This window comes from Thalassoglobus neptunius (assembly GCF_007859735.1).
GTDB classification, from domain to species: domain Bacteria; phylum Planctomycetota; class Planctomycetia; order Planctomycetales; family Planctomycetaceae; genus Thalassoglobus; species Thalassoglobus neptunius.
This window is the reverse complement of sequence record NZ_SIHI01000003.1, coordinates 57,672-115,342: the sequence shown is the minus strand read 5'-3', so window position 1 is coordinate 115,342 and position 57,671 is coordinate 57,672. Positions and strand designations below refer to the sequence as shown.

General features: G+C 52.9%; 43 protein-coding genes (2 of these 43 cut by a window edge). 25 read left to right on the top strand and 18 right to left on the bottom strand.

The genetic code is table 11. The annotated features are described in order from the left end of the window. Both KOR42_RS13040 and KOR42_RS13035 read right to left on the bottom strand, forming a co-directional pair. Positions 1 to 2,940, bottom strand: the 5' portion of a protein-coding gene (locus KOR42_RS13040) for a WD40 repeat domain-containing serine/threonine-protein kinase (RefSeq protein WP_146510272.1). 348 nt of this gene lie to the left of the window's left edge; the window shows 2,940 of its 3,288 coding nt (coding positions 1–2,940); it begins with the start codon at positions 2,938 to 2,940; its stop codon lies beyond the left edge, outside the window. Positions 2,941 to 2,951: 11 nt separating this feature from the next. Beyond that, on the bottom strand, positions 2,952 to 3,530 hold the full coding sequence (locus KOR42_RS13035; protein WP_261342054.1) for a sigma-70 family RNA polymerase sigma factor: 579 nt from the start codon (positions 3,528 to 3,530) through the stop codon (positions 2,952 to 2,954). 243 nt (positions 3,531 to 3,773) lie between these two features. On the opposite strand from KOR42_RS13035, the gene KOR42_RS13030 reads away from it, so the two are divergent. The 8 genes from KOR42_RS13030 (at position 3,774) to KOR42_RS12995 (ending at position 16,885) form a co-directional block, all read left to right on the top strand. Further along, positions 3,774 to 6,731, top strand: coding sequence for a WD40 repeat domain-containing protein (locus KOR42_RS13030; RefSeq protein WP_146510270.1), 2,958 nt, complete (start codon positions 3,774 to 3,776; stop codon positions 6,729 to 6,731). A 358-nt stretch (positions 6,732 to 7,089) separates the two neighbouring features. After that, on the top strand, positions 7,090 to 7,770 hold the full coding sequence (locus tag KOR42_RS13025; RefSeq protein WP_146510269.1) for an LON peptidase substrate-binding domain-containing protein: 681 nt from the start codon (positions 7,090 to 7,092) through the stop codon (positions 7,768 to 7,770). A gap of 327 nt (positions 7,771 to 8,097) precedes the next feature. After that, a complete protein-coding gene (locus KOR42_RS13020; protein WP_146510268.1) occupies positions 8,098 to 8,319 on the top strand; it encodes a hypothetical protein in 222 nt (73 codons plus the stop codon). 258 nt (positions 8,320 to 8,577) lie between these two features. Then, positions 8,578 to 10,062: a chromosomal replication initiator protein DnaA gene (gene dnaA, locus KOR42_RS13015; protein ID WP_146510267.1), complete on the top strand. Its 1,485-nt coding sequence runs from the start codon at positions 8,578 to 8,580 to the stop codon at positions 10,060 to 10,062. 253 nt (positions 10,063 to 10,315) lie between these two features. Further along, positions 10,316 to 11,053: a 2-C-methyl-D-erythritol 4-phosphate cytidylyltransferase gene (ispD, locus tag KOR42_RS13010; protein WP_146510266.1), complete on the top strand. Its 738-nt coding sequence runs from the start codon at positions 10,316 to 10,318 to the stop codon at positions 11,051 to 11,053. A 217-nt stretch (positions 11,054 to 11,270) separates the two neighbouring features. Further along, the gene (locus KOR42_RS13005) at positions 11,271 to 12,002 is read left to right on the top strand and encodes an ABC transporter ATP-binding protein (protein WP_197441137.1); all 732 of its coding nucleotides are present in this window, start codon (positions 11,271 to 11,273) and stop codon (positions 12,000 to 12,002) included. 99 nt (positions 12,003 to 12,101) lie between these two features. Then, a complete protein-coding gene (locus tag KOR42_RS13000; protein ID WP_146510265.1) occupies positions 12,102 to 14,795 on the top strand; it encodes a Gldg family protein in 2,694 nt (897 codons plus the stop codon). 53 nt (positions 14,796 to 14,848) lie between these two features. After that, entirely contained in the window at positions 14,849 to 16,885 is a 2,037-nt protein-coding gene (locus KOR42_RS12995; RefSeq protein WP_197441136.1) for a DUF4340 domain-containing protein, read from the top strand. Positions 16,886 to 17,056: 171 nt separating this feature from the next. Here KOR42_RS12995 and KOR42_RS12990 read toward each other — a convergent pair whose 3' ends face one another. The 4 genes from KOR42_RS12990 to KOR42_RS12975 all read right to left on the bottom strand — a co-directional run bounded on the left by KOR42_RS12990 (position 17,057) and on the right by KOR42_RS12975 (position 21,296). Next, positions 17,057 to 17,956 (bottom strand): DUF58 domain-containing protein, encoded by a 900-nt coding sequence (locus KOR42_RS12990; protein ID WP_146510263.1) that lies wholly within the window; start codon positions 17,954 to 17,956, stop codon positions 17,057 to 17,059. A 73-nt stretch (positions 17,957 to 18,029) separates the two neighbouring features. Next, on the bottom strand, positions 18,030 to 18,998 hold the full coding sequence (gene fmt / locus KOR42_RS12985) for a methionyl-tRNA formyltransferase (protein WP_146510262.1): 969 nt from the start codon (positions 18,996 to 18,998) through the stop codon (positions 18,030 to 18,032). Positions 18,999 to 19,147: 149 nt separating this feature from the next. Continuing rightward, complete coding sequence (locus tag KOR42_RS12980; RefSeq protein WP_146510261.1) at positions 19,148 to 19,903, bottom strand: metallophosphoesterase; 756 nt, start codon at positions 19,901 to 19,903, stop codon at positions 19,148 to 19,150. Positions 19,904 to 19,994: 91 nt separating this feature from the next. Next, complete coding sequence (locus KOR42_RS12975; protein ID WP_146510260.1) at positions 19,995 to 21,296, bottom strand: radical SAM protein; 1,302 nt, start codon at positions 21,294 to 21,296, stop codon at positions 19,995 to 19,997. Positions 21,297 to 21,655: 359 nt separating this feature from the next. Between KOR42_RS12975 and KOR42_RS12970 the strand changes: the two genes are divergently transcribed. After that, positions 21,656 to 23,158, top strand: a complete 1,503-nt coding sequence (locus KOR42_RS12970; RefSeq protein ID WP_146510259.1) for a serine/threonine protein kinase — start codon at positions 21,656 to 21,658, stop codon at positions 23,156 to 23,158. Here KOR42_RS12970 and KOR42_RS12965 read toward each other — a convergent pair. After that, positions 23,155 to 23,754: a leucine-rich repeat domain-containing protein gene (locus KOR42_RS12965; RefSeq protein WP_197441135.1), complete on the bottom strand. Its 600-nt coding sequence runs from the start codon at positions 23,752 to 23,754 to the stop codon at positions 23,155 to 23,157. The genes KOR42_RS12970 and KOR42_RS12965 overlap by 4 nt on opposite strands. Before the next feature lie 412 nt (positions 23,755 to 24,166). Between KOR42_RS12965 and KOR42_RS12960 the strand changes: the two genes are divergently transcribed. From KOR42_RS12960 to KOR42_RS12935, 6 genes are all read left to right on the top strand, one after another. Further along, a complete protein-coding gene (locus KOR42_RS12960; protein WP_146510257.1) occupies positions 24,167 to 24,418 on the top strand; it encodes a hypothetical protein in 252 nt (83 codons plus the stop codon). Between the two features lie 95 nt (positions 24,419 to 24,513). After that, positions 24,514 to 25,437 carry a sugar phosphate isomerase/epimerase family protein gene (locus KOR42_RS12955; protein WP_146510256.1) on the top strand — a complete coding sequence of 308 codons (924 nt, stop codon included), beginning with the start codon at positions 24,514 to 24,516 and terminating at the stop codon, positions 25,435 to 25,437. Between the two features lie 112 nt (positions 25,438 to 25,549). After that, positions 25,550 to 26,332, top strand: coding sequence for a biotin--[acetyl-CoA-carboxylase] ligase (locus KOR42_RS12950; RefSeq protein WP_146510255.1), 783 nt, complete (start codon positions 25,550 to 25,552; stop codon positions 26,330 to 26,332). Positions 26,333 to 26,393: 61 nt separating this feature from the next. Next, entirely contained in the window at positions 26,394 to 26,735 is a 342-nt protein-coding gene (locus KOR42_RS12945) for a translation initiation factor (RefSeq protein WP_146510254.1), read from the top strand. A gap of 57 nt (positions 26,736 to 26,792) precedes the next feature. Then, positions 26,793 to 27,404, top strand: coding sequence for a 5-formyltetrahydrofolate cyclo-ligase (locus KOR42_RS12940; RefSeq protein ID WP_146510253.1), 612 nt, complete (start codon positions 26,793 to 26,795; stop codon positions 27,402 to 27,404). A 361-nt stretch (positions 27,405 to 27,765) separates the two neighbouring features. Continuing rightward, a complete protein-coding gene (locus KOR42_RS12935) occupies positions 27,766 to 28,665 on the top strand; it encodes a hypothetical protein (protein ID WP_146510252.1) in 900 nt (299 codons plus the stop codon). 190 nt (positions 28,666 to 28,855) lie between these two features. On the opposite strand, the gene KOR42_RS12930 is transcribed toward KOR42_RS12935, so the two are convergent. Both KOR42_RS12930 and KOR42_RS12925 read right to left on the bottom strand, forming a co-directional pair. Further along, positions 28,856 to 30,307 carry a sulfatase gene (locus tag KOR42_RS12930; RefSeq protein WP_146510251.1) on the bottom strand — a complete coding sequence of 484 codons (1,452 nt, stop codon included), beginning with the start codon at positions 30,305 to 30,307 and terminating at the stop codon, positions 28,856 to 28,858. A gap of 166 nt (positions 30,308 to 30,473) precedes the next feature. Continuing rightward, positions 30,474 to 31,463, bottom strand: a complete 990-nt coding sequence (locus KOR42_RS12925; RefSeq protein ID WP_146510250.1) for a malate dehydrogenase — start codon at positions 31,461 to 31,463, stop codon at positions 30,474 to 30,476. A gap of 613 nt (positions 31,464 to 32,076) precedes the next feature. Here KOR42_RS12925 and KOR42_RS12920 point away from each other — a divergent pair. From KOR42_RS12920 to KOR42_RS12910, 3 genes are all read left to right on the top strand, one after another. Then, the gene (locus KOR42_RS12920; RefSeq protein ID WP_146510249.1) at positions 32,077 to 33,603 is read left to right on the top strand and encodes a SpoVR family protein; all 1,527 of its coding nucleotides are present in this window, start codon (positions 32,077 to 32,079) and stop codon (positions 33,601 to 33,603) included. 113 nt (positions 33,604 to 33,716) lie between these two features. Further along, positions 33,717 to 34,094 (top strand): rhodanese-like domain-containing protein, encoded by a 378-nt coding sequence (locus KOR42_RS12915; protein ID WP_146510248.1) that lies wholly within the window; start codon positions 33,717 to 33,719, stop codon positions 34,092 to 34,094. Between the two features lie 191 nt (positions 34,095 to 34,285). Continuing rightward, positions 34,286 to 34,570, top strand: a complete 285-nt coding sequence (locus tag KOR42_RS12910) for a ferredoxin family protein (protein WP_146510247.1) — start codon at positions 34,286 to 34,288, stop codon at positions 34,568 to 34,570. Positions 34,571 to 34,738: 168 nt separating this feature from the next. Here KOR42_RS12910 and cobA read toward each other — a convergent pair whose 3' ends face one another. Beyond that, positions 34,739 to 36,256, bottom strand: coding sequence for a uroporphyrinogen-III C-methyltransferase (gene cobA, locus KOR42_RS12905; RefSeq protein WP_146510246.1), 1,518 nt, complete (start codon positions 36,254 to 36,256; stop codon positions 34,739 to 34,741). A 188-nt stretch (positions 36,257 to 36,444) separates the two neighbouring features. Continuing rightward, positions 36,445 to 37,287 (bottom strand): sugar phosphate isomerase/epimerase family protein, encoded by an 843-nt coding sequence (locus KOR42_RS12900; RefSeq protein WP_146510245.1) that lies wholly within the window; start codon positions 37,285 to 37,287, stop codon positions 36,445 to 36,447. A gap of 382 nt (positions 37,288 to 37,669) precedes the next feature. Between KOR42_RS12900 and trpB the strand changes: the two genes are divergently transcribed. Together trpB and trpA are read left to right on the top strand one after the other, a co-directional pair. Next, on the top strand, positions 37,670 to 38,875 hold the full coding sequence (gene trpB, locus KOR42_RS12895) for a tryptophan synthase subunit beta (protein WP_146510244.1): 1,206 nt from the start codon (positions 37,670 to 37,672) through the stop codon (positions 38,873 to 38,875). 112 nt (positions 38,876 to 38,987) lie between these two features. Continuing rightward, on the top strand, positions 38,988 to 39,803 hold the full coding sequence (trpA, locus tag KOR42_RS12890) for a tryptophan synthase subunit alpha (RefSeq protein WP_146510243.1): 816 nt from the start codon (positions 38,988 to 38,990) through the stop codon (positions 39,801 to 39,803). A 65-nt stretch (positions 39,804 to 39,868) separates the two neighbouring features. Here trpA and KOR42_RS12885 read toward each other — a convergent pair whose 3' ends face one another. Then, on the bottom strand, positions 39,869 to 41,311 hold the full coding sequence (locus KOR42_RS12885; protein ID WP_231740908.1) for a pectate lyase: 1,443 nt from the start codon (positions 41,309 to 41,311) through the stop codon (positions 39,869 to 39,871). Between the two features lie 401 nt (positions 41,312 to 41,712). Here KOR42_RS12885 and KOR42_RS12880 point away from each other — a divergent pair, with 401 nt between their 5' ends. Further along, on the top strand, positions 41,713 to 42,957 hold the full coding sequence (locus KOR42_RS12880; protein WP_146510242.1) for a serine hydroxymethyltransferase: 1,245 nt from the start codon (positions 41,713 to 41,715) through the stop codon (positions 42,955 to 42,957). A gap of 439 nt (positions 42,958 to 43,396) precedes the next feature. Here the strand turns inward: KOR42_RS12880 and KOR42_RS12875 are convergent, their stop codons facing one another. Together KOR42_RS12875 and KOR42_RS12870 are read right to left on the bottom strand one after the other, a co-directional pair. Then, positions 43,397 to 44,236: an MBL fold metallo-hydrolase gene (locus tag KOR42_RS12875; RefSeq protein ID WP_146510241.1), complete on the bottom strand. Its 840-nt coding sequence runs from the start codon at positions 44,234 to 44,236 to the stop codon at positions 43,397 to 43,399. Positions 44,237 to 44,495: 259 nt separating this feature from the next. Beyond that, on the bottom strand, positions 44,496 to 45,860 hold the full coding sequence (locus KOR42_RS12870) for a hypothetical protein (RefSeq protein WP_197441134.1): 1,365 nt from the start codon (positions 45,858 to 45,860) through the stop codon (positions 44,496 to 44,498). Positions 45,861 to 46,267: 407 nt separating this feature from the next. Here KOR42_RS12870 and KOR42_RS12865 point away from each other — a divergent pair, with 407 nt between their 5' ends. Beyond that, positions 46,268 to 49,912, top strand: a complete 3,645-nt coding sequence (locus KOR42_RS12865) for a hypothetical protein (protein ID WP_146510239.1) — start codon at positions 46,268 to 46,270, stop codon at positions 49,910 to 49,912. Further along, positions 49,909 to 50,289, top strand: a complete 381-nt coding sequence (locus KOR42_RS12860; protein WP_231740907.1) for a hypothetical protein — start codon at positions 49,909 to 49,911, stop codon at positions 50,287 to 50,289. Before KOR42_RS12865 ends, KOR42_RS12860 begins: the two co-directional genes overlap by 4 nt. A 27-nt stretch (positions 50,290 to 50,316) precedes the next feature. Here the strand turns inward: KOR42_RS12860 and KOR42_RS12855 are convergent, their stop codons facing one another. The 3 genes from KOR42_RS12855 to KOR42_RS12845 form a co-directional block, all read right to left on the bottom strand. Beyond that, positions 50,317 to 53,244 (bottom strand): secretin N-terminal domain-containing protein, encoded by a 2,928-nt coding sequence (locus KOR42_RS12855; RefSeq protein WP_146510237.1) that lies wholly within the window; start codon positions 53,242 to 53,244, stop codon positions 50,317 to 50,319. 455 nt (positions 53,245 to 53,699) lie between these two features. Continuing rightward, a complete protein-coding gene (locus KOR42_RS12850; RefSeq protein ID WP_146510236.1) occupies positions 53,700 to 54,977 on the bottom strand; it encodes a GspE/PulE family protein in 1,278 nt (425 codons plus the stop codon). A gap of 63 nt (positions 54,978 to 55,040) precedes the next feature. After that, complete coding sequence (locus tag KOR42_RS12845) at positions 55,041 to 55,562, bottom strand: anti-sigma factor antagonist (RefSeq protein ID WP_146510235.1); 522 nt, start codon at positions 55,560 to 55,562, stop codon at positions 55,041 to 55,043. 493 nt (positions 55,563 to 56,055) lie between these two features. On the opposite strand from KOR42_RS12845, the gene KOR42_RS12840 reads away from it, so the two are divergent. Next, entirely contained in the window at positions 56,056 to 56,958 is a 903-nt protein-coding gene (locus KOR42_RS12840) for a DUF1573 domain-containing protein (RefSeq protein ID WP_146510234.1), read from the top strand. On the opposite strand, the gene KOR42_RS12835 is transcribed toward KOR42_RS12840, so the two are convergent. Next, a complete protein-coding gene (locus tag KOR42_RS12835) occupies positions 56,922 to 57,236 on the bottom strand; it encodes a transcriptional regulator (RefSeq protein WP_146510233.1) in 315 nt (104 codons plus the stop codon). The genes KOR42_RS12840 and KOR42_RS12835 overlap by 37 nt on opposite strands. 196 nt (positions 57,237 to 57,432) lie before the next feature. On the opposite strand from KOR42_RS12835, the gene KOR42_RS12830 reads away from it, so the two are divergent. Then, positions 57,433 to 57,671 carry the start of a hypothetical protein gene (locus tag KOR42_RS12830; protein ID WP_146510232.1) on the top strand. The gene runs 2,545 nt beyond the window's last position, so only the first 239 of its 2,784 coding nucleotides appear in the window; it begins with the start codon at positions 57,433 to 57,435; its stop codon lies beyond the right edge, outside the window.

The window sequence follows — 57,671 nt, the reverse complement described above, 5'->3', positions numbered from 1 at the left end:
TTTCGAATCACCGCTTTCGACGGAGCCGATTCGTTTCAACGTGTCAGGATTCCAGCAGTGGATTGTCCCACTTTCATCTCCGGTGACGAATCGTTTGGCTTCTGGCGAAATGGCCATTGTTGATCCAAGCGATGTGTGAGCAGGGAGTTTCTTGAGAATCTTTCCATCGGTCATGTCGATGATGATGAGGTTTCCCTTTTTCGTCAGTCCATAGACGATCGATCTCTTTCGACAGACGACGCTGTCAACGATGCGTTCTTCTGAAACGATCCATTTCAGTTCTGCGTTTCCGTCAGTCAAACTCCAGCGCTCGCACTGTCCTTCTGCGAGTGTTCGAATGATGATTGAGTGTTCGGGGATGTGCTCGAGATCGGTGACGATGCTCCCCCCATCCGGCAGGAACGGTGTCGACGTTTCGGAGTTGAAGTCGAACGTCGAGACGGACCCGTTGGAACCACCAGCGATAAACGCTTGATCAAAGGCGGAGAACCGAATCGTCCCGAGCCGTTTCTGAGGGTTGGAAACGATACGCGGCACCTCTGGCGGGGTTGTCCGATAGATTCGGACGTTTCCGTCATCATCAGCGATTGCGATTCGGTCTGCCTGATAGGGTGTTGTCATGGCGCGGATGTTGGAGTCTTTCAGGTGCAGAAGCACGCTGTCTACGTCGACATCAATGAGTTCCGCGCGAACGCGAGACGTCACTCCGAACTGGACCTTCGGACTGGAGATCACCGATGGGGCGAGATGAGGTCCGGGGTTTGTGGTGTGGTAGAGTTGTTCTTTCTTCGCGAGGTCCCACGCCACAAGATAGCGAAACTTCCGCCCCGCGATTAAATAGCGTCCTGAGTTGTCAAAGCTGGCACGTTGCAGACCGGAGAAGCCGAGTTGCATGTATTCCTCAGCGGTCCCGTCGTTCGGATTCAGCCGGTCGACGAATCCGCTGGCGCTGACTGTCCCGATGACCGTGCTGTCACGATCGAAAGTGATTCCGATGATCGGGGAACTTCTCACGAACATCCGCTCGGAGACACTGGAAAAGTCTTCGCTCCAGATCTCGATCGTTCCGTCGTCATATCCGATCGCAACCTGATTCTCCCGGTTGCAGACCATCGCTGTGGCATTGAGGGGCTTCAGCCCGACGAGTGGGGTTTTCGTCTTTGTGGAGGAGTCATAGCCCACGACGCCATTTTCTTCTTTCTCATAGACAACCCGGCGACCGGTGAAATCAGTGACAATCAATGTGCTGGAAGAGACGCGATCGTTGATGCTCCACAACAGTTCGAGGTCGTCCGCCCGACGCATCTCGATGGCCCCGAACGTTGCCAATGCAATGCATTTCCCGTCGCCTGAGAAGCACGCATCAAAGATCGGACCTCGTCTGCAACGTCGCTCGGTGATCAGCCAATCCGCTTTCTTCTTCAGGATCTTCCAGGCAAATCCTCTCATTTCGGGAGCGACCGATTCAGGATCATTCAGAAGAGTTTGAGAGAGTTGCGGATTGTTGTCCGTGTTGCGAGACGCTCTCATCATTGTGGCGTTCGCGATCGCCCGTTCCAGCCGATCATTGGAGTCGTTGAGGCTGCGGTTTGCGTCTTCGAATGCACGAGCATGTTGCGAAGCAATACGTGATTGCCGTTCGGCTCGCTCGAACTCGTAGTTCAGACTTGTGAACGCAACTTCTAACGATTCGGATCGTTGTCGAGCGATGACGTTCGAGATGGTCGCCAGGATCAGGCTGACGATGACAAGAGTCGCCGTCACTCCGGTGAATGTCGCTTCGCGCGGATGATGTCGGGCCCATCGCAATAATGACCCGAGTGCGGTCTGTCGACGCGCGAGAATCGGACGTCCTTCGCGATAGTTCCTGAGATCGCAGATGACATCGGAAATGGAGCGATAGCGATCGGCGGGGTCCTTCTCGATCATCTTCATGACGATCGTTTCCAGCGTCACTGAAACCGAAGGAGCGACTGTCCTGAGAGGGACTGGAGGCGACGAGAGAACGGTATTCGCAATCTCGATCAAGGGTTTGTCGCTGACGTCATATGGAAGTTGTCCGGACAACATCTGATAGAGCACTACACCGAGGCTATAGATGTCGGTGCGAACATCGATCAGATTGTACTTCTCGGAGAACTGCTCCGGGCTCATGTAAAGTGGGGTCCCGACAAAGCGAGACGACGTTGCCGTCGCTGCGAGCGAATGGGCTTCGGAATCGATGAGCCGTGCCAGCCCGAAGTCGATGACCTTGACCTTGCCATTCGCTCCGACGAGTATGTTGGACGGTTTCAGATCACGATGGATAACACCATTTGCGTGGGCGAATTGAATTGCTTCAGCGATTTGATCGAAAAGTTCCAGGCGGTCGCTCAACGAGATCTGATCGATTCTGGGTTGGGTCAGCAGTTTCTCAAGTCGTTCGCCCTTGATGTATTCCATCGTGTAATAGGGCTGAGGACCGTGACCGATGTCAGCGAGGCCAGCTTCATAAATTCTCGCAATCCCGCGATGGATCAACGTTGCGAGAAGGTCGATCTCCAATCGAAATCGTCGCTGAATGCTCTCGTTGCAGTGCGAAAACATCAAAATCTTCAGTGCAACTTTTCGTTTAGGAAGAAGTTGATCACAGAGATACACATCCGAGGTTCCACCTCTCCCCAGATGTCCGAGCACCCGATAGGGACCGATCGACGAAATCATCTGTTTCTTTTCAACCGGAGCTGACGGAGAAATGAAGTAGTCGACGTTGGTGAGTGCTTCGATGTACTTTTCTAAATCGGCGACTGTTTCCGGAGGAACCGGTTCTGCCCAGTCGGCGCACAGGTCTTCAGCGGTGGCAAAGGTTCCCGCGTCGCGGAGTTCTTCCCACTTTTCCAGAAGATGGTGAATCAGCTCGTAAGATTCAGGAGGGTAGAGAGGGGTCTCCGAATTGCTCATCGTTCGGGACCTTATGGCTGAATCGAATTTGATTGACGATTCAGGGGGATCGGTTGTCGACCAAGTTCCGTCAACTGGTTGTAAAGTCGAACGCGGGCATCGCGCCAGCGTCTCTGAATGGTCCGAACGGTGATCCCAAGAAGTTCGGAGGCTTTTTCCTGAGTGAGATCGGAATACCAGAGGAGGTCAAACATTTCCTTCTCCGGGCCCGGCAATTCCTGAACCGTTTCGTGAAACGCGGTCCAGTCGTCCAGCGTCAACGAAGAGGCAGTCGCGGGTGGAGTATCGGGGACCTCGGAGATTTCGTCCCCATGCAGGGTTTCGTGATGAGCAAGTGAATTTCCATTCGCGCGATAACGCTTGGAAAGGTCGAGCAGGACCCGGCGAATTTGCAGCGCGGCCAATCGATGGTAATGAAGCTCAGTGATCACTTCTGTCGATGCCAGAGCTTTGTGAAGTCGGAAAGAGGCCTCTTGAAGAACGTCGTCGGTTTCTTCCCATCGTTTCACCGTTGGAAACTGCTCGAGCATTCTGCTGGCAATCTTTCGCATCCATTCTTCATGAAGCGCTATTCGACGATCTTCTACCACAGTGTTCAAAACTCCTCATGTGGGCGTCTATGGAGTTTGACCCAAGCCTCATGATTGTAGAAACAGCGACTCAGGAAAGTCAAATTGAGAGCCTCTTTGATACATAAAACACACAATTGACATTGTTCTTGTGAAAAAAATTAAAGACGATTTATTTCACTGGACGTCTGTTCCATTCCGATTCGCCGATCGACGAACCGAAACTTCTCAACGAACATCACATGCAAATTTAAGGAGAGTCTTGTGATTGTCCGCGTGACCCATAGCGCCGTTCAAAACGTCTTCTCTCGACAGACAGGGCAATTCGCTGTTTTCTGTCTTCTCGCATTGACCGCTGTGCTGTTCTGTCATGGCAGCGGGTTGCGAGGTGATGAGATACCATCCGAATCGGGCAGTTCCCTGTCTCCGAGGCCGGGGGGAATGGTCTCCTTGAGTCAGTTCTTCGTGGAGCGGGGGGCAACTTACTTCGAAACGGACCCGCATCGCGGGCTCCCCTGGTTCTGGGCAGCTTATGTGTCAGAAGGCGACGATCCCGAGAAAAAAGCTGCTCATCAGTTGAGGATGGGGTTACTGATTCGGGAGCTACCGCGTCTGGCCGGTTTTTGGTCGAAAGGTGAGTCTGCGAAGTTTTCGCCCGATGGAAAATTTCTCGCAGTCGCCAACGAGAAAACGGTCACCGTTTACGAACTTCCGACAGTTCGTGAGGTCTGTGTTCTCGAACATCGGTTCGATGTGGAGAGCTTTGTGTTCTCACGGAAATCCGATCGACTGATGACGGTCTCCAAACATCAACACGGGGTTCCACTTGGAAGAATCTGGAGCCTTCCGACTGGAGAACCCGCAACCGGAATCGTGAATCTTCAGGATCAACGCTACGGGGTGAATGGGCTTTTGGAGGTCAATTTCTCCGCAGATGATTCGAAAATCATCGTTATCGAATCACAAGTGACCGTCGACTCGCATTCAAAGTTTCGGACTCAAGTTTTCGACAGCGAGACGTTGAAGCCACTTTCACCCGTACTTGGTCATCACGATCCGACAGACGTCGGAGATTATTCTGTACGAAGCCCGGATGGGTTGCGAATTCTGGTTCCACATGGAGTTCGACTCGACGATTCAAACGCCGCTCAAAACGGAAGCGGAGACTGGCCGGCAACCATGCGGCCGCAACAATTCGACCTCCTCACAGCGACAGAGATTCACTCTAAGTTGGATCATACACTTGAGTTCTACGCGACGGGACAAATTCTCTATCAGCCCGACGGAGCATTGATCGCCACCACAGACAATTCCACTGTGCGAATCTGGAATGCGCTGACAGGGGAACTGACGAAAGAGTTGTCTGTTCCTCCGCCGTATCAACCGAACGTTTGGCTTCAATTTCATGAGAATGGCCAGCACTTGTTTGTTGTCGGTGAAGACCGAATGCTGGCGTACGATGTTGAACAAGGAGAAGTTGTCAGGGAATGGGACGGGGCAAATTTGTCACTCAGTCACGGAGGACGGTATTACACCGAAGATTTTCCATCGCGACCTGCGACCCATGTCAAACGAGTCCGCTTGATGCCGGAGGACTATGATGGATCGCGACCGTTCGCGATTCCAAAGAGTTGGAGTGTGAGGTTCTCCCCGAGAGAAGATCGATTTATCAGTCGCGGCGCCAGGGTACGACTCTTCGATTCCTGGATGGATACGCCTCATCAAATCTTTTCTGCAGTGGATGGTTCCCCTGAGTCGCCCCCTTGGCGATTTCAAGGGATTTCCTTCGCGCAGCCGTTTTCAAGCGACTCTCGTTTCGTTCTGACCATGGATCAACACGGATTCTGGCTTTGGGATCTCGAGAACAGGAACTCAATTGTCGAAAACTTTCCGGACGATCAACCCAGAGAAATCGTCGCAGCGACTGTGAATCGTCAACGTGACGTCGTCGTATTACTGGAAGAAGACCGAAGAGTGTCCACATGGGACATCCCAACCGCTTCGAAAGTCGGAACTGAATTCAAACCCGCCCAGCACAACCAGAACGGAATAGAAATCTCCTGGAAGAGTGTCATCCTTGATGCCAAGGGAGAGAACATTTGTGCGATCGGACGGTACTTTGATCCAGTACCCGAAAATCGATTTCGTGATGTGAGCGTCTTACAAGTCCATGACGTTGCCACCAGACTCCCAACGACGGAACTGATTGCTTTCGACCAGCCCAGTGACTCGGTTCTGACTGGTGTGAATTTTCTGGACAATGGAGCTGAGTTGGTCGTGACGACGAGAAATGTTGTGGACGATCAATACGTTCGCACCCAACTCTATCGATTTGATCCGTCGAATGGCCGGAAAATCGCTTCCGTGAGAGAGTTCCCCGGAGACGTGACACTCGTTGACGGGGCCGTTCATTCGGGGGCAGTTCTTCTCAAGACGGAGACGGACAAGAGCGAGGGGGACGACGCTGGAACTCTGAGGCTTCAATCATTTGATCTTGAAAATGGAAGCCTCGTTTCTGAACCCATCAAGTCCAGCTTGTTCAAGTCCGGACAAGTGAGACTTTCTCCCGATGGAGAACTTGCTGTTATTGGGGGGCAAGAAATCTGGGACATGCAAACCGGTGAGTGCATTCTCGATGTCGATGTCTTGGAACCCGATGAGAGTGCTTTCCCTGTCGGTTTTGTCCCTGATGATATGGGGGAAGGAGATTGGACTGCTGATGGTCAAACATTTCTTGCGTTGAGCTATACGAATGGAGGTTTCACACCGGGGCAGACGCAAACGCGAATGTTTCTTCCAAGAGAAGGTGTGGAAGTCTGCCCTCCGATCACACATGTTCAGACAGATGCCCGCGCGACGACTTCTGATTCAAAAGGTCAAGTTCTCGTCGCTGCCGGGGAGGGGATTCGGCTTTGGGACCTGAATACGGGGCAACCGATTTCACGGCGATTGACGAAAGATTCCGTCTCGTGGGAAGCGAGGTTCCTGCAGCCGTTCTTTTCGAAAGATGACAAACGACTGGTCTTCCTGACGAACTCCGGTGTTCGCAGTATCTCCTGGGAAGAGGTTCAGAACGAAATTCCGTCTGATGAGGTTCTTCGAGCGTGGTCGATCGTTCTTTCCGAAAAAATTGTTGACTCCGCAGGTGGTTTGCGAGGCGTGACGACGGAAGAAATCGAACAGGCGTGCGAACTCATTCTCTCGTCACAGGCTCCTGAATAATCAGCCCCGAACGTTGACGTTGTTCGCGTGAAATTCGTCCGATTCGAAAATGTCACCGCTGGTCATCTCTACTTCAGGTGTACAATGACAGCTGCGGAATTCATTACGAAACCGGTACGGACTGATCTGTGACCTGATCTCTGCATTGAATCGGATGGTCCGGCGACGTGGCGGAAGATGTCCGCTTCCACTGTTTGGAAGATTCGACAGTTTGCCTGAGTCAACGAACGATCAGGCTGACAGGCGATCAAGCCTGACATCAAGGATTGAGTTTCAACTTTGAAGCGTCGTTCGAAAAGGATTCTTCGGAGTCTTCCTGTGTATTGCGGAGGTCGTGCCAGACGAAAGGTGAGAACATTTGAAAAGCGAGAACATTGAAATTCCTGATGACTTTGAGGGATCGGTCAGACTCTTCCCACTCCCGGACCATGTTTTGTTTCCCGGGAACATCGAGCCGCTGCATCTCTTCGAGCCTCAATACTGTGAACTCATTGAAGCAGCACAGCAATCGGATTCCCTGATCACGATGGCGACTCTGACAAACTCAGCCGCCGACGAAAGAGGGATTGGATCTCCGCCGATCGCACGTGACGTTTGCATCGGGAAAGTGATCGCACACAAGAGGAACGAAAACGGAACCCATGGAATCGTTCTCGCTGGATTGGCACGTGCACGGATTCAACGGGAGTACCCGCTCTCGCATCTGTATCGAGAGGCGGAAGTCGAAATTCTTCCCGAGTGGGAACCGAATAAATCGCAAAGCACGAATCGGTTGTTCCATTTTCTCGTTCAGGAATTCACCGGACTTTTGAAGAGTCGGACGGGTGAAGAGCCAGACCTGCCGAAACTCGGCAAGAACCTCACTCTGCGGCTGCTGACAGATCTTCTCAGCTTTCATCTTCAATTGGATCTGCAGACGAAACTGGAACTGCTTGCTGAACGATGCGTACTGACGCGGGCGACAAAGCTCGCGGAAATTCTGCACGAGCAGCGCAAAGAAACTGGCGAACTCTACGAGCCAGACTTCAGCTGGAACTAATCGACTCTCACGCGACCTTCAATTGTTGCTTCGCTGACTTGTCCGAGTCGATTGACTTCAGGATGCGCGGTGAGATCGCGTGGCCGGATTGAGTGTTTTGTCAACAGCCACATTCCGTCATCCGTTGGTTCCGGTGAGGGTGAGCGCTTTCCCGGAATTGCTCAAACCATCTTGTTGAGCTGTCAGGATCTTCGTGTTTGTGCGTACTTCTTTCTGTGAAAGATTGAGTCTTTTCGACGGCTGTTCAGTGAATGTGGAGAACTTGTGATTCATCGTTCTGTCTGTGCGAGGTCTTCGGGTACTTCTACTTTGAGAGGAGTACCATCGATGAACTGGAACGAATTTGAAGAAGCCCTTGAGCATGAACGCAATCACTTGCACGATGGTCGTTTGCGTTTGCAACGACGATCACGGAAGTGGTTGAATTCGACGAGACAGCAGCTGCGGAAGATGCGTTTCGCACACTTTTTCAACACGACCCGCATCGGGTTTGATGATGAGTTTGAACTATTTCGCGGATTCAATCAGGCCATCCACTTTCGAAAATAATTCGTGGAACTTCACCTTCCTTTTACAATTGACGTCGGGATTTCGATCAGTAGTATCGCGTGTGTTGAGTAAGTGAATCCATCCACGAGCGCCGCCATTACGGCGGGCTCTTCATCCATTTTGTGACGCGAATCTTCTGCTTTCGTGATTCTCCGCGCTTGCACCGCGAAATCGCAACGGAGTGCAGTTTTGATCCCTCGAAACGCACGTTATTACCTCCGGTTGACGTAGAAGGTACGCGCATGGAAGGGTTGCACGATGCCGCCCGAACGCATGTCGGTTCATCAAGAAGTTGAATCAATCCAGAAACATCTCCAGGACCAGATTGGGGCTAAGCGCTATGAGAATTGGTTTGGAACATCGACGAGACTGCAGGTTCAGGGAGCAGAGTTGGTCGTCTATGTTGCCAGTCCGTATCTTGTGAAGTGGATCCAGAAGAAATTCGGAGCACATCTGGGTACCGCTGCTGCTGAGGTCATGGGGCCGTCCGCTTCCGTTCGATACGAAGTCGGTTTCGACATTCCACCTGTCGTTCCTGTGAAAACGCCACAGGCCGAGGAATCAACAAAGCAGGAACAAGCATCGTCGGATGCGCCTGTGCAGGTCACGCACCACGCCCAGCCATCGGCAGCGAGTGGATCGAAGAATCAGTACAGCACCTATCGAGCCACTTCTGAGTCGAACTCAACGAAGAAGCGTCGAATCGGAAAACGCTCTCGTTCGTTGACTGACTTTGTTGTGGGACCTTGCAATGAACTCGCTGTGGCTGCCGTCCATCAAGTGGTCGCAGAACCCGGGTCCGTGTCTCCATTGTATCTGTACGCGAGTGTCGGAAATGGAAAGACGCACCTGCTCGAGTCGATCTACTTGCGACTGCGCAGAGAAGCTCCGCATCTTCAGGTTCTCAATCTGACAGCAGAGCAGTTCATCAACTATTTCACGCAAGCTTACAGTGCGAAAACGCTTCCCAGCTTTCGTCAGAAGTTTCGGTCAGTCGATGTGTTGTTGATCGATGATGTCGATTTTCTGGATGGGAAGAAGGCGACTCAGGAAGAGTTTCTGCACACCATTAAAGAGTTTGAACTTGCAGGCAAGCAGGTCGTTGTCACCGCGAATCGGCATCCACAGCTTCTGACGAAAACACCCGACGAATTGTCGAGTCGCCTTGTCTCCGGGTTGGTCTGTCGGCTCGATCGTCCACAACTCGAAACACGCCAGGAAGTCGTGCGTCGACATGCGAAACGACAAGGCTGCGAAATCTCCGAGTCCGTTGTTGGTGCCGTTGCGAATCGTCTGACGGGAAGTTGTCGGGAGTTGGAAGGGGCTGTGAATATCCTTTCCACCTGGAGTCAGATGACGAAGAAGAAGGTCACGGTGACTATCGCGAAGAAGTTGCTCAGTCAACTGGAGCGTGACTGTCTGCGGATCGTTCGTCTGGCGGATGTTGAAGACGCGGTGTGTGGTCTGTTCGGTGTGGGTGAAGGAATGCTGAAATCGAAAACTCGAAAGCAGTCCGTTGCGCAGCCTCGGATGCTCGCGATGTACCTCGCACGCAAATTGACGCAGACTCCGTACAGTGAGATTGGCCAGTATTTCGGAGGACGAAATCACAGCACCGTGATGTCTGCCGAGAAGAAAATCGATCATCAGTTACAAGAGAGTGGTGTCATTCGCGTTGCCTCGGAGACTTGGCAATTGCAGGATCTCGTTGATACGTTGAAAGATCGAATCCAGGCGGGATAGAGTATCCGTCGGTTCTGATCTCGAGTGATTTGCACAGGCAACCGCAGCATTCCTCCTCAGGGATGAGCCCCGACGAGTCGACAATAACATTGAGAATATCTCCAGCTGTTTTGAATGAGCCTTTGCGTTTCGGTGAGTCGATTTGACAGTGTGCGATAAAGCGTGCGATGAGTGGTGTGCGAGCGTCGAGTGATGGGGGCTGCGAACAGTTGAAAACGATTCATTTGAATACGTGTCATTGCGAGTGAGTAACATGTCAACGTTCGCCGTCATTCTTCCAGCTGCTGGGAAAAGCACTCGATTCGGTGGAGCAGGGCGAAAGAAGCCGTTTATCTATCTCAATGGGCGACCGGTGTGGGTGAGGGCTGTTGAACCGTTTCGCGCAAGGAATGACGTTCAACAAATTGTGGTCGTCGTTTCTGAATCCGACTTCGACTGGTTCCGCGAAACATTCGAAGCTCAACTGAAAACGCTTCAGGTTTCGGTTGTTGTTGGCGGGGCCGAGCGAATGAACTCGGTCGAGAACGCACTCAAGACAGTTTCCGACGAGACCGATTTCGTCGCAGTGCATGACGCAGCCCGTCCTCTGATCAATTCTGAAGTGATCGACCGGGTATTTCAGAAAGCGATGGAAGAGGACGCTGCAATTCCCGGCGTTCGAATTTCCAGCACTGTGAAACGTGTTGCGGAAAGTAGCATTGTGGAAACCGTCGATCGTTCAAATCTGTGGGCGGCTCAGACTCCACAAACGTTTCGGAGTTCGGTCCTTCTCGATGCCTACCAGAAGCGAGGGGACAATCTCGCGACGGATGAAGCGCAACTGGTCGAACGAAATGGGCGTACGGTTCACGTCGTTGAAGGAGATCCATTGAATCTCAAAATCACAACACGTGAAGACCTCTTCCTCGCAGAAGCGATCTTGAAGCACGATTCCGCCCTCTCCGCGTCTTCGCAGCCTCCCCCATTTATCGATCGGGCTCCCGGATCGTAAGTGGGTGAACCTCCAGGAATTTTCTCTCATCGAGATTCTGTCACTTGACGAATTGTGATCGAATCTCAATTAATATCCGCTTCTCAGTGCGGAGGTTCGCAAACACTTCCAGCTGTGGGCAATTTCGAAAAATTGTCAATTCCTCTGGGGGCATACCGCTGTTTGCGGCAACACGTTATGGTGTCCCAATCGCTGAGGCTGGAGACAGGAGAAAGATATGGTCGAATGTAACGACCCGATGATTGATGCTAAGGGGCTGAGCAAATACTACGGTCCTTTTATTGCGACAGAGAATGTGACGTTCTCTGTTCCGAAGGGGGAAATCGCGGCGTTCCTCGGGCCCAACGGAGCAGGAAAATCCACCACGATGAAGCTCCTGACCGGGTTTCTGACCCCGAGTGAGGGAGAAGCCCGCATTGGAGGGTTCGCGGTCGCCGAAGATCGAATCGCGGCCAGCGAATTGATCGGCTACCTTCCCGAAAATGGGCCGCTGTACAATGAGATGACACCGAAAGGGCTGCTGAAATACCTCGGTCAGGCTCGCGGATTAAAAGCGTCCACACTCAAGAGCCGGATGGATTACGTCGCCACGAAGTGTTCGCTCGGCGATGTTTGGGGAAAGCAGATCGGGAAGTTGTCTCGTGGGTATCGTCAGCGAGTGGGAATGGCTCACGCATTGCTGCATGATCCGGAAGTTCTCATTCTTGATGAGCCGACCAGTGGTCTTGATCCGAACCAGACTTTTCAGGTTCGTGATCTGATTCGTGAACTGGGACAATCGAAAACGATCCTCCTCTCGACGCATATTCTTTCTGAGGTTGAGGCCGTTTGTGATCGTGTGATTCTGATCAATCGTGGAAGAATTGTGCTCGATGGGACCGTCGATGAGATGAAGGGCGAGTCCGGAAATATGGAACAGCACTTCCGAGAATTGACCGGCGGAGTTTGAGTCGCTGGTCCTGTGACACAACAGCAAGTGGGTTGAGTGGCGCTATTGTCTGGTGCAGCCCGTCGAACCTTGTTTGAAACCTTAGATTGTAGAGTCGAGATGCGCAGCAACGTGATCCTCGCAGTGTTCAAGCGAAATGTAACGAGTTACTTCTCCGGAATGCTCGGATATTTGTTTATCGTGGTGTTCGTCGTCGCGGGAGCGTTTCTCGCGTTCAACGAAGACTTTTTTGCTGACAATCTTGCCAACCTCGATCAGCTCAGCGCGAGATTTCCGCTGTTGTTGCTGTTCATCATCCCCGCGATCACAATGACCGCATGGGCCGACGAAAAGAAGCTGGGAACCGACGAGTTACTGTTCACTCTCCCTGCCTCAGACTTTGAAATTCTGCTTGGGAAGTATCTCGCCGTCCTGACTGTCTACACGGTGGCGTTGCTCTTCTCGCTGACGCATGCGTTCGTGTTGTCGATTCTGGGTAACCCCGATTGGGGACTGATCTTTACAACGTATCTGGGTTACTGGCTGGCCGGGGGCGCGTTGCTGGCTGCGGGGATGTTTGCCTCTGTTTTGACGAGTAGTGCCACAATCGCCTTCGTTCTTGGCACCGCGATCTGTGCGATCCCGATCTTCATCGATCGGATTCCCGGAATCTCGACATTTCTGCACGACACGCTCGGAATCACCGAGCCGCTCGGAGTAAGTGGTCACCTGCAAGGATTCACTTCGGGGAAAGTGACGTACAGCGGCATCTTTTACTTCGTGGGGCTGACGGCATTCTTTCTGTATCTCAACTCAGTTGTCATCGCCCGACGCCATTGGGCAGGCGGAAAAAATGCAAAGGAGATGGGCGCTCAATACGTGATTCGAACGGTCTGTCTCGCTGTCGCGTTGATGAGTTTGACTTATTCACTTGCCGTGGCTGGAATGGATGTTGATACGACATCCGAACATCTTCACACGCTTTCACCGACATCACTCGACATTTTGAAAGATCTGGACGACGAGCGTCCGGTGACGATTCAAGCGTTTATCTCTCCGGAAGTTCCTCAGGAATACGTTCCGGTTCGCAAAGAGCTTATTGACAAGTTGCGTGAATACGACAAACGAGGCGGAAAGAACATTCAAGTTCGCTTTGTTGACGTCGAGCCTTATAGCGAAGCGGCTGAAGAAGCGGCGAGCCTTGGCATCGAGCCGAGACAGATTCAAAGTCAGGACAACGGACGTTTTTCTGTCGAAGACGTTTATCTTGGCGTTGTGATGTCGAGTGGATTCGACACGGTCCTCATCCCGTTCTTCGATCGCGGAACGCCAATTGAATACGAACTGACACGTTCTCTTGGAACCGTCACCACAGAAAAACGCCGACGTGTGGGAATTCTCGCAACGGATGCGAACGTTCTTGGAGGCTTCGATCAGCAGTCGTTTCAAAGTCAACCGGAATGGCAGATCGTCAGTGAACTCAAGAAGCAATACGACGTGATCGAAGTTTCTCCGGACAGCCCAATTGAAGCCGAAGTTGATGTCCTGATTGCGGTCCTGCCGTCGTCGCTGACTCAACCTCAAATGGACAATCTGGTCACTTACGTGAAGGCCGGAAACCCGATTCTGGTATTCGACGATCCCATTCCACGATTTTTCCCTCCCGGTCTTCAAGGGGCTCCGCTGGAAGCCAAACCAAGTCCCGGAGGAGGAATGTTCGGGATGCAGCAACAACAAAGTGAGCCGAAAGCGGACAACGGATTGGCGACCAGTCTTCTCGATGCGATGGGGCTGCGTTGGGACGTGACTGAGAGCTTGTTCGATTTGACGAACCCGCATCCGCGATATGCGAACGTCTTCCCGAAGGAACTCATTTTTCTCGCAGACACCGAAGAGAATTCGGAATCGCAACAGATTCCTGATAACCCGATTTCTTCAGGTCTTCAGGAGATGATCGTGTTCTATCCCGGATTCGTCGAACGAGATCCGAACACCCAACTGGAATTCATCGAACTGCTGCGTTCCCGGAAGTCGAGTACCGGCGTCAGTCTGTGGGATCAGATCACGGCTCCTGGAATCTTCGGGGGACGACAGCTTCGCCAGCCTGATTTTTATCGTGCCGATGACGAGTCGTACGTCCTGGCAGCCATGGTTCGTCCGGAAGGGGCCAAGTCTCCTGCGGAGATGGAAGAGAAAAGCGGCGTGTATGGAATTTTCGTGGCGGATATCGACATGATCAATGATGTCGTGTTCGACGTCTGGCAGCGTCAGATGTACGACCTCAAGATCGACAACGTTTTGTTCGTCTTGAACTGCGTCGACTATCTGGCCGGGGATGAACGATTTATTGAATTGCGAAAACGTCGCGCGGTGCATCGCACGCTGACCACGCTTGAAAAAGAGAAGCGAACCTTCGAACAGCGACGCAGCGAGGAAGTCGAAAAAGCCAACGACGAAGCAGAAACCGCTGTTGAGGAAGCCAAAGAGCGATTGGATGGAGTTCTCGAAAACTTGCGGGAAGAAATGCAGAAGGGCAATGTCGATGCAGGGGCAATTCAAGTGCGACTGCGGAATGCTCAGGAAGCAGAGAATAGAAAACTCGCTCAAAAAGAGAGAGAAATTGAACGCGAAAAGAATGAGCGGGTGCGTCGTGTTCGGATTGAGACCGAACAGGAGATTCGCAAGATCGAACGCCGCTTCTGGATGCTCGGAGTCTTGATTCCGCCGATTCCAGCGATTCTTCTGGGAGTCATCGTTGTTGTGGCCCGCCTCTTCTCAGAGCGTAAGGGAATCTCAGAAGATCGCCTGCGGTAACTCGAACACCAGAATCATTCCTTTTCTTATTTGCCCCCATGAGGGTTATTCATATGAGTCAGTCAGTTAAAACACTTGTCTTTGCTGGAGTGGCGCTCCTGTCGCTGGGCGTCGGTTTCGCAACCCATCGCATCTACAAACCCGCAGACCTGGAAGGGTTTTCAGATGTTGGAATGGAATTCTTCCCGGAATTCACAGATCCGAATGCTGTGACCGGATTGAGAGTTGCCTCGTTCAACGAGGAGACCGGTCAAACCGATCTGTTCAGCGTTCAGTTCAAAGACGGAACGTGGCGGATTCCGTCCCATCACGACTATCCGGCTGATGGAGAAGATCAGCTTTCGACGACTGCTGCGTCCATGATTGGCGTGGAGCGTCAAGCTCTCGTGGAACGTACCAAGGCAGCTCACAAACGCTATCGCTTGCTTGATCCACTTGAACAGGAAGACTCATCGAGTGAAGGCTTCGGTGACCGGATCACGTTGACCAAAGGGGAAGAAGTCGTCGCTGACTTCATTGTCGGGATGCCGGTTGAAGGACAGGAAAACACCTACTACGTTCGAGCTGCGGGCGAAGATCGGTTTTACACCGCCAACCTTGGTGAGTTCGAGATCTCGACGAAGTTCTCGGACTGGATCTTGAAAGACATCCTCGACATCGACCGCAACAACGTGAACGAGTTGATTGTCGACCGTTATCAGGTGGATGAAGCTCGTGGCGTAGTTGTTCAAGGTGATCGATTGATTCTTAATCGAGATGGAGCCGAGGCGGACTGGCAGCTTGAAGGTCTGGACGGAGCAACCGAAGAGCTGAACGCAACCAATATCAATGAGATGCTTCTGGCCCTCGATGACCTTTCGATCGTCGGTGTCCGTAAGAAACCGGACGGAATCAGCGCTGACCTGAAAGCCGAAGAAGGGGTGTCGATCACAGCCTTCGATATGCTTGACCTTCAGGACAAAGGCTTCTTTATCGATCAACGTCAGGGACGCATTCTTTCGAATGAGGGAGAAGTGCTCGTCGGGACCAACGATGGGGTTCTCTACGTGCTGCGATTCGGAGAAGAGTTCACCGGCACCGATGTTGATATTGAAGTCGGTAAGAAAGCAGGCGAAGGGGAAGACAGCAAAGAGTCGTCCGATGAAGAGGAGTCTTCAGAAGAGTCATCGGATGAGAAGGAAGAAGACGAAGAAGCTGGCAGCGAGACAGAAGAGACGTCAGATGATCTGACGAAGAGCCGCTATCTCTTCGTGACTGCACAATTCGATCCCGCGTTGCTCGGTGAAAAACCAACTCCTCCCGTCAAACCGGAACCTCCCGCTCAAGAGGCTGATGCGGAGAAGTCTGAGGACGCCGCCGCCGATTCCGAGTCAGATGCAGAAGGCGATGCAAACGCCGAACAGAGTGAGGATGACAACGAGTCCAATGATGAGGCATCCAAAGCTCAGAAGGAATATAAAGCAGCACTCGCCAGATACGAAGAAGATCAGGAAGTCTATGAGATCGCACTTCGAGACTACGAAGAGAAACTGAAAGCGGGAGAAGAACGAGTCGTCGACTTGAATCACCGCTGCGCGGACTGGTACTACGTGATCGGGGCAGATGTCTTCGACCGTATGAAATTGAATCGAACCGATCTCGTCGAAGCGAAAGAAGTCGAAGAAAGTAACGCTGCGGAAACTGCTCCCGAAACGACGACGCCCGCTGAACCGGAAATGACGAAACCGGAAACGCCTCAAGAGTCAACCCCTGAAGAGACGAAGTCCGAACCGGAGGCTTCAAAACCTGAAGCGGAAACTGCTAAGCCTGAAGCGGCCTCGGAGTCAGAAGCTGAGGCGAAAGACAGCCCTCCTGCTGAGGATGCTCAGGACGAAAGTGCCGATTCGGAGAGACCGCCTCAGCCGGATCTTCCGGAAGAGTCTCCAAAGAATTCCAATGAGGGGAATTCTTCTGAGGAGCCAGCATCAACGGAACCCACTGCGGATGAGTCCGGTGCCAGTGAGAGTTCCGAGTCGACTGGAGAGTCATCATCCGAAGAAGGAACAAACGAATCTGAAGCTGAAAACTCGGAATCCGATTCAGACTCATAAGCAAAGCATCACCTCGCGATCACGAAACAATACGCTCTGAGCCATTTCAAAAATTGGTTCAGGGCGTTTCTTTTTATTTTCATCGATCAGCACATACGATCGACACATACGAGCGAGGCCAATGCAACGGCCAAACAGCTTCCGCGAGTGCATCGAAACCGTGAAGGTGGTCTAGAAACGGGCTTGCCGTTGAGAAAGGTATTCGACGAGAGCTTTGTCGAATCGCATGCTTGTGTCGAGTTCCACAAAGTCGGCACCGACTGAAAGGCAGGCTTTCTTGTATTGGGAGCGAAGATCGCTGACTGCCTGCAAATAGTCTTCGCGAATTCCGGCGGCGTCGACCATGATCTTCTCGCCTGACTCCGGCTCACGCAGGTCAACGATTCCGGAGAATGGAAAGTGGACTTCTGCTTCATCCAGAACGTGAAAGATGATGACATCATGACCGGCGTATCGCAGCATTCGAATTGCGTCGATCACCGGTTCCGGTTCCGTCAGCAGGTCGGAGAAGAGCATCACGAGACTCTTGTTGCGGACCATCGCAGCGTATCGGTGAAGATTCTTGGCGATCTCCGTCGGTCCAGTCGGCTGAGCCTGTGAGAGCATTGCGAGAATGTTCCCCAGTTGGGAACGTTTGCTCTTCGCCGGAATACTGGCTCGGATGGTCTCATCAAAGGTCATCAGACCGACTGGGTCCTGTTGATGGACCATCATGTACGCAAGCGCAGCAGCCAGGCAGATGGAATACTCGAACTTGGTCAACTCCTGCCGATAGGTGTAGGCCATGCTCTCCGACAGATCCATAAGCAGATAGCCGGTGATGTTGGTTTCCGCCTGATACTTCTTAACGTAATAGCGATCGGTCTTGGCATAGACGAGCCAGTCGATGTCCTTCGGATCGTCTCCGTCAGAAAATCTGCGGTGCTCGCTGAATTCGACACTGAAACCGTGAAATGGGGATGCGTGAAGTCCCGAGAGGAATCCCTCGACGATGAATTTGGCACGAAGATCCAGGCGAGCGACGTTGCGGATCACTTCCGGTTTCAGGTAACGCTCAGCCGACGATGTCATAGGGATTCAATCAGTCTTCTTCGGTGATCGGTTGTCTCAATCGAAATGAATGTTGTTGGTCTCTCGTCTTCTGTCAGGCATCGGGTTTGATGAATCGAGCATCTGTCAGATCGTTGCCGCGGGCAAATGCGTCTGACGGCATCGGGCGTTTTCCTGCCGGTTGAAGTTCCAGCACTTCAAGGCCGGAGTCCCCTGTTTTTACCAGCAGGCGATCATCGATGATACGCAGTTCCCCGGGATTGAGTGAAGTGAGATGCCCGTGATCATCCTCGCGAATCGGTTGAACTCGCAGGATCGAGACTCGCAGATCAGCCTTCTCGGGTCTTTGAAACATCGTGACCGGCATCGGCCAGGGCTGCATTCCTCGAACATGCCAGCCGATTTCTTCAGACTTGCGGGTCCAGTCAATCCAGCCTTGAGCTTTTTCAATCTTCGGCGCAAACGTGACGAGGTCGGGGTCCTGATTCGTTTCCTGTGCGGTACCCGTATCGAGTTGGTTCACGACATCAAGAGTCAACGGGGCTGCCAGAATTGCGAGTCGATCGTGGAGTTCCCCGCTGGTTTCCTCGCTTCCAATTTCGGTAGCAACGGTTCCCAGAAGCGGACCGGAATCGAGCTTTGGTTCGATTCGAAAGATGGAAACACCCGTTTCGGCTTCACCGGTCAAAACGGCGAACTGGACCGGGGCTGCGCCTCGAAACTTCGGGAGAAGAGATCCGTGGATGTTGATCGCGCCGAGTCTTGGGATCGAGAGCAGCTTCTTCGAGAGGATTTGCCCATAGGCAGCGATCACGAACAGGTCTGCTTTCCAATCCTCGAGAGTTGCCAGCGACTCAGGTTGATTGACCTTCTCCGGCTGAAAGACCGGAATGTCTGTTGAGAGCGCGAATTCCTTGAGCTTGTTGACGTGCCGATGATGTCCTCGCCCTGTGCGGTCGGGTTGAGTGACGAGACCGACAATATTGTGCGGGGACTGGATGAGTGTCTGGAAACTGGGAAGCGCAAACTCCCCTGTTCCCATCAATACAATCCGTAATGCCATTGATTTGTCCTGAGCAGGTCCCGGAGTCTTGTTGTCTCCGAATCGGTTGAGCGAATGAACGTAGTGAAAGTTGCGATGGGTGACAGTTCAGATTGGCCCGGTGATCGATGATTACTCACTGGATGAGAGCCGTTTCGGATGAATTGCCGTTACGCTCGGTGGCTGTCGATTCCTTCGACGGGTCCATTGGGCGAGTCGGTGGGAATGTCTCTTTTGAGAATTCTGAATGGGGCTCGACCGATTGGGGCCCCGCCGTTGTGAAAGTGAATTCCCTTGTACAAATAGTGGTCCATCGGACGGTGAGTGTGGCCAAAGTAGACATGTTCGACACCGGACGATTTCCCGTTTCCGATGCTTTCCAGGTAGCTCAAGATTCGGGCGGCTACACGTTTGCAGGGATAGACTGCCGGAGGAGCGAGGCGATGCAGCTGAGCCTTGATGGCGACATCGTACAGCTTGTTGTGCAGTTCAGTACGATTCCCGTGGGCGAAGCTCTGACGTTGCGATTCCAGGCAAGCGGCGGTCATTGTTTTGTCCGCCACGTCTCCATGAAGAAAGAAAGTATCTCCCAGCCGGTAGTAATAGCGGCTCCATTCGAAGGTTTTCAGTTCTTCGGCAAGGTAGGGGAGTCGTTGGAGAAGTTCCGGATGATCGTCGTGATTGCCGAGCAGAAAGTGGACCCGGCAGTGATTCGTCTCTTCGTCAAATTTCCGGAGCCATTCCACTGCAGCGTGGGCTGTTTCGTCTTCGGTGCGATAAACAGACCACCGGAAGTCGAAGATGTCGCCGCCCAGAATGCACACGTCTGACTCCCGGGCTGCTTCGACGATTTGATCGTGATACTGATCTGCTGTGGAGCGACGTGCAAAAAGATGAAGATCGGACAGAAAGCTGATTCTTGGCATGGCGGCGGTATTCGAAGGCAGCAGTTCAGGGTGACGACGTCAACGTCATTCGTAGAAGCAAGAAGTCCGGAGCGGCGGACACGATCAACGATTATGAATCTGAAAGACCATTATTGAGTTCGACGAATTCCGGTTCCGGGGTGGTTGTCGCCGAAATGGTTTTCAACATCGCGGGAGCAGAGGCTTTGCTGTGATCCCGACCTTGGTAGGCATCGAAGTCGTTAAAGAAATGTCGCTTCGCGATCCGGTATGCCCAACTCTTTTCTGGAATCGCCAGATCAGCATTGTACTGGGAAGGGCGGATTTTCATCTGTTCGAGTTCTGAGAGCGCCGTTTTTCGGACGGTTCCGTCTTCCGCATGATGTGACTCGATGAGATTCTTGAGAAGGTCGGGACGCTCGAGAACGATACATCCGCGTGTCGTGTCTCGGGCAAGCTCACGGAAGTCTTTCAAGAATGGAGAATCCAGCTTCTCGGCCAGAGTTTTCGACTCATCGTGAATGGAGTCTTGAGTAAATTGGACGATTGGGCAAGGCTCAATCCCTCCCCAGGGATTGATGTGATGGGTGATTCCCGTGGCGGCTGGGCAGAGTGCCTGGCCTTGATGGTCATAGTAAGCGTCAACAAAAATGATGGGCTTCTTGACGCGCATTTCGACCACGAATTTCCGAATCCGCTGCTGCTCTTCGGGGCTCAGGCACAACTCCGGAGACGAGTCCGGTCCCATCGGGCGATAGATGTGAAACCAGGTGTAGAACACACCCATTTCAATCAACCGGTCGACCCATTTCTCAGTCACGAGGTCATCGAGATTGGTTTTGCAGACACTTGTGCAGACGCCGGTGAAGATTTTGTTGTCCAGACAGTTTTGAATGCCCTGCATTGTTTTGGACAACACGCCAGATCGGCCACGGCGCTCGTCGCTGACGATCTCGGATCCCTCAACACTGATGAGTGGAGTCACGTTCCCGAGGCGACGCAATTCCTTGGCCACCTTGTCCGTAATAAAGTGTCCATTTGTAAAGACCTGAAAATAACAGTCGGGATGGTTTCCCAGGATTTCCAGAATCTGGGGGTGCATGAAGGGTTCGCCGCCGACGATTCCGAAGAAGACGTTTCCATTGGCTTTGGCTTCGTTGATGAGCCGGTCCATCGCTTCGACGTCGATCGTCTGTTGCTTCGCGGAGACGTCAACCCAACACCCCTGACAACGTAAGTTGCAGGAATTGATGATGGAGATGTACAGAAATGGCGGGAAAACCTGGCCCTTCTTCAGCTTCTTCTTGAAGCGTTGGACAGATCGGGCACCTTTGATGCCCATATTCCAGAACAGTTTCCAGACGAGTCTTTTGTCTGTTTCCAGGAGAAGGCGTTTGGCCATCCGGAAGTACATGTCGTGACCTTTCTGGCGGTCTTTAATGGTCTTGTTCGAAAAATCCGGTAAAATTGCGTCCGGGTCGAAAGTTTTCGCGATGGAGGACCGTTCCGAACCTGATTGTATCCCTGAGGATCGTTGCTGAGCAACTGCCACGCGGTCATTGATCGGCGACTGCGATCGAAACCCTGGTCGAGATGTTCAGAATCGGCGAGAATCGACAGGATTGGGTTGGGGCGCCTCATTCCGGAATTCAATCAATAACTGTTGTTGATTCTGCCTGAATCTCCACAGACAACACATCATTGCTTAACGACTGTTAAGGATGATGTCCATTTTGGGATTTGCCTCATCGTTCCACCGAGTTTACGAACGACATGACCACCGACCGGAAACCAACTTCTCCTGAATCCAGATGGATCTGGCCCTTCGAACTGCTTGAGCAAATCGGCGAAGGCGGGATGGGAGTCGTCTATCGAGCGCGATACGTCGTCAATGGGCGCGAAGTCGCCCTCAAAATGCTCCCATCCGATGTGACTGATGAGACCGCACTCGCCCGATTCGAGCGTGAACTCGAAGTGCTCAAGAATCTGAAGCATCCGAACATCGTCCGTTGCTTCGGCGGGGCCTGCGAGAATCGCCGTCGGTTCTACGCGATGGAACTCGTCGAGGGTGGGTCTCTTGAAGACAAGCTGCAGGAGAAGAAACAGTTTCCGTGGGAACAGGTGATTTATTTCGCCTTGCAGATGTGTGATGCCCTCACTTGTTCACATGCCGCTGGAGTAGTGCATCGGGATATCAAACCGGGAAACTTTCTCCTCGCTCACTCCGGACAGTTGAAACTCAGCGACTTCGGTCTGGCATCCGTCGCTGATTCGCGAAGAATTACTGCTGCCGGAAAAACTGCCGGAACATTTCTGTACATGGCCCCGGAGCAAATCCGCGGGCAGGAGATTACAGACAAGACCGATCTGTACGCTCTTGGATGTGTGCTTTACGAATTGATCACTGGAACTCCGCCATTCATCGGAGAAACGCCCGCTGCCACGCTGCACATGCACTGTCAGAACTTACCGGTGCGGCCCAGTGAGAAAGCACTCGATTGCCCCATTGCGCTGGAGAGAATCATCCTTCAGCTACTGGAGAAAGACCCGGCCGATCGACCGGAATCGGCTCAGGCGGTCATGCGTCAATTGCGATCGGTCAAACAGTCGGTCGTCGTAACACGTCCAACGCCCGAGGAAATGAATGATCGGGCTCGATCAGGAAGTGGAGCCACTCGAAGTCAGGCGAAATCCCCTTCCTCAGGAGTTCCGCTTCCGGGACCTGTTGAGCCGACGAATTCCGTTCCGAGGTGGGTGGCGATCGCGCTGGCGATTACGCTCGCTTGCTCGCTAAGTTGGAACATCATTCAAGTGATTCAGCGACAATCCGGGGATCACGGCGAAATGCTGTGGGTCCAGGCGGCACACCACTCCGATCCGGATGTTCGGACTGTCGCGATTGAATCGTTGGGGGAGATCCATCAGAAGACTGGACGCCATCTCCCGGTTCTGGAAACCGCGCTGGAAGACATCGACCCCGAAGTGCGCCAACAAAGTGCCCATGAAATCGGACAAGGTGGACGACGGGCTCGACATCTCATTCCGGTGTTGATTCGCGTGCAGAAGAACGACGCAGACTCACGGGTTCGCGACTCCGCGAATCGGGCTGTCCAAAATCTTCAAGGGACTCTTCCGGAACAGAAGCCGGAAGAGAAGTCCTGGATCGGCTGGGCTGTTGCAGTCCTGTTGACAGGAGTGACCACTCTCGGCATCTATCACTGGTTCAAGACGTCGAGTGTTCCTCGCACCAGCCCATTGCCATTCCGGCACGCCTAGTTCTTCTCAGGCTCTTTCTTTTCGGCTTCGGGCTTTGGCGGTTCTACTGGAGTCAGCTTGATTGCTCCCACGACCTGAGCTTCCGGAAGGGCGTTCTGGAGCTTTTCGATCCCCGAGTCGGTCACCTTTGACTGCCACAAATAGACTCGTCTCAGGCTCTTCAATTTCGCCAGCTCGTCGATTCCGGCATCCGTGACGTTTGTGCCATACAGATTCAGATACACAAGGTGCTTCAGCCCTGAGAGGTGTTTGAGTCCCTTGTCGCCAACGGCTGTCTTCTCGAGATGGAGCTTTTCGAGTGATTTCAGGTCTGACAAGTGGGCCAGGCCGTCGTCAGAGATCTTGGTTCCAGCAAGATTGAGCCATGCGACGTTCTCGAGGGCAGCCACGTGTTCCAGAATCGGATCAGTGACATCCTGATCCGCCAGATGCAGCGTGACGTCGAGTCGAGGGTCATTTTGTGCGATGGCCATGACGTTGCCACCAACCTTTTTGATGGCTTGAACTGATGGAGCTTTCGCATCGGCCGGTTCGTCAGCGAAAACGGAACTCTGCAAAGACGCAAGTAATGCCAGAAGCAACAGTTGTTTGGACATGTTTGCATTCTCCCTCTTTAGAAACATGAGCGTGTGTCTCAATGAAAACACGTTGAGGAATACCATCGTTCAACGCCAGCGCGTCAGGATAAAAATCTGATCAACCTTCGTAAACGGACCCTCAGAAGATTGTCCCGCCCCGCGAAGTGATAGTCAAAGTATCCTTCTCGCTGTGATCGGAACAATCGTTACGGAATGGTCAATTCAGCCAGTGTCTTCAATCTTCCCAACTCACTTCTTAATTAAATCTTGGGTAAACCTGTCGCGTGTCATGGGAATCTGCAAAAGTCGTGGACTTCTCTAAGGTTTGATTGAAGTTCCGCGCCTCCTGCGACACCATGGTGCAGAATAAAGTTGGATCGACCAACGACCAAGACGCAACCCAATGCAATGACTCCAACGGGACGACGTAATGTTCACTCCTGACCTGGCCAGCTTCGAACTTCGAGAATGTGCCGACTTGCCGAAGAATACACTCATGGCTCCGCTTCCCTTCATCCGGGAGATCCGATGTCTGCTTGGCAACATCGGAATCGACATGGTGATTGGAACTGAGGAAACCGTGCTCCTCTCGTCGGATGTCTTCGAAGCCTTCCGCAGCTGGGATGCTGTTCAGGACGAGCCACAAGTTGACTCCGACGAAGACAATCACTGGATGAACTGATATTGTTTCCTCAGCAAAACGACATCGCAGGACCTCGCGGCCAAATTGGCCTGTCAGTTCTTGCGGTCTGAATTTGAATGAGTTGAGGAAACACGATGCCAATCACCAGACGCGAGTTCTGTGAGATTTCCGTAGCCGCTGCATCGTCTTTGACGGCAGCGGTTTCTTTATGCGCCCCGAAGCCTCAGGCGTTTCAACTGAATTACATCGTGGCCTCTGCGATGTATGGCAAAGCACCGCTGGAAACCATTCTCGCGGAACTTCCCAATTCGGGGGCTCGCTCTATTGAAATCTGGGCTGAGCGGCATGGGAACCAACGTGAGCAGATCGATGAAATGGGCGAAGAACGATTTCGCGAGCTGCTCGACCAGAACGGTGTCAAACTCGGAAGCCTTACGTGCTTCAAGTACGGCATCTTTAATATGCAGTCTGAGATGCAACTCACCAAGCGTCTTGGCGGAGGCATGGTCATTTGTAATTCCGGAGGAAAGAAGGGGCTTTCCAGGGACGACCTCAAACGCGAAGTGAAAGCATTCGCGGAGAAACTGAAGCCGACGGTTGAACTCACGGAGAGTTTGGAAATTTCGATCGGAGTCGAGAATCATAGCGGCGGTTTGATTAGTTCGCCGGAGTCGATTTTCCTCCTCTTCGACGAACTGCCTTCCAGCTCCATTGGTCTCGCGATGGCGCCCTATCACTTGCCGCAAGATCCCTCTCAAATCGCGGAGATCATTCATAAGCTCGGTGATCGCCTCGTGCATTTTCAGGCATGGGAACACGGAATGGGCTGTATGGAGAAGCTTCCCAAAGAGCAGGAAATGCTTCAGCTACCGCATCGCGGGCCGCTCGATTTTGTTCCGATCGTGGCCGCTTTGAAGGAAACCAATTTTCAGGGACGAACTGAGGTCTTCATGCATCCGGTTCCACGCGGAATTCCGATCCTCCCGGACCTTTCCGATGTGACTCGCGAAATTAAAGCCGGACACGAATATCTCGAAGACTGTCTCGCAAAGAGTTAAGCTGTATTCAAGTCGTACACGGTGAGAGACCGCGGGACATTCAGTGAGGTTACTCAACTCCCCTCAGCAGGAAGTTGGAGTCTCCTCCGCCCGGTCTCATTCGGAATCAAAGATGAATGCAGACGAAATTGATTGCCGCCTGATTGAGAAGGAATCTTGGCTCGCACAGGTGGAATGGTTGGCCGAAGTCGATTCGACAAATCGGTTCCTGGCCAACGATCCGCTATCGGGACGGACTCTCCCGGCTCTTGTCGGGGCGAACGCACAAACAGCTGGTCGCGGACGGGGTTCCAATTCGTGGTGGTCTGCTTCGGGGTCGCTGACGTTTTCAATCGTGTTCGATCCCGGACAGTTTTCAATACCGACGAGCTTTCTGCCGAGGATGTCGTTGTCGACAGGAATGGCAGTCCGGAATGCAGTGGCACGCTGGCTCCCCGAGTCGCTTGTTCAAGTCAAGTGGCCCAATGACGTGTATGTTCAGGGAAGAAAAATCGCGGGGCTATTGATTGAAAGTCATCCCGCGAATCCGAACCTGCTCATTGTCGGCATCGGCCTCAACGTCAACAACTCGTTGCAGTCAGCACCTCAGCAGCTGCAAGAAAAGGCGACATCGATCATCGACGTGAGTGGCTCCGAGGCAAGTCGGATGGATGTTCTGATCCAACTTCTCCAGGATCTGGAGTTTGAATGGAAGCGAATCGCCACCGCTTCTGACTTTCTGGACGAATACCGAAACCATTGCTATCTCTCCGGCAGGAATATTCTTGTGAACGATGGAGTCGACGAGATCGGCGGTCTGTGCGAAGGTGTCGATGCCGAAGGGGCTCTGCTGGTCCGACTTCCTGTCGGAGTCCAGAGGGTCTTTGCCGGGACAATCGAAGTGATCGGTGAGTGATCACACCATTCAACTGCAAGACAATAAGCAGATACAAAAACTTTCAGTGGATTGATGAGTCATGAGACTTTTTGAAGGGACCGAGTTCGATCGCCCACCCCGGTGCGAACAGTGTGATGAACTCGAAAGCGAATGCCAGTGTCCGGAACCGGAGTTCGAATACACTCCGCCTGCGAAACAAATTGCTCGGATCGGAGTCGAAAAACGGAAACGCGGAAAGAGCGTCACTGTCATTCGGGATCTGATCGACGAGGCGGATCACCTTCCCAACCTGTTGACGAAACTGAAGGACGCGATCGGCGTTGGCGGCACGGTCAAGGATGGGACAATTGAGCTTCAGGGAAGCCATATTGATCGGATCAAGAAAGAGCTGCAATCGATCGGCTACCGGACAAAAGGCTAAATCGCGTTCGCGATGGCGTGAACAGATTTCCTCTGCGCGAAAGAAGATGGACCGGAGATGTCAGACGGAAGCACTGATCGCAGCTTGGATGTGAATGAAGCGAAGAAGCAGCTCCGGCAGACACTTCGCGCTGAACGAGCGAAAGTACTTGAACCGGAGCGACTCGCGACAGCGATCTTCGAAAGGCTCAAGATGCAGCCGGAGTACGCCGAGGCAGGGACTGTTCTGTTTTTTGTGGGCGTTCGCAGCGAGGTTCCAACACGAACCGAGTTGATTGCGAAGGCGGCTTCCGGGGCGGGGCGAGTCGCTGTTCCTTACTGTTTTAAGAACACTCTCAAGCTTGTTCGCTTCACCGATGAGTCAGATCTGATTGTCGGCAAATACGGCATTCCGGAACCGCGACACGAACTGAGAAAAGACGCGCGATATCATGTGCCTCCGGAAGAAGTCGATCTTGCGCTCCTTCCGGGCCTCGGCTTCGATCGTTGCGGAAACCGACTCGGATATGGGGCGGGATATTATGACCGGCTCATTCCCGATCTTCGATCAGATTGCCTGAAGATCGGACTCGCCTACGATTGCCAGATCGTCGACCGAATTCCCGCGATGAATCACGATGGACGTGTCGACTGGATTGTGACCCCGACCCAGCTGCTGAAATGTGAATAAGGATTCCGAAGAACCCGTCGTTCCTCTGAAGAACCTGCCGTGATGAGCGAGTCTGCTTCGAAGAGACGAAGAGAGGTTGCCGTTCACAGCTGAGTTGATCGGTTCTGCCGAGCAGGGAAACCTCCTCGGTTGAGGGGTTGCCAACAGTCGTGTCGATTGCGTAAACACGGAGCTTTTCGAAGCGTCTTCGGCCTGAGGTAACCTTGAGTCGGCGGGGCGAATCGATCAAGAAATCTCACTCCCGATCGCAAAGAGAATTCAAGCATGACAGTGGTGAAGTTGTAGAGTTGGGCACCTCTTCAATCGAATGGCTTCGCAGGACTTCTTCTGCCGGCGATTCGAATCAACTGTCGGGTGTGTCATGTTTGGAATCAAAACGTTCTTCACCGGTCTGCTGACAGGCAGCGTCGGCTCTCTTCTGGCGATGCAGTTTCACGTCATGAATACCAACGAAGGTGTGATCGTCGTTCCGCGCGCTCATCAGCCAGCTTTGTTTACAACTTATGTTGATGTGCGCAAATGGGACCAGAATAAATGGAACCAGCATCCTGAAGTCGTCGAAGCAGCAGTTAGATCGGGACGAACTGAACTTCTCGCGACGGAAGCTGAAGATGCGCCTCTGTATGATCCCAATGCAACGAATGCCACCAATGCAGGGGGAGAAGTCACCGCTGCTGAGAAAGCTCGACTGGCGATGGATGCGCTCGTTCCGATTCGGTTCAAGAATGACCCGTCGAGTCACCAGTCATCACAGGGGAATTACGCAGTTGGCTCACAGAATGCTGTGCCGTGGAATCCTCAGCAAACCTATTCTCCTGCCCCAGTTAGCGGCGGCCAAAACTCAAACACTCAAGGGGTTGAGCAGAATTATGCGAGCGGGCAAAACTGGAATCACATCGATGTGAACAAGATGCCGACGCTTGGAAGACCTATTCCGTATGAAGAGCCGTCCGCGAATGTTGCATCCCAACCGGCGGTCGTGCCTCAGAAACAGGAACAGACGTCAACGGAGTGGGTGAAGTCGCTTCTCAAGAGTGTGATGCCGCAATCGGATGAACAGGCATCAGTCACGACTCAACCGCAACACGGAAACGCCTTCCCAACACAGCAGTACAACCCTGCACAAATGACGCCTGCTCAAGTGGCGCCAGCTCAGACGGCGCCGAATCAATCGCGGCAAAGGCAATCGCCACAGGTTCCCAACCAACCGTCCGGCTTTGATGGCGGAAGGCAATACCATCCTGCCGTTCGCCCGTTCTAAAGCAAGTTGCTCATTCCTGTGCACTCGCATGCGCGGTCTTACTTATTCGAAAGCTGAGTTTGCTCGTGCGAGTCAGTGCGAACCAAGTTTGAACGTGTTCTAGATGGCTACATCAGACTCTAAGAAAAAACGAGTGCGTCGATGATTTCTCCTTCCTCTTGAAACCATCGACGTCACTCGCCTGTCTTCGTTATTGATCCGGGCTCCAAGGATCTTCTCCACCATCTTTGGCTCTCAGAAACTTTGCGTCAACCTCTTTATACCATTGATGCAAACGGTTTCGCAGATCGTTGACCAGCTCAGGATGATCAGCGGCGATGTCGGTCGTTTCGGAAACATCATCGCGCGTGTTATAGAGGTGAGTCCGTCCGTCTTCGTAGCGTTCGATGAGTTTGTAATCGCCGCGTCGAATTGCTCCGCCGGGGAAGCCACCTTGATTGCTGTAATGAGGATAGTGCCAGAACAGGTCACGTTCGGGTAGCTTCTCTCCCTTGAGCAGTGGGACAAGACTGACACCGTCAAGCACCATCTCGCTGGGAGCGTCGATTCCCGCGAGATCCAGAATCGTTGGATAGAAGTCAACGCTGATCACTGGGACATCGCAAACCGGATTGGATCGCTCCGCATCCGGCCATTTGATGATCATCGGTTCTCGAATCCCGCCTTCATAGACCCATCCTTTCCCGCCTCGAAGCGGAAGGTTCGAAGTCGGTGAGCCTTCTGATGTCGAGAGTCCTCCGTTGTCCGAGAACAACACGACAACCGTATCATCTGCGAGTTCGAGTTCCTCAAGCGTGTCGAGAATCCGCCCGACATTCTGATCGAGACTTTCAACCATCGCCGCATACGTTGGATGGCTTTGTCGAATCCGCACTTTTCGTTCTGCGTCAGTTTCCCAAACTTGTTCCTCCGGGCCGAACTCTGGCTGTTCGGTCAACCATGCTGCCTTCTCGCGATACTTTTGCACGAGTGGCTTGGGTGCCTGAAGAGGTGTGTGCACGGTGTAAAAGGAAAGATACAGCAGAAACTTCTCGTCCTCGGATTCTTCAATCAGTTTGATCGCTTCGTCAGCGAGACGGTGCGTCAAATGCTCTACTTTGGGGCCATCGGAAAGTCGTGGATTGGAGTACGGAGAGAAATATGACTTTGGCAATCCGCGAACGTGACCACCAATGTTGACATCGAATCCCTGATGCTCCGGCCAGAATTCCGGAGTTGGTCCCAGGTGCCATTTTCCGAGGAAGAACGTTCGATAACCGTTGTCGCGCAACTGCTCGGCGATTGTCACATCTGAGAGTGGCATCCTGTTGTTGAGTGTCGCAGGCAGAAACTTTCCTGACCGCGCTCCCGAGAAGAAATTCGTCGCATCAACCCGTGACGGATACTTGCCCGTCATGATGCTGTAGCGCGTTGGGCTGCACACAGGATTGGCAGCATAGCCTTGTGTGAAGAGCACCCCTTCGCCGGCAAGCCGATCAATGTTTGGCGTCTCGTAAAATGTTCCGGGGTTGTTGGCCCCGATATCCATGTAACCAAAATCGTCGACCAGAATGAAAACGAAATTGGGTCCATCGTCAGCTGCGCTGAGCGGACAACTGGAGAAGAGTAACATCAGAGAGGCGATGATCGCACGGCAGCACATGCTCTTGGTTCCTCGGTCAGGCAGTATTGATTTCGATTACAATAGAGCAATCAACCTTCGAGAAACAACGCAGAGCGCAGTGAATGAGTCATCACCTTACTATCAAAAAGAAGCAAGGCCTCCTGATGGCAGAAGGCCTTGCAAAGCTAATCAACTTTGACGTTCGTCAGGCAAGCAAATCTTTGACGGTGTCGCGCTCTTCACGAAGCTCATTCAGAGTCGCTTCGATCTTCTGCTGAGCGAATTCGTCGTGCTCGATTCCCTGTTCGATCTTCCATGTCGTTCCGTCGCTTATGAGCGGATAACCGAAGATCAGACCTTCATCCACTCCGTAGCTTCCGTCGCTGCAGACAGCTGCGCTGAAGAAGTCGCCATCAGCAGTTTTGGAGTTGGCTGCCTTCACAGTATCGAGAGCCGCATTCGCAGCGGAAGCTGCACTACTCGCTCCGCGTGCTTGAATCACTGCAGCACCGCGTTTCTGGACGACAGGAATGAATTCATCTTTAAACCAGGCATCGTCTCCAATCACTTCCGGAGCAGGTTTGCCATTGATGGTCGCTGTTGAGAAGTCCGGGAACTGAGTGGCTGAGTGGTTGCCCCAAATCGCCATTCTCTTCACTGCCGAAACACCTTGTCCCGATTTTTGGGCAAGCTGGGTTTTGGCTCGGTTCTGATCGAGCATTGTCATGGCGTACCAACGATCCCGAGGGATATCGGGCGCGTTGTTCATCGCAATCAGACAGTTGGTATTGCAGGGGTTCCCGACGACAACAATTCGAACGTCGTCTGCAGAAGCTGCCTGAATTGCTTTTCCAGTGTTCGTGAAGATCGGTCCATTGACGCGGATCAAGTCTCCGCGTTCCATTCCCTTTCCGCGAGGAATACTTCCGACACACAAGACCCAATTGCAATCTGCGAATCCGTCTTCGAGGTGATCGCTGTCGACTTTCGTGACTCCGGCCAGAGTCGAGAAGGCACAGTCATCCAATTCCATTTCGACGCCGTCCAAAGCGGGCAGGGCGGGTGGAATTTCGATGAGATTGAGATGAACGGGTTGATCGGGACCGAAAACCTCTCCACTTGCGAGACGAAAAACGAGCGCATAGCCGATATTCCCGGCAGCTCCCGTGACAGCCACTCGAATTGGTTTCTTCATCTGATCACCGTTTTCTTTCTTAAGAGGTTAGCTACGTTCAGTGTCTGTTCGATCACACCCTGTCGGAGTGCAATGGGTCGACAGTCATAAGCTGCGAGAAAGTTCATTCAAAAAACCACGGGATGGGAAACACGTGGCCTCAATTCATCCAATAAAGCAATTCGAAAATCAAAAAACGCATCGTTTCACTCTTCATCACGATCAGCTTGTCGCACCAACGTCCTCGTCGAAGTCGTAGTCTGTCGTGGCTGTTTTTCGTTGTACCTTCTTGGCAACTTCGGGGCAATTCTCGTGCAGACGCTTGCGGGATTATTGCTCGTTCCGGGAATCCTCTTCATTTGCAGCGTTCGAAAAGTGGTGAAGATCCTCGCGACTGGGAATTCACCTATTCGTAAACAGCTTTCCTGTATAGGATTTCGCAAACACCTTTGCTCTTTTGAATTCTGAGGCAGACCCCGACGGGAGAAGTGCTGTCAGGTCAATTCGCTCCACAGTCCCGACTTCGGAGCCCGGAATTGAGGTGTTGAGCGTTTCGTCTGTCCGGTCGCCTCTAAAACGACCATGTCGACTCCGCATGATGAATGAGGATGGATCGACGTACAGGAGATGACGCATGGCTGTGACGACGCACAGAGCTCTCCCGCCTGAGATTCAAGACATTCAATGTCGCATGGAAGAAATTGCGCGGTCGTACGGTCTGGATTGCTTTGAGACAATCTTCGAAATGCTCGATTATGAAGAATTGAGCATGTTCGCGGCATACGGCGGATTTCCGGTTCGCTATCCGCACTGGAGATTCGGAGCGGAGTATGACGAGTTGCTGAAGAGCTATTCGTACGGGCTCTCCAAGATTTACGAGATGGTGATCAATACCGACCCGTGCTATGCGTACCTTCTGACGGCGAATGAATTGACCGATCAGAAACTGGTCATCGCGCACGTTTACGGTCACTGTGACTTCTTCAAAAACAATGCCTGGTTCGCCCCCACGAATCGAAAAATGCTCGATCAAATGGCCAACCATGCTGCGCGGGTGAATCGGTATATTGACCGGTTTGGCTATGAAAACGTCGAACGCTTCATCGACTGTTGTCTCTCGCTCGACAATCTGATCGACCCGTATCTGCCGCACATCCAGCGAACCGCTTCTCCCGATCATTCTTCAAAATCGAAACCAAAGGGAGACGGCGATTCAGACTCGACGCGCGGTCGCTTCCGGGCGAAGGATTACATGGACGATTACATCAATCCTCCAGAAGTGCTGGAACGTGAAGAGCAGAGACGTTCCGCTGTTGCAGAAGAGAAGGCGGCGCAGCGATCATTCCCGGAAGAGCCGCAACGCGATGTGCTGAAGTTTCTCCTCGATCATGCTCCGCTCAATCAATGGCAGCATGATGTTCTGGCGATCATTCGTGACGAGGCGTATTACTTCGCTCCTCAGGGGCAGACGAAGATTATGAACGAAGGCTGGGCGAGCTACTGGCACTCAACAATCATGACTCGCCACGGGCTGACGGATGCTGAAGTGATTGACTATGCGGACCATCATTCGGGCACGATGGCGATGTCTCCGCAGCGGATCAACCCCTACAAAATCGGAATCGAACTCTTCCGAGATATCGAACAACGCTGGAATCGCGGACAGTTCGGCGAAGAGTGGGAAACTTGCGACGACATGCACCACAAGCGAAGTTGGGATCGCGAACTCGGTTTGGGACGCGACAAGATTTTCGAAGTCCGGCGGATTCATAACGACCTCACATTCATCGACACGTTCTTGACTGCGGAGTTCTGTCAGCGGCACAAGATGTTCTCATTCGCGTACAACGATCGCAGTGGCGACTATGAAATTGCCTCTCGCGAATTTGATGAGATCAAAAAACAGTTTCTGAAGAGTCTGACGAATCACGGTCGGCCGTTTATTTTCGTCGTCGATGGGAACCATTCCAATCGTGGAGAACTCTATCTGCGACACGACTATCAGGGAGTCGAACTCAAGCAGGACTACGCGAACGATACGCTCAAGAATCTGCAGGCGATCTGGGGACGACCGGTGCATCTTGAAACGGTCATCGATGAAGAACTGTCGACAATTTCGTACGATGGACACACTCACGAGATCAAGTCGATCGAGAAATAGTCACAGAGTTTGAGGCGCTGGGATAAGACTCCTCGCGAATCGTCGGGAGCCGTCAGTGATCAGCGATTCCAAACTCGAAGCCGACAAGCAATTTACGAATTGAGGTTCTTCAAATGGCCAAAAGTCATTCCCCGCGTTTTCTCGAAATTGTGAACGATGCTCGGGCGAAGGTCACCGAATGCACAATTGAGGATGTACGTCAAATGCAGGAGAACGGAGACGAATTCCTGCTCGTCGATGTGCGGGAAGAGAGCGAATTTGCCAAAGGTCACCTGCCCAAAGCCATTCATCTCGGGAAGGGTGTTCTGGAACGAGACATCGAAAAGGTCGTTCCTGATCCATCGACGAAGATGGTCATGTACTGCGGCGGCGGGTATCGATCCGCTCTCGCAGCAGACGCAGCTCAGCGAATGGGATACACGTCAGTGATCTCAATGGATGGCGGATGGAGAGCCTGGAATGAGGCAGGATTTGCTGTTGAAAGTTCGTAATCAATTGAGACCAAATCTCAATACAGTGATCAAGCGATCGGAGGATAGGCAAAATGTCTTGACACCATATTTTTGCCGTCCTACAACGAGATAACTGGCCGAACATATGATTTGTGGCAGCATTGTTTTGCTTTGAGTTGCCGTGAATTTTTACTTTCGCAATCTGTTGCATCCGGAAAAGGAAAAGTCTGATGACACATGTCGTCGCGGAACCATGTTTTAACTGCAAATACACCGACTGCGTTGTCGTTTGCCCCGTCGAATGTTTCTACGAAGGTGAAGCAATTCTCTACATTCATCCTGATGAATGTATTGACTGCGAAGCCTGTGTTCCGGAGTGCCCAGTCGAAGCGATCTTCCACGAAGATAACCTTCCAGAAGAATGGGCGGGATACACTGAGCTCAACGCTGAAATGGCTCCTCAATGCCCAGTGATCACTGAGAAAAAAGAAGCTCTCGGTGGCGACGTCGGCTAGTCGAGAAGACCGCTCAGTTGAGCGATAACGGTGTGGCGGAAGCGTTCACTCCGGTTCCGGACTGCTGGAATTCAAACCGGTCGCATCTCCGCGACCGGTTTTTCTATGCAAAGGTGTTTGTCTCGCGGGTGAAGATGGCGAGATAATTCGGGCCAACAGCGGATTTTCTTAGATGTGGTTCTCTTGCAACTCGACGATCGACTGAAACAGTCCCGGCCAGGTGTATTCCTGCGCGACAGCAGAGATCGTTAAACCGGCTTGTTCGGCCGCTTCCTGAGTCACTGGGCTGATGGCCGCGAATTTCGGCAGCTGATTCAGCGACAGTTCCTGTATTCGTTCCGCGACATTGCGTGCAATGGTCGGACTGCTAAGCGCGATCCAGTCGAGTTTCCCATGACGGAGAGAGTCGATTGCAGAATTCGGGAATGAAGGGACGTCAAGGTGTTGATAAACAACGAGGCTCCGAAACTCAGCTCCGGCGGAAATGAGCGTTTCCGGAATGACTTCTCGACCACGGTTTGCCCGCGCCCAGAGAACTGACTTTCCTTGGACATGTGGTCTCATTGCCTCGGCGAGTTCTTCTCCTCGATAGACCGAAGGGACCAGATCCGGGCGGATCGAATACTCTTCGAGGCGTTTGGCTGTTGCTGGGCCAATGCAGGCGATCTTTGTTCCTCCAAAGCGTCTCGCGTCGCATCCGAGTTCCCAGAGTCGCCCGAGAAAAGCATCGACACCGTTCACGCTTGTGAACACGATCCAGTCAAACTCTTCGAGTGTTTCGATGACTTGATCCACTTCCGTCCAGTCAGAGAGTGGTGAAGTCTTGATCGCAGGCATCAGAATCGGGGCAGCACCAAGTTGGATGGCCTGATCGATCACTTCATCCGCTTGATGTTCAGGGCGGGCAATGCCAATCGTTTGGCCGATCAGTGGAAGCGTTTCGAACCAGTTGATCTGCTCTCGATGTCGAGTGCATTCGCCCACCACAATCAGCGAAGGAGCTGGCAGATTCGCCTCGGCAACCCGCTCGCCAATGTCTTTGAGAGAGGCATGCACACTTCGTTGAAGAGGAGTGCTGGCTTTTGAGATGACCAGAGTCGACGTTTCCGGATCCATCCCGCTTGAGATCAGAGACTTCGCGATCTCGGGGAGCCGATGCAATCCCATGTAGAAAACGAGCGTGCCGGGGAATTTGACCAGTTGCTCATAATCCAGAGCCGACTGCGGTTTCGTCGGGGCTTCGTGACCGGTTATGAAGGCCACAGCCGAAGCCAACTTCCGATGGGTCAAAGATATCCCTGAATACGCCGCAGCTGCCGTTGCCGCAGTGATCCCGGGGACCACTTCAAAGGGAATCCCAGCTTCAGCGAGAGCCAATGCCTCTTCACTCCCCCGACCGAAGATATACGGATCTCCCCCCTTGAGGCGGACGACGGTCTTTCCAGCTTGGGCAGCTTCGACAAGCCGCTTGTTGATCTCGTCCTGATCGATTCGTCGCTTTGATCCCGTGCCGACTCGGTTTGTTCTCTCAGCTGTCGCTTTGGTGTATCTCAGCAGAAGTGGATTCACGAGGCCGTCGTACAACACGACGTCCGCGATTTCGAGGCAGCGTTTCGCCTTGAGCGTCAACAATCCGGGATCACCGGGACCGCCTCCGACCAGATAAACTTTTCCGACTTCCGCCATCAATCAAATTTCCTCAGTCGCATGATGTTCGCCCACGCTCGGGCAGTGACGTGTTGTGCACTTTTGAGAAGAACACTTCAACACGTCGTTGAAAAGAAACAATTGGCCCGAGAATGAACTTCCTGGGCCAATTGCGTGAGTGAGATCATCCATCGTCCGTGGAAATCTCTTTCGGAGAAGGGGGAAATTTATCCCTCCATTCGAGACTTCATGAATTTCAGTCCTTCTTTGGCGAGATGCTCTTCGCTGGGGAACATGCTTCGCCAGATCATGGTTGCGGCGGCCAGTTCCGGCAGGGCGAGACCGAACGCTTCAATCATCAGCCAACCGTCATAGCCAGACTCTTTGATTGCTTTGAAGTTCTCATCCCAGTTGACGCCCCCTTCGCCCGGAGTCGACCGGTCATTCTCTGAAATATGAATGTGAACCAATTGATCCTGGCAGGCCTTGATCGCTCCGCTCGGAGATTTTTCTTCGATGTTCGCGTGAAATGTGTCGTACATCATTTTCAGATGCGGATGATTCACTTCCCGACAGAAACGTGCGGTGTCTTCGGCACAGTTCAGGAAATAGCACTCGAAACGATTGAGATACTCGACGACGAGAGTGACGTCATTGGATTGAGCATAGTCCGCAGCTTTGGCGAGACTTTCCTGGCCCCACTTCCATTCCTCTTCGGTTCGCCCCCGACCAACGAAATGCCCCAGCGCGGAGTGGATTGGTCCCAAGAGGTGTGTGCAACCTGATGCAGCGCACATGTCGATTGCTTTTTTCAGCCGATTGACGCCTGCTTCGCGGATTGCGGCATCTTCCGAAATCGGATTTTCTTCAGCAGTACAGACGGTGACAGCTGTCCGTCCGAAACCGAGTTCGTCCAGCTTCGATCCGATTTTGGTATAAGCGGCCTCGTCCATTTCAAAGACGGGCAATTCGACGCCATCGTAGCCCCACTCCTTGATTTTGTCCAAAGTTGGGAAAATCGATTCATCGACACCGGACGTCCAGAGCAGCAGATTCAGACCGTACTTCATATTTGTCTTCCTCGATTCAAGTGTCTGCTCCGCGACATTCTTCGGTCATGGAGCACAAATGAGCAATTTTTGATGGGCGCATTGGACTTCAATTTTCCATCACGGTCAATCAACGTCGACAAGAACGCCGTTTCTCGCTTGAGTTGCGGACATCTCGAAGGATTCCATGCGGAATGTTGGCTTTCTTTCGAAATGAAAATTGAAATCGATCCGAATTCGTTGACGTTCTCGCAAGCCTCGAAATAATCTCGGAAGTGCGACGCGAAACTCGTGGATCGTGCTGCGAAGCAATCTGAACTGAACCTGTCCTTGCCGACTCGCGTCAGATCAACAATGCTAAGTGTCGAACAGCTGCAACACAACGAGACTGAGAGAGTAGATAATGTCGAATGCCACCAAGAGTGTTCCTGACGCAGAAGGACGATTCGGAGAGTTCGGTCGCCGATTTGTTCCCGAAACACTCATGGAGGCCCTGGACCAGCTTCACGAAGAGTATTTGCGTTCCAAGGCCGATCCAGACTTTCAGTCCCAACTGGATCACCTTCTCAAGACCTACGTCGGTCGTCCCAGTCCGTTGTATTTTGCTGAACGACTTACTGAACACGCCGGTGGAGCGAAGATCTATTTCAAGCGGGAAGACTTGAATCACACCGGTGCTCACAAGATCAACAACACGATCGGACAGGCACTGCTCACGCTTCGAATGGGCAAAAAACGGGTGATCGCAGAAACCGGAGCCGGTCAACACGGTGTCGCTTCGGCAACGGCGTGTGCGCGATTCGGTCTCGATTGCGTCGTTTATATGGGCGAAGAAGACATTCGGCGGCAAAAGCTGAACGTGTTCCTCATGCGAAACATGGGAGCAGAAGTTCGCTCAGTCACATCGGGCTCTCGAACTCTCCGGGACGCTATCAACGAAGCGATGCGAGACTGGATGGCCAGTGTTGACACCACGCACTACATCCTCGGGTCTGCTGTCGGTCCGCACCCGTTCCCGATGATTGTTCGCGATTTCCAGTCGGTGATTGGAAGCGAAGCTCGCCAGCAATGCCTCGACGAAACCGGACAGCTTCCGAACGAAGTTATCGCCTGTGTGGGAGGCGGTTCCAATGCCGCCGGGATGTTCTATCCATTCGTGGAAGACTACGACGTCAGCCTCACGGGCGTCGAAGCAGGTGGACGCGGGACACAGCCCGGAGATCATGCGAGTCCTCTCACTTACGGGAGCAAAGGGGTTCTGCACGGCAGTTTCAGCTACGTCATGCAGGATGAAGACGGGCAAACCCAGGATGTCCATTCGATTTCAGCCGGACTGGATTACCCGGGAGTGGGACCGGAACACAGCTACTGGAAAGAATCCGGTCGCGTTCAATACACCGTCGCCACCGATGACGAAGCTTTGGAGATGTTCCAGCTCGTTGCCAAACTTGAAGGGATTTTGCCTGCGGTCGAAAGTTCCCATGCTGTCGCCCACGCAGTCAAAGCAGCGCAAAAGCGATCACCCGATGAGATTGTCGTCGTCTGCCTTTCGGGACGCGGGGACAAAGACATTAGTGAAGTGGCACGCCTTACCGGAATTGAAATGTAAGGCGGCAACAGCTAAAGCGTCCTATCGAGTCGCTCGATCGCGGCCATTACTGATTCCACCTACTGATACAACACTGAAGTCATTACCGAAGTCATTTCAACGGAGATCCCGAGTGGACTCACGCATTTCAGCCGTCTTCGCCAGCTTAAAAGAACAAAACCAAATGGCATTCATGCCATTTATTACCGCTGGCGATCCCGATCTCGCAGCCACCCAACAGGTGATTCGCACGCTGGGAGCTTCGAATGTCGATATGATCGAAATCGGGTTTCCGTACAGCGATCCCATTGCCGATGGCCCGGTGATTCAGGCGTCGTATACGCGAGCGCTCGAATCGAAAGTCTCTGTCTCGCAGATTTTCAAAGCGTTGGGAGAACTCGATCACGAGGAACTTCCCCCGCTTGTGGCGATGGTCAGCTTCGCGATTGTCTTTCGCACCGGTGTCGATCAGTTCTTGTCTTCCTGCGTTGAGTCCGGAATCAGCGGATTGATTATTCCGGATCTGCCCGGAGATGAGGCAGCGGAGGTGTTCGAGAAAGTCAAAGGTGCGGGGTTGGACCTGATTCAACTCGTTGCTCCCACAAGCCCGAGAGAACGGGTCCGCAAGATTCTGAAATCTTGTTCGGGGTTCGTTTACTGCATCGCTGTGGCTGGGACGACCGGTGAACGAGAGCGAGTTGCGGATTCCTTGCTTGATCAGTTGAAGTGGCTTCGCGAAGAGACCGACCTTCCACTCGCAGTCGGATTCGGAATCAGTAAGCCCGATCATGTCGAACCGCTGCGAGGTTTGGCGGACGGAGTCATCATCGGCTCAGCGATTGTCAGGCGTTTTCAAGAGCTTGCTGACAAAACACTCTCATCAGAAGATCTGCAGAAAGAACTCACGAAACTCGCTGGCGACATGGTCACTGCGACGCACACAAAGTAGAGCCTCTTCGTTTGTGCTACGAAGCGATTTCGTGAAAGACTTTAAGGTCTTTTCGGAAGATTGGTTTACCTGGAGGCGAGTGCTGCGGCCATTGTTTTCAGGTAAGTGCTGAGAGTGATGAGGTTCACGCTGAAAACTTCGCTGCTGATGTACTGATCGCCAGCCCGGATTTTCGGTTGTCCGACGAGCCGTTCACCGGAAGCGGTCGTCACCCATCGTCCCTGTCGATCAAGGTCTTTGATGATCTGTTCTGCACGTGATTCCAACGACTCGATATCGAATGGCTCGGCGACGAGTTGATGGGCTCGCTGTTGCTCATAGGACTGGCGAAGGCTGTCGATTTTCGCAGAAGTTTTCCAGCCGTAATGACTCGGCAGGTTTGAGGAATCGTAAGTCAGCGAATAAGTGCCTCCTGACCGCTTCATGTAGAGTGGCCGGTTCGTTTTGAGTTCGTAATAGCGAGCCAGTTGACCGTCAGGGAGCACGGACCGATCGAGATAGTCGAGCGCAGCCGGGATCGGTTCAAGATACCGATCGTCTCCTGTGTACTTGGCAATTTGCAGAAGTGTTTCAATCGCTTCCTGAGTCTCATCGCCGGAAACTCCCGGAGGTTCGAACTTCCTTGCCCAGATCGGTTCCATGTCAGGGTTGTATTGCTGAGCCCAACCCGGTTGCGGTTCGGGCATTTGTGCAAGAATCAGAAAGTCCCCCAACTTTCGAAGAGCCTGAAGACTTCGCTCATCCCGGTAGGTTTCATGGGCGGCGATCAGCGTTTGGGCGAGATATCCGCACACGTTGTCGTTGAGCGTGTACATGTCCCAGTAGTTTTTGATTCGGCCCTCGGTTCGCCAGTCGTGGTCAGGATATTTGGCTTTGAGGACAGGACGATCTTCAACCGGCTCGGTCCAACTCTGAGGAAATCCACCGTTCGGGAATTGAGCGTTGAGGACAGCATCGAGCCCGACCATCGCAGCATCGTGAATGGTCTCGTCCCGAAACTGAAGAACCCCATCCATCCGAATCAGGAACAACAACGCCGATTGGGTTTGTCCGTCGTCGAGAGAAGAATTGTTGCGTCCCCGGCCTTTTCCGTTGCGGTACAGGTAGACCCGTTCTCCCGCGGGATTGAAGTCGACGCAGTTCGCCCATCCTCCGGATTGAAGCTGTCCATATGCCAGGGCTTCGGCCGCGTCTTTGGCTGCAACGAGAAACTCTCGATCGAGCGTGGCTGAGTACGCTTCCAGGTATGCCATTCCGACTGTCGGTGTGCCGGGAGGTTGAACCCAGATTTGATCTTCCGTCGCCAGTCCTTCGCCCCATCTCACTTTCAGGTCGGGGGAATAGTGATAGACGTAGCCCCCGTGACGAGCGACCTCGTCGTGAAAGTACCGAGTCGCCCGAATCATCGTTTCCTTTGCATTCTGAACAACTTTGTCGTCAGCATCGGCGTCGATTCCCCATCCCATGAAGAGCATCCAGAGAGCTGTCAGCAAGCGAAGGTGTTTCATGGCTGTCTCAAGTTGCAGTGTTGTTGGAGCAGTCAGCTCGTTTTCTCGGTCTGCCGATTCTCAGAGGTTCAAGGGAAGACGGGCAGAAAATTCGAGAGGAATTCGGTCTTTTGATGAACATCCGGAGGGGAGTTTTTGTCACAAAAGTTGTGCGAACAATGGTTTTGGTCAATTGGTCGAAGAACAAAAACAATTAGGTGGGAACAATTCGTCCTCAAGCGATTTCCGTCATCTACGAATCCCATTTGTCGATTCTAGGAGCCCAGCATGTGCATGGTGGTTTCTGGACCGGGCCAACACTATAAATTGGGGGGCGATGAGTGCAGTGCGTCGAACCAGAATGACCATCGGTTCGCAGGCTCAAAGTTACATCAATTGTTGCTTATTGAAAAGGAAAGATCATGTCAGCCCTTCAGGAGTGCGATTCTGCAGTTTGGGAATCGATTCTGCGTGAACGAACCCGACAGGTAGAAGGCCTCGAATTAATCGCTTCGGAGAACTACACCAGCGCAGCCATTCAGGAAGCTGCCGGGACAGTTCTGACGAACAAATACGCTGAAGGGTATCCCGGTCGCCGCTACTACGGCGGATGCGAGTTCGTCGACGAAGTCGAAGTGCTGGCACGCGACCGTGTCTGTCAGCTCTTTGGGGCAGACCACGCCAATGTGCAGCCACATGCTGGTTCGCAGGCGAACATGGCGGTCTACATGTCTCAGCTGAAGCCCGGTGATACGATCCTCGCCATGGACCTTGCCCACGGGGGACACCTCACACACGGCATGCACCTGAATTTCTCGGGGCAGTTGTACAACGTCGTTCATTACGGTGTTCGTGAGTCCGATCACAGAATCGATTTCGATCAGGTTGCCTCGCTCGCGAAAGAGCACAAACCGAAAATGATCGTCGCTGGGGCAAGTGCCTATCCACGCGAAATCGATCATCCCAAGTTTGCTGAGATCGCGAAGGAAAACGGCGCGCTGCTGATGGTCGATATGGCTCACTACGCCGGACTCGTTGCTGGGGGATGTCACAACAATCCAGTTGAAGTTGCGGACTTCGTGACTTCAACCTCTCACAAGACGCTGCGTGGTCCACGTTCCGGATTTATTCTCTGCAAGTCCGAACACGCAAAGGCTGTCGACAAGACCGTCTTTCCGGGACTGCAGGGAGGGCCATTGATGCACATCGTCGCGGCCAAAGCAGTCTGTTTTCATGAAGCCCAGCAACCCACCTTCAAGGCATACGCCGAGCAGGTCATTGCGAACGCACAGGCACTGGCGGAAACTCTCGTCGCGGGCGGAATTCGTCTCGCGAGTGGAGGAACTGACAATCACCTGATGCTTTGCGACATGACCGCGATCGATCTCACTGGAAAGATCGCAGAAGAAGCTCTCGATCGCGCAGGCATTACCGTCAACAAGAACATGATTCCCTTCGATCAACGCAAACCACTCGATCCAAGTGGCGTCCGAATCGGAACCGCTGCGTTGACGACACGCGGGATGAAAGAAGCTGAGATGAAACAGGTCGGAGATTGGATTCTCAGAGTTCTCCGGTCGACTGATGACGAGTCCAAAGTTCAGGCGATTCGAAGTGAAATCGCTCAGTTTGCGAAGAACTTCCCTGTTCCCGGAATCAGCTCCTGATTTCTGAATAGATCCTACGGATAGAAAAAATCCCCCCGATCGGCTGATGCGTCGATCGGGGGATTTTTGATATCGGGTGCTTAAGAGCTTTGAGCAACTGAATCGCTCAGCTGAGTTTGGGCTCACTGAGTTTGCGATCACCGTGGGGAATCGTTGAATCGTTGAATCGTTGAATCGTTGAATCGTTGAATCGTTGAATCGTTGAATCGTTGAATCGTTGAATCGTTGAATCGTTGAATCGTTGAATCGTTGAATCGTTGAATCGTTGAATCGTTGAATCGTTGAATCGTTGAATCGTTGAATCGTTGAATCGCTGAATCGCTGAATCGCTGAATCGCTGAATCGCTGAATCGCTGAATCGTCAAAACGCTGGGCGGCTGAAACTTACGTAGCTTCAGAACACGGATGTCCCTTCAAAGCCGTTAACTCTTCAAAGCTGTCATAGCCAAAGCATGGCACGCTTCTTCAGGTTCTCAGGCAATCGCTTCTCGACGGCTCGCCGAATCTGTTCTTCGTGATAGCGCGTGCTGAAGTGGCCAAGAATGACGAGTTCGTTTTGAAACCGATCGGCGCGCTCGATCAGGTCGTCGAGATGGGTATGGCCGAACTTGTGAATCTTCTCTTTGCGGTGTTCGGGACGAAAGAACGTCAGTTCTGTGATCAGAATCTTCGATTGAAAGACCGCATCGCAGTGGTCCAGTCCTTGTGGGGCAGTGTCTCCACAATAACAAACAATCGGCATTCGAATCTCTGCGCTGACTTCGACACCTTTCATTCGCAGATCACGAATCTCGGTTCCGGAAAGGTCCTGGAATTCTGGCTTGAGTTTCTTCCGTCGTTCCCAGACGACATAACCGAGGGACGGCACCGTGTGTTTTGTCGCAAAGGTGGTGACGACATGTTCGCGTGAGAGTTCGTATTCCATTCCGGGCTCTGCACCCACGAGCTGACAGATCATTCGGCCGCGATCAAGTTTCTGCCACGATCGAAGCATCTTCTGAACGGATTCAGCAACTGCCGCAGGAACGTAAATGGTTGGTGGCTCCATTTTCATCATGCGCCGCCGGGCGACATAAGCAGGCAAAGCGGCCATATGGTCGAGATGGGCATGCGAGATGAAAAAAGTTTGCGTACCCATAAATGACCATGGACTGCCACCCAGATCGAATCCAACTTTGAGTTCCGGGATTCGCCAGTACGTTTGGACCGCAGCTCGTGAGTAGCCTTCAATCGTGAGTCCACCATGCTCGATGGATTTCAGCGGCAGGTTTTCGATCATTCAGGGAAAGCTTTCAGGGGAAGGACGCATTCATTCAACCGGCGTCAGAATATGTCAGACAGCGAGATGGTTGCAGCGACCCGCTCCAATTTTCGCAAAGAAACCCACAATTCCCCCAGATGACAGATGGCGACTTTCAACGGTTTATCGATGTGTCGACGCTTTCGCGGCAGAAGCTGAGGGCAATAAAAAACGCACGAGCAAGTCTCCGTCGAGAGTTGCTCGTGCGATTCAATGATCACCTGAGATTGAAGAATCTCTAGACTGAGTTTCCGGGAACTGGATTCACGTCCGGTCCGGATTCTTCAGGAGCTTCAAAAGTTGGGTCCGCTTCAGGAGTGATTGGTTTTCCAACTTCCTGCTGAATGACTCCGCAGTCTCCGTTGGCACATCCGCCAGCCCCGCCACAACTTCCGCAGGGTTGAATTGTCGAACATTGCTGTACGGGAACGAAGCGGCAGACTTCGTAAGCGACTTGGCGTGGCACGAGTTTCGAAACCATTCGAGTGACGGTGTATGGCTCTTGTCGTGTCACTGGTCGAGCCACTTTGCGTGTCACCTGATAAGCAACTCGCTTGGTGGTGCAAACCGGGACTTTTCGAGTCAGAGTTTCTGTCACCATGCGGCATGTCTGAATCGGAATCCGGCAGGTCTTCACTTCGTTGACCATGCGGCATGTCTGGACGGGAATCTTTCGTGTCTGAGTTTCGCAAACCCATTTGCAGACGCGGACTGGGCAATTCTCGACAACTTGTTCCGGAACCATTTCGCAAACCTGAACCGGGCAGTTCTCGACCACCTGCTCAGGAACCATGCGGCAGACCTGAACGGGACGGTTCTGACGGACGACCTGGGGGACGAGAGTCGTGCAGGCGACTTGTTCGGTGACAACTTGCGGACAGACACGCTGGACTGTAGCAGTGGTGCCGGGGCAGCGAGTCAGGCAGGGAACCGGACATCCGCAGAGTCCCGGTTTTCGTCCCCAGACTAATGGGCCGGGACGATAAACCTGCTGATTCACAGTGACGGGGACGACACGTTGCACCGGACGATAGGTCGTGACCGGTCGCATGACGGTGTAGCATCGTTCCTGGTTCACGGTTTCCGTCACCTGTCGCATCACTGTTCGCGTCACCTGACGGTTGACAGTTCTTGTGACCGGACGCATCACAGTGCGTGTGACCTGTCGATTGACAGTTTCCCAGACAGGCTTACGAACTTGATACGATTCCTCACGATATGAGGTTTCGTACACAGGTCGCTGGAGGGTGTATTCTCTTTCCTGGAAAGAGGTTTCGTACACGGGGCGAGAAACCTGATACTCTTCTTCGCGGCAGCCGGTTTCAACGACATTGCGATAGCAGGTTTCCTGAACGTCTTCGAAAACGGTTTCGCAGACGGTTCGATAGCAGGTTTCCTGAACAGGTTCGCAGACCTGATCATAGACAGTTCGGTAGCACGTTTCGCGCTCGACCTTGCACGCGGTGTAGCATGATGTTGGCTGACAGCATGTAACCGGGCAGGAATTGTAACCGACGGTTCCAGTGAACCAGCCAGCGTTCGCTGTGGTGCTCCCGGAGATCGCGAAAGCGAGGGTCGCGACTCCCCACAACACAGTCTTCATGAGAACTCTCCTCGTTTGTGTCAAATCAAATCGGATCCAAAGAATCATCTTGATTCACACACGTCCCCATCGTGCCAAATCATCTGAGTGATTTCAATCACTGAATGGGGAAATGCTGTTGGATGGTTGGTTTCAAGTGTTCGATCTAGCTTATCGCGAAAATTTGTGGATCTTGAGTCAGAAGTGATCAATCTCCGGATCGACAGTCAGGAAATGTGAGGGACTGCCATAAAACCCGCAAAGTCTTCCCCGTCGATGATTCAGAGTCGACTCTCTCCGCAGGTAGAGTCGTTGTGATTCGCACAGCATCCCCCCAATTCCACTGTGAATTCCAAAAACCGCACGATAAGATATTCAAAGCGCGGAAACGTCATTTAGTCGGCAGGCACCCGAGAGAGTGAGACGCGATGTCAGAGTCCCGATTGTTCCATCGAGTCGATGAAGTTGCTCGACGGATTAGACGTCTCAGGGCCATTCGAGCATCTTTGCTGATTTGGGCACTTCTTGCAGTTCTGCTGCTTGCGATGGCAAGCGCTGGCGATCAGGCAGCAGAAATGATGAAGCTGTTCATTCTCGGCGCGCCGTTGGCGATGTTGATCGGATGGATCGCAGGTCGTCCCCGGATCGACGATCGTCATCAGGCAGCCCTTCAAGTTGAGCGAACTTTTCCTGAGCTAGATACGCGCCTGCTGGCGGCCGTTCAACAACATCCGCAAGCGGAAACGTCGGGGTTTAGTTTTCTTCAGTCCGAGCTGTTTACTGAAGTCCTTCGTCACAACTTTCAGGCGGACTGGACGAAGTCGGTGAAAGGAATCTGGGGGCTGCAGTTGCTGCGAATCCTCGCCATGATTCTTTGTCTCGTTCCACTGTTCACCGGTCCATGGAATCAAGGGACCTCCGAAGCGCGCGTCGCCGACCTCGATGAAGAAACGCCGAAAACATCACAGCAGCTCTTTGAGCTTGTCGTCGAGCCGGGAGACGCAGAAGTTGAAAAGGGAGCGAGTCTTCTCGTCCTCGCGCGATTCCCGCAAGCACTGCCCGACGAGGTTTCTCTCATTGCGACCAAACAGAATGGGGAAACGCTCTCGATTCCGATGCGCAAGAGTCTCGATGATCCCGTCTTCGGGGGCCGGCTCGCAGAAGTCGATCAGGACATGACCTATCAGATTGTTTACTCGGACCAAACATCTTCTGAGTTTTCCATCACGACATTTACCTATCCGGAACTGCTCCGGGCGGATGCCGATATCCAATTCCCGGAGTTCACCGGTCTTGAAGAGAAACACCTCGACGATGTTCGACGTGTCAGTCTGGTTGAAGGCTCAACGCTCGATCTCAGCTTTGCACTCAATAAAGATTTGCAGAGCGCCGCGCTGATCGATGATGAAGGAAACCGATTGGAGCTGATCGAAGATGGAAGCGATCCAGTTAAGAGAGCGCTCACCTGGAACGCAGAAATGCCGAAGAAGTACCGGTATCAGCTCGAGTTGATCGACCAGCAGGGACGTGCAAACCGAACCGTTCCGGAATTCGTGTTTCAGGTCCTTCCGAATCATCCGGCGGATCTGCAAGTTGTCTTTCCGAAGCGGGACGTGCGCGTGTCGCCGATCGAAGAACTGGTCCTGCAAGCGAAAGCTTCAGACGATTACGGTCTGTTGGAGTACGGTCTGATTTACGAGCGTCCCGATGGAGAATCGGAAAAGCTGGAACTTGGCGGCAAAGCAGAGCGGGACGAACAACGTGCGATGGATCATACCGTTTTCGTCGAAGAGCTGGATGTCGTTCCGAATCAACTCATCTCCTATTACTTCTATGCAGATGACATTGGTCCTGATGGGAACGTGCGGAGGGCATTCAGCGATATCTTCTTTTCCGAAGTGCGACCTTTCGAGGAAATATTTCGCCAGGCAGCAGCCCAAAGTGGACAGCAACAACAACAGCAGCAACAGCAACAACAAGGCGGAGAGTCAGGAAAGCTCGTCGAAATTCAACGTCAAATCGTCACCGCCTCATGGAACTTGATTCGTTCAGAGAATCGCCCCGCGCCGTCGAATCAATTTCTTCCCGGAATGGAAGTCCTCTTCGAATCGCAGGAACAGGCGATTGGATTGGCTGAGGAGATGATGGAAACGTTGGAAGACGACCTCATGAAACAGCACTTACAGGAAGCCATCGATGCAATGGTCAGTGCATCTCGCCATTTCGCCGATGGCATCGCCAACGAGAAACTGGAATCACTCCCGCAAGGGCGATCAGCAGCCCAGGCAGCTTATCGTGCGCTGTTGCGTTTGACCTCCCGAGAAAAACAGGTGCAGCAGAGCCAGTCTCAAAGCAGTCAGAGTCAGTCACAACAACAGCGAATGAATCGTCAAATGAACTCGCTCGAGTTGAAGAACGATCGAAATCGCTACGAAACCGAACGTCAGGCCCAGCGACAGGTGCAGCAGGAAGAGCAACGTGAGACGCTTCAAGTCCTCAATCGTTTGCGTGAACTCGCCCGCAGACAGGAAGATCTAAACCAGAAGCTCCGCGAACTCGAGAATCAGTTGAAGCAAACCGAAGATGAGCAGCAGCGTGCAGAACTCGAACGGCAGCTAAAACGCTTGCAGGAAGAGCAGCAGGAAATGCTCCGGAATCTTGACGAACTCCGTGAGCGGATGAGTCAGGATGACAATCGCCAGCGCATGGCCGAAGCTCGTGAGCAGGTCGACGAAACTCGCGAACGCCTCCTTCAGGCGTCGGAAGCACTTCAACAAAACCAAACATCCAAAGCCATCGCCGAAGGAACCCGCGCGCAGCGAGAACTTGAAGAACTCAAAGAGGAGTTTCGCCGAGAGAACGCCGGCCAGTTCGACGAAGCCATTCGAAACTTGAGAGATGATGTTCGGAACCTCGCTCAGGAGCAGGAGGTCATCGAACAGATGATGCAGCCATCAGCCGAGTCACAACAACTTGACGAACGTCCCAGCCTGCGTGATCCGGAACCTCAGGAAGTCTCGCGAGAAGTCACTGAGGCATTGGAAGAGCAGGGGGAACGTCTCAGCCAAACGCTCGACCGGACGCGCGAGCTCATTCAGGACGCGGAAAACACGGAACCTCTCTTGTCAGACAGCCTCTACGAAACACTTCGTGACTTGCGACGCTACGAACCGGAAGAAGCACTCCGGGGCGCAGCCCAGCTGCAAAGATATGGTCTCGACGAAGAAGCTCGAGAACAGGAGCAACAGGCACGTCAGGGGATCGAGCGTCTTCAGCGAGGAGTTGAAAGCGCAGCTGAGAGAATTCTCGGAGACGAAACAGAAGCGCTTGCACTCGCGAACGAGGAGTTGGAAGACCTCACTCGTGCAATCGAATCGGAACTCGAACAGGACCCGAACGCGACTCAACAACAACCGGGACAACAACAACCGGGACAACAACAACCGGGACAACAACAACCGGGTCAACAACAACCGGGACAACAACAACCGGGTCAGCAACAACCGGGTCAGCAACAACCGGGTCAGCAACAACCGGGTCAGCAACAACCGGGTCAGCAACCGGGTCAGCAACCGGGTCAGCAACAGGGAGGTCAGCAACAGGGAGGTCAGCAGCAGGGAGGCGGGCGTCGCAGCGGCGCGGATCTCGCGACTCAGCTTGGATCACTCTTTCAGGAAACTGGAGGAGATGAGAATGGCGGAGCCCCAAGGAATGTTTCTCTTCCGTTGACGGGTGACGAGTACGTCGAATGGTCTGATCGCATGCGGGACGTCGAGGAAATGGTCACAACTCCCGAACTCAGATCTCGCGTCGCTCAGATTCGAGACGAAGCCCGCAAGGTTCGTATCGATGTCAAACGACATTCCAAACAACCAGACTGGGAGATGGTTCGCGCAAAGATCTATGGCCCGCTTCTCGAGTTGCAAACTCTCGTCGCAGAAGAACTGGCCCGTCGTGATCCCAACGAACGACTGGTTCCCATCGACCGAGATCCGGTTCCGGACAAGTACCGTTCACTTCTTGATTCGTATTACGAACAGCTTTCGAAAGCGGATCGAACCGCAACGCCGTGAGCATTGTCCCCTCTGAGATGACAGAGGCACGACGCAGTGACTCGCGATTGAAGTTGATCCATCTGACATGCAGTTCACATCACGAGATCGGCAGCAAGAATGAATTCGGAATCTATTTTTTCGCAGTTCCGTTCGTCTTTTGGAGAGTCTTTCAGCGATTTCCCATCCCCGGCGATGCTTCAGTGCATCAACGCTTCCAGACGCTCTCCGGGGTGATCATGATTCCGGTTGTTCTTGCGACGGGAGTGATTCTCCTGGTCGCTGGGAATGACTGGAATCACGGGAGACCGAAACGTGCGCTCTTACTGGATGTAATTGCATACGCACTGCTTCTGGTCCCAGAACTCATGCATCAATACGCGGTCCACGTCCTCTGAAAGTCAGCGGAATGCGTTTGTGCTTTCTCAGTCAGCAGGGGCGGCATTCCCCTCGCCGGGATTGAATTTGCCTGAGTTTTTGGATTCACGACCTGCCGGTTTTTCGGGCGACTTGTTTCGGTCCGACGTCGAGGAGACACCGACTGAAGGTTTGGCCGAGATCCCGAACGACTGATTAAGCTGATCGCGCAACACGCTGGCGTTCATGGCAGGATTGACGGGGACGACTCGCACACTCAAATCGGGCCGGGCTGCCTGATCGAGAACGTCGACAAGCTTCGCAAGATCACTCATGAGTCCGCTTGCTGCGGAAATGACAAGTGTGTTTGACAGGTCGTCAATTCCGACCGAAAGCAACCCCTTAAACTTAATGGGTTCTTCGGGGGCGGCGCTGTCGTCTTTGTCTTGGTTGCCGCCACGAATGTAAGTGAACCCCTGTTGCTGCGGCGGAGATTTGCCTTCCTGATTTTTGTTTTGAAGCGCGGGGTCATTTGAGCTGAGGAGATCGCGGTAGACAGACTTGATCGTCTCAGCGACGACAGACGCTTGCGAGTACTCTAGATGAAAAACCTGTGTCAGCCGGACAGCTTGCGGATCGTTTGTCTCGGGGCGGTCATAGATTTCGAGCAGATCTTCGATGAGCGCCAGTTGTTCGTTCGTCGCATTTTGCACGAGAAGCGTTCGTGAGTCGTCGTCGGAAATGATCCGCAGCTTGCGTTTTGAAGAGAGCCGCTCCGGTCCCTGCTTGTTCATCGTGACCGAATTTCCCCACCAGTCGAGAATGGTTTCTTCGTCCTCGTCACCGGAGAAGAAATCATCGAGAAGCAATTCAATCCCGAATGGCCAGGCGTACTTGATCTGAAAAATCTTGTATTCCGGAGCAGGGGGAACGAGTTCGGAGATCAGCATCTCAATTTCATCCAGCGCCTGAGTGTCGTCGGACTCCAGTGTGAGGCGACCGTCCGGAAGTTGCCGAATTCGAATATCAGGCGGACCCGCTTCAAGCTCTCGCATTTTCTGGAGAAGAGCTTTTTCCTCAGCGGAGAGTTCCGGTTCACTTTCTGGTTTCGTGCGAACTGTTTCGGAGACCGCGAAGCTGATGGGAGACGAGCTTTTGCGACGTGCTTCCTTCTTCAGTTCGGGTTGCTCAGTTTCCGGTTCGACGGGCGCGTCCGGGGGGAGATCGATTCGAAGAGGATTCTGGCGACGCTGTTCCCAGACATTTTGAAGTCGTTCGAGAATCTTGCGAGCTGTTTCATCTGAGTGGAGATCGATCGACCGCGCGGTTGCCGGGTTGGGTTGTCCGAGCGAAATCTCCCCCATCTTTGAGAGCAGGTTTTCGATTTCCTTGAATTCCATCTCGTTCGCCCAGACGAGCAGGCGATTGTTCTCGACGTCAGCATCGACCTTGAAAGGGCGTTGTTCCTTGGACTTTTCTTCTTTCTGTCCGTAGCTGGAATAAAATCCGTAGTATCGAGATTTGCTGCTCTGGTCTTCTTCTTCCTCTTCCTCTCCAAACATGTACTGGATCGTGCCAGCGACTTCCGCCGCTCGAAGCCGCCTGAGCGGAATCACTTCGAAGCTGCGGCTGCTGCCGTCGAGTCGATCGACCAGCGACTGAACGGTCACATGATCGGCAAGTGTTCCGAAGACGATGATCGCGTTGTTCTCAGAGTCGACTTGAACGCGAGTCGACGGAGAAAGGTCCCCGACTTCCGTGAGAATTTGCACAAGCGGGTCCGGCTTCAGAGTGGAAAGATGATAAACCCGCATGCGATCGAGGTTCTGCAGGATATGACTCGAATCGGGGCTGGGAACGTCCAGAGCCTTCACTGTCTGCGAAATGATTTCCATCTTGTCCGGTGAAGCATGCGCGAGAATGCTGTTTTCGCGCTCATTCAATACCAGTCGAGGCTCCTCCGGGGGGCCTCCTTTTCCGCCGCTGTTATTCGGCGAATTATTTCTCTGCATTTGCTGCTGCATTTGTTGCAACTGCCGCATGATCTGCTGGCTGGCGCCGAACGATAGACTGCCCCCGCCGCCCGCTGTGTCTGGCTTTCGAATTCCGAGGATTGCAAAGAGAGAGTCGAAGACCTTGCCTGCCCGGACGTGTTCGATTCGAAATTCGCGGACGAGTCCTTTTTCGGTCTGACTCGAACGTTGCTCTTCGGTGAGCAATTTATAGATCTCTCGCAGATTGCCTGCGGCGTCCATCGCTTCGAGTCGATTGACTGTGGGAATCGCCGAGAGTTTCCCGTTTTGACTGAGCATTGGTTGGAGTTGCTCGACAGCTTCTTCCGCCAGAATCCAATCGAGCGGGAGTGACACCTTGACGAATTCATGAGGAAGGATTGTCAACAAATCTTCGGGAGCAACACGCGGGACGAGTCCGGGATCGAGGTTCTGTATTTTGACAACCGTTAAGAGTTCCCCGTGTTGCAGGAGAGTGTATCCACGAGCCAGAAGATGACGGTTGATGACGTCTCGGGCTTCCTCTGCTGTGTAAGAGTGCTGAGTCCGCAAATTGAGAAAGTCGCCAGGGAGCTCCTGCCAGTCGAGATTTAACTGGGAGAACTTCGCAAGCCAGTTCAAAACGACCGGCCACTTCGCTCCGTGAAAGCTGAATTGAACTTTTCCTTCCGGGTCGAGGATGAGTTCTGCCGGTTCATAATCCGGTTCGGGTTCGTACTCGGTCCGCTTGATCACTTTCGAACTTGCGTCGGCACCTTTGTCCTCACTCTTCTTGTCGGGCTGGTCCGGTTTCTCGCCGTTCGGAGTTCCTGGAGGTGTTTTCGACGATGGGGCGTTTGCCGGTTGCGCGGAGGAGGGGGGCACTCCGGGCGATTCGATGACCTTCCCGTCTTTGACGATGACGGGCTTGGCCTGACCGAAGCTTGATGCTGGGGCCAGCAGCAACAGAACTCCGAAGGTGAGCCCGATGGAACAGAAACGCATATCTTCCCCAATGGTTCTTCAGACGTGGCTTCCGAATTCCGGATCAGCCTCTGAGGACGAACAGATCAAAGCAGCATCACATCATCATACGATGGGGCGTTGCTGATTTGTTAGATAGAATTCGTAGCTTTGACCCATTTTTCATGCTTTCACCTTCACGCGTTCTGTGTGCGTGAACGTGTCTTTTCCGATGGATGCGGTGTTCGCTCGTGCGAAACGATGAAATCGACAGATGAAGGAGACAAGCAGGACCCGGATCGAAATCGCCCGCGGTACAATTTTCTGTTGGTCGTATCTTACATCGTGACAAGTCTTTAAGAGAATCGCTCCTCCGAGAGAATCCCCACCCTTCCGAGAGAATCCCCACCCTCTCGTGCCGTTCCATCGAATCGGCAATAGCCCTGTCGTGGCTGTTCGAGCAGGGCGAGCGGTGCTCAAATGCCCGCATTCGGATGCTACATGAGGACCCGCATCATCTCTTCAGGAGTGGTAATCCCTGCGAGCACTTTGTCGCGAGCGCTTTGTTCGAGCGTTTCCATTCCCTGTTCCTGGGCTGCTTCGAAGACGGTTCGTCCAGGTTTTCCGGAAACGACGTAATTGCGAAGAGAAGGGTTCATGGCCAGCACTTCGAAGATTCCTGTTCGCCCGAAGTAGCCGGTGTGGAAGTTCGAGTCGGCCGGAATTCCGCGGACCAGCTTGTGTTGTTCCGCCTCGGCAGGATCAATTGAGAGCAACTCGCAAGTCACTTCGTCAGGGGTGTAGGTTTCCCGGTTCTTTTCACACACTCTTCGAATCAGGCGTTGAGCGATGATGCAGCTGATCGCGTCAGCCAGAAACATGCGCGTGATCTGGAATTCTCGGAACATGTCGAGAGTCGCTCCGGTGTCGGATGCGTGGAGCGTGCTGAGGACCTTCGAGCCCATGAGCCCTGCCCGAACAGCAATGTGAGCTGTTTCCTGATCGCGAATCTCCCCGACCATGATGACATCCGGGTCCTGCCGCAGAACGCCTCTCAATGCTTCGACGAAGCCGAAATGTGCTCGGTTGTCGACTTGAATCTGATTGACGCCCGGAATTCGACGTTCGACGGGATCTTCAATAGTGACGAGGCTGCGCGTTGCTTCATTAAGCGAGGCGAGGCAGCTGTAGGTGGTTGTGCTCTTTCCGCACCCGACTGGACCAACGCTGAGGATCATGCCGTGTGGACGGGCAGTTGCCTGTTCGATGGCACTGATTTGTTTGTCAGAGAGGCCGAGTTGTTCGAGAGAGGTGAATCGAGAGCCGTCCGACATCAGACGCATGACGATTCGTTCGCCGTAGATCGTGGGGCCTGATCCGACGCGGACATCGCGGTTCTGCTCCATCATCATGTTGGAGAAGTGACCATCTTGCGCGATCCGCTTTTCGGCAATGTTCATCCCCGCAATGAGCTTAATTCGCGAGACGAGTTGCGGCGCGTACTCTGGATCGAGATGGAGGATGTCATGCATCACGCCGTCGAGTCGAAGGCGAAGATTCATGCCGTTTGGACGAGGATCGAGATGTATGTCCGTCGCTCCGAGCTGAAACGCACGCTCAAGGAGAAGGTCGACAAGGGGCTCGACGCCAACGAGGCTGATCAGACCTTTCAGTTCCTCCTGAAGCGCCTTTTGTCGGGCTTCCGGGGCAATCTCCTGCATCATTGCATTTGGTTCTTCAGCACCAGGAGAAGCGTTTGAGGACTCATTATTCATGACAACTCCGCGAGTTGAGAGATGTGGAAAGAGTCGCTGATTGTCTTCATCAACGTGAACAGTTCATGAAGGATTCTGCATCATCACAAAGATTGAGATTCCGAGAATCAGAACGAGAGTCAGGACAATGGAAACCCAAACGAGACGCTCGTAGCGGCCGATGCCGGATCGTTCGAAAACGACTTCTCTTCCCTCGACTTCAGCGACAACGGTTTCTGAAAGATCGAGCGCACGAGAACCGAGTTCAATCGTGGGTTGGATGTCCCAGATTTTGTCCAAGCCAGCCAGTGAAATGGTTTCTTTGACGATAGGATGCGAGGTGACAACGACGAGGCGACCGTTTCGAGATTTCACTTCCCGCCAAACTCGGACGATCAGAGCGACCAGTGAGCTTCCCATGAAATCGAGTTGGGTGAGGTCAACCAGGCAGCTTGGGTGTTTGACATCCTTTAAGCATTTGACGACCTGATCTCCCAAACTCGAAATCGACGCCCAGGATGACTCGACCACTTCGGGAGTGATGACGACTCGAATGTGTGAGCTGAAAACCTTCACATTCTCGGAAAACGTTATGAGCGATGACAATCCGCTAACTCCAGGTCAGATTGATCAGCAAAGAAGCATATGTTCGAACATCGCTCACCGGAACGCAACCCACACACGGGATGAGTCAATCTCATTCGAACAGGTTGCTCTTGGCAGAGCACTTACATGGATGATTCGAATCGTGCTCGTCCGGTTTGCTCATGCAAATTGGCGAAAACCATGTCGAAGAATGCTTCGGGAAAAGTTTCGGTCGACTCCGAGCACGTTTACTGGATTTTGTTAAGGAAAGGAATTGCGTGTCTGTGAAATTTTGATGTGCATGACAGGTTTTTGGATTGCAAACACTACAGAGAGTTCAACTCAGCGAGATCGACAGAGTCGGTACGACCAGCAGCGGGTAATCATCAAGAGAGTCCGTTCCACAGAGGAAGGCTGTCGGGAACCGGTCCGGGAATCCGGGTTGTCACAATGAATTGAAAGAAATATAACCGGCAGCCTGATTGGGGAATGACTCCCAAGGAGCGAGCTGTTCATGGATGAACGCAACGAAAACGTATCAAATCAAACGCGACCCAATTCCATTTTGGAAGGCGGGTTGTTCGCGTTTGCATTATTGCCGTTTGTGATTTCTGCTTTTGCTGCGCATAGTTCCGATGCTGCACGGCCCATCTCTGGACAAGTCCCTCGCGAGACGTTGATCTTCTCACAATACGCTGTCGATCTGGGACTCGTTCCCCCGCTTGAGACGATTCCCGCTCATTTCGATTTTCGAAATCTCGGCGACAGCGACGTTCGAATCCTCAAGCTCGAGCCAAGTTGCGGATGTTTGAATCCCCGGCTCTTCGATGACAAGAAAGTTTACGGAACAGGAGAGTCCGGCCGCTTTTACGTCTCCGTTAAAACAGCGAACGAAGCTCCCGGACCGAAAGACTACAACGTTCGGGTCAGCTACGACGACGGAGAACTGAAAGAGCGAATCGTCCGGTTTCGGATGGTGATTCCCGAGCGAAAAGTGACGGTCACTCCGGCGGAAGTTTATTTCTATCAGACCCACGGAAACCCTGATTCTCGTGAAATCCTTGTGCAGGATCATCGCGGTCAGCAGTTGAACGTGCTTCGTGTCGAATCGAAGTCGGACAACATTTCTGCAGAAATCGGAGAGCGCCGCATTCGTGGTCAGGGAGTCGAAGTCCCGATTCGTATCGACGTTCCCGGCGAAGTCGCACCGGGGAAAGAAACCTGCTGGCTGAAAATCGAGACCGACGATCCGGAATATCGCGTGATTCAAGTCCCCATTTTGATTTGGGGGCCTCAGGATTCGACGAAATCAGAGATCCAGCCCGTGACGAATGAAAGCCCCAGTGAAGTATCAGACCGCTTAAGCGTTCAGCCTGCGAACTATGACCAACCCGACTCAAAGTCGTCGGCGCCTTGACCATCAATTTCAGCCTGCAATTCGTCTCGCTCAGAGCGAGTCACTTCGAGGTCGAACATCAGGTACTTCACGTCCAGACGCAGTTGTGAAAGTGCCTCTTGGACCAGTTTCAGGATTCTTCTTCGTCTTCGAACAGAATCGACTACCTGAGAGTATGCCCCTTCAATTTCCCGAAAATGCTCCTCCGGGAGTGCGGCGATTTTTTTCCCGAGGTCCAGCAATTCACGAGGGAGCGCGTCTGCGGATGATTCAGGAAAGCGGTTTGGATTGTGCATCATGACACCAACTCGAAAGTCGTTGAGTATTTGCGGATTCGCCGCGCCCCTCCGAAGCTGTTGCCGTGATTCGGTTCGAAAACACTTCCGGGCGTTGTTCGGACTCGGCAACCAGCATCAGAGATGTTTATGTTGCCAAACTGAAACGATCAAACACAAGAGTCCCTCTCGCTGGTTCTGGAATTTTGAATCAACAAGCATGTTCCGGACGCTAATTTCCTCGGTTTTTGGTCGGTTCCCTAAGGGAAATCCCGTAATTGGCGTCTTGCTCTTCGTCTTCGCAGCGAATGTTGCATTCTGTCAACAACCGAATCCGGTCGTGATCGACTCGATGGATGAAAAAACTCCGTCGAGACTCTCATTGGTCGATTTTGAAGACGGGGAACTGAAATGGTCGGCGGAGTCGGAAGTTCTCCGGTCCGTTGTGATAGATTCGCG

Excerpts from the sequence above, each read along its gene's own strand:
- KOR42_RS13020 (WP_146510268.1), top strand. The coding sequence starts at position 8,098 with ATGAACTGGAACGAATTTGAAGAAGCCCTTGAGCATGAACGCAATCAC.
- dnaA (WP_146510267.1), top strand. The coding sequence starts at position 8,578 with ATGCCGCCCGAACGCATGTCGGTTCATCAAGAAGTTGAATCAATCCAG.
- ispD (WP_146510266.1), top strand. The coding sequence starts at position 10,316 with ATGTCAACGTTCGCCGTCATTCTTCCAGCTGCTGGGAAAAGCACTCGA.
- KOR42_RS13005 (WP_197441137.1), top strand. The coding sequence starts at position 11,271 with ATGGTCGAATGTAACGACCCGATGATTGATGCTAAGGGGCTGAGCAAA.
- KOR42_RS13000 (WP_146510265.1), top strand. The coding sequence starts at position 12,102 with ATGCGCAGCAACGTGATCCTCGCAGTGTTCAAGCGAAATGTAACGAGT.
- KOR42_RS12995 (WP_197441136.1), top strand. The coding sequence starts at position 14,849 with ATGAGTCAGTCAGTTAAAACACTTGTCTTTGCTGGAGTGGCGCTCCTG.
- KOR42_RS12990 (WP_146510263.1), bottom strand. The coding sequence starts at position 17,956 with ATGACATCGTCGGCTGAGCGTTACCTGAAACCGGAAGTGATCCGCAAC.
- fmt (WP_146510262.1), bottom strand. The coding sequence starts at position 18,998 with ATGGCATTACGGATTGTATTGATGGGAACAGGGGAGTTTGCGCTTCCC.
- KOR42_RS12980 (WP_146510261.1), bottom strand. The coding sequence starts at position 19,903 with ATGCCAAGAATCAGCTTTCTGTCCGATCTTCATCTTTTTGCACGTCGC.
- KOR42_RS12975 (WP_146510260.1), bottom strand. The coding sequence starts at position 21,296 with ATGTACTTCCGGATGGCCAAACGCCTTCTCCTGGAAACAGACAAAAGA.
- KOR42_RS12970 (WP_146510259.1), top strand. The coding sequence starts at position 21,656 with ATGACCACCGACCGGAAACCAACTTCTCCTGAATCCAGATGGATCTGG.
- KOR42_RS12965 (WP_197441135.1), bottom strand. The coding sequence starts at position 23,754 with ATGTCCAAACAACTGTTGCTTCTGGCATTACTTGCGTCTTTGCAGAGT.
- KOR42_RS12960 (WP_146510257.1), top strand. The coding sequence starts at position 24,167 with ATGTTCACTCCTGACCTGGCCAGCTTCGAACTTCGAGAATGTGCCGAC.
- KOR42_RS12955 (WP_146510256.1), top strand. The coding sequence starts at position 24,514 with ATGCCAATCACCAGACGCGAGTTCTGTGAGATTTCCGTAGCCGCTGCA.
- KOR42_RS12950 (WP_146510255.1), top strand. The coding sequence starts at position 25,550 with ATGAATGCAGACGAAATTGATTGCCGCCTGATTGAGAAGGAATCTTGG.
- KOR42_RS12945 (WP_146510254.1), top strand. The coding sequence starts at position 26,394 with ATGAGACTTTTTGAAGGGACCGAGTTCGATCGCCCACCCCGGTGCGAA.
- KOR42_RS12940 (WP_146510253.1), top strand. The coding sequence starts at position 26,793 with ATGTCAGACGGAAGCACTGATCGCAGCTTGGATGTGAATGAAGCGAAG.
- KOR42_RS12935 (WP_146510252.1), top strand. The coding sequence starts at position 27,766 with ATGTTTGGAATCAAAACGTTCTTCACCGGTCTGCTGACAGGCAGCGTC.
- KOR42_RS12930 (WP_146510251.1), bottom strand. The coding sequence starts at position 30,307 with ATGTGCTGCCGTGCGATCATCGCCTCTCTGATGTTACTCTTCTCCAGT.
- KOR42_RS12925 (WP_146510250.1), bottom strand. The coding sequence starts at position 31,463 with ATGAAGAAACCAATTCGAGTGGCTGTCACGGGAGCTGCCGGGAATATC.
- KOR42_RS12920 (WP_146510249.1), top strand. The coding sequence starts at position 32,077 with ATGGCTGTGACGACGCACAGAGCTCTCCCGCCTGAGATTCAAGACATT.
- KOR42_RS12915 (WP_146510248.1), top strand. The coding sequence starts at position 33,717 with ATGGCCAAAAGTCATTCCCCGCGTTTTCTCGAAATTGTGAACGATGCT.
- KOR42_RS12910 (WP_146510247.1), top strand. The coding sequence starts at position 34,286 with ATGACACATGTCGTCGCGGAACCATGTTTTAACTGCAAATACACCGAC.
- cobA (WP_146510246.1), bottom strand. The coding sequence starts at position 36,256 with ATGGCGGAAGTCGGAAAAGTTTATCTGGTCGGAGGCGGTCCCGGTGAT.
- KOR42_RS12900 (WP_146510245.1), bottom strand. The coding sequence starts at position 37,287 with ATGAAGTACGGTCTGAATCTGCTGCTCTGGACGTCCGGTGTCGATGAA.
- trpB (WP_146510244.1), top strand. The coding sequence starts at position 37,670 with ATGTCGAATGCCACCAAGAGTGTTCCTGACGCAGAAGGACGATTCGGA.
- KOR42_RS12885 (WP_231740908.1), bottom strand. The coding sequence starts at position 41,311 with ATGAAACACCTTCGCTTGCTGACAGCTCTCTGGATGCTCTTCATGGGA.
- KOR42_RS12880 (WP_146510242.1), top strand. The coding sequence starts at position 41,713 with ATGTCAGCCCTTCAGGAGTGCGATTCTGCAGTTTGGGAATCGATTCTG.
- KOR42_RS12875 (WP_146510241.1), bottom strand. The coding sequence starts at position 44,236 with ATGATCGAAAACCTGCCGCTGAAATCCATCGAGCATGGTGGACTCACG.
- KOR42_RS12870 (WP_197441134.1), bottom strand. The coding sequence starts at position 45,860 with ATGAAGACTGTGTTGTGGGGAGTCGCGACCCTCGCTTTCGCGATCTCC.
- KOR42_RS12865 (WP_146510239.1), top strand. The coding sequence starts at position 46,268 with ATGTCAGAGTCCCGATTGTTCCATCGAGTCGATGAAGTTGCTCGACGG.
- KOR42_RS12855 (WP_146510237.1), bottom strand. The coding sequence starts at position 53,244 with ATGCGTTTCTGTTCCATCGGGCTCACCTTCGGAGTTCTGTTGCTGCTG.
- KOR42_RS12850 (WP_146510236.1), bottom strand. The coding sequence starts at position 54,977 with ATGAATAATGAGTCCTCAAACGCTTCTCCTGGTGCTGAAGAACCAAAT.
- KOR42_RS12840 (WP_146510234.1), top strand. The coding sequence starts at position 56,056 with ATGGATGAACGCAACGAAAACGTATCAAATCAAACGCGACCCAATTCC.
- KOR42_RS12835 (WP_146510233.1), bottom strand. The coding sequence starts at position 57,236 with ATGATGCACAATCCAAACCGCTTTCCTGAATCATCCGCAGACGCGCTC.